Consider the following 56,181-nt stretch of genomic DNA (forward strand, 5'->3'; position numbering starts at 1 on the left):
TACGACGTGGCGACCTATCTGGATACCTACGACGGGAAGTTCCTGCCCGGGTCGGCGGTGGGCGGCAAGAGCATGCTCGGCAAGCGCACCATTCTCGCCCACTGCGTGCACTGCCAGGACGACGAACTGCGGCGGATGGCCGAAACCGGCACGTCGGTCGCGCACTGCCCGGTATCGCAGCAGTTCCTCGGTTCCGGCACGATGCCGTGGAAGCGGACGCTCGCCTCCGGCGTCACGGTAGCCGCGGGCACCGATTACGGCGGTGGCGACGAATGGCTTATTCCACAGGTACTTTCCGCCGCGTTCAAAGTGCACATCTCCGAGCCGGGCGAGCAGGGCGTGTCGATGCATCCCGCGGAAATGCTCTTCACCGGCACGCTGGCCGGTGCGCGTGCCTTGGATATGGAGAACCGTTTCGGGAATTTCGACGTCGGTAAGGAAGCCGACTTCATCGTGGTCGAACCGGCGCGTGTTCCAGCGCTGGAAAGCACGCTGGCATACGGCGTTCGCTCCGACGACCCCGTACTGGCCCGGGATCAGACACTGTTCGCCTTGCTGATGGGTATCCGAGAGCCCGCGATCACCGAGGTCTACGTGCGGGGCCGTCGCGTCGACGTCGTGTAGCGCCGATGAATGCCGCGGCGACCGTCGTAACGGTCTTTCACCGACCGGCGAACGACGCGGCCTTCCGGGACTGGCTGGCGCGGCTGACCGAAATCGCCCGCACGATGCACGGGTTCACGCATTCCTCCGTCGCGGTGACCGAGAGCCCGATGCTCGAACCGGGATTCAGCGTCACATTCCGATCCGAGCCATTGCTGCACGAATTCCTGGACTCGGCCGAACGGGCAGCCACCGTCGCCGACGGTGAAGCGCGCGGCTTCCACTGCAAGAGCGCCGATCTGATCATCGTCGAGGGAGAGTCGCCGCCGCCGGGCGTCTGCGTGTTCCGGCACAGTGTCGCACGCGACAAGGAATTCGAATTCGAGGCGACCGAGGCGCAACTCGTCGCGGCGAGTTCGAGATTTCCGGGATTCGAGGGCGCCGCCCTTTTCCCGGCGGACGGCGCCCGCTGGTTCTCGGTGCTCCGATTCCGGACACAACGGCAGTTGACGGAATGGCTGGGCTCGGACGAACGCGCCGCCGCGCTACCGGAATTGCGTTCGAAGCTGACCGAGGACTTCACCGTGGACGCGCACACCACGCCGTTCGGATCTACCGTCCGCACGGTCGACGGCGAGACCAGGATGACACCGACCTGGAAGACCGCCATGCTGGTGCTGCTGGTGCTGTATCCGACGGTGATGGTGCTGTCCCGATTCCTCGGTCCGGTGCTCGACCGGCTCGGCGCGCAGCCGTGGCTGGCGTTGTGGCTCAGCCAGATCGTGAGCGTGGGCGTGATGAGCTATTTCCTCTCACCCGCGGTCGCGCGCCGGTTCCGCCGGTGGCTGGACCCGGTCGACGGCGCGAGCCCCCGGATCAGCATCGTCGGAGCGGCGGTGGTCGTCGTCCTCTACGCGCTGACACTGCTGCTGTTCGCGTCGGTGCGCTGGCTGCAGTACTGGGATTACGACTGAAGCTCAGGACAGGTCGAGGTGCCGGTTCATCGACATCGCCGCCTCGGCGAGGTCGGCGAGCTCGACCACCGTGACCCCCGCCTGCCGCAGTTTCTCCACGCCCACGCAGTTCGCCACGAATGTCGACGGCTCGCGCCACGCGATCACCACGACCGGAATACCGGCCCGCAATATCCGGTCCGTGCACGGCAGCCGATCCTTCGACCCTCGCTCCGAGCAGGGTTCCAGCGTGCTGTAGATCGTGGCACGCGCCAGCCGGAGATCGGCCGGGTCCACCTTGCGGAGCGCGGCCTCCTCGGCGTGCTCCTTGGGATCGGACTCACGCGAATAGCCGGTGGCGATCTCCGCACCATCGGCGACGATCACCGCACCCACCGAGAACGCGCCCTCCGCCACCGGGCACAAGCGCGCGAGTTCGATGGCCCGGTTCATCCAGTAATCGTGGTCGGGCTCGGTCACCGGAATCAATCTCCTTCGACTCGTCCTGCGGAAGATGAAAAAGCCCCTCACCTGTGCGAACAGATGAGGGGCTTTGGCGGTGGCGGAGGGATTTGAACCCTCGGAGGGGGGTTACCCCTCACACGCTTTCGAGGCGTGCTCCTTAGGCCGCTCGGACACGCCACCGCCGACAACCATACCGGACCGGTGCCGGATCACTAAATCGCCTGTAGACCTGGGGTGGGTGGGCTCAGCGCTGGGTGCGGAAGAACTCGTCGAGCAACGCCGCGCATTCGTCCGCGAGCACCCCGCCGCGTACCTGCGGCCGGTGGTTGAGACGGCGGTCACGCACCACGTCCCACAGCGACCCGACGGCGCCGGTCTTCGGCTCCCACGCACCGAAGATCAGACGGCCCACCCGCGCGAGCACCAGGGCACCAGCGCACATGGTGCACGGCTCCAGCGTCACGGCGAGCGTGGCGCCCTCCAGCCGCCACCCGTCACCGTGGACCGCGGCGGCGCGACGCAGCGCCAAGATCTCCGCGTGCGCGGTCGGATCGCCCAGCGCCTCCCGCGCGTTCGCGGCTCGCGCGAGTTCCATTCCGGCGGAGTCGAACACGACAGCGCCGACGGGTACGTCACGCTCCCCGGCGGCCGCCGCGGCGGCGATGGCCGCCCGCACCATATCGGCGTCGGCGGAGAACGGGTCGTCCGGGAGAACGCGCACGTCAGCGCGGCAGTTTATCCAGCACCGCGGCGAATTCACCGGCGAAGCCGAGACGCTGGGCGATCATGCCGAGCTGCTCATCCGGATAGAGATCGGTCTCTGCGAGGATGACGCTCAGCACCGGTTCGGGCAGGCCCAGATCGGCGAGCACACCGAGGTCGCCCTCCTCCCACGGCTCCACGTCGTCCAGTTCATCCGGATCGATATCGGGGATTTCCACGTTCAGGGCCTCTAGGACGTCCGCGGCGATGTCGTAATCGATCGCGGCCGTGGCGTCCGAGACGAGCATCCGGGTTCCGCTCGGCGCGGGCCGGAGCACGATGAAGAACTCGTCGTCGATGTCGAGCAATCCGAACACCGCTCCGGAGCTGCGCAAAGCCTTCAGTTCGTTTTCCGCGGCGGACAAATCGGTGAGCGCGTCCCGGCTCAGCGGACTGCACCGCCATTTGCCTTCTTCGCGGACAACCGCCACTGCGAACCCTTCCACGTCGTCGTAATCGTCCGACGCCGCCCTGTTCGTGCCCGAGCGCTGTGCTGCCATGGCCGCAACGGTAGTCTGCTCGAGCGGAAATGTTGAAGTCGTATGCCAATCTGTTCGGGTGACTTCGGCGAAGAAAGCACCCGTGTGCGTCCTCGGGACCGGTTTGATCGGTGGGTCGCTGTTGCGTGCGGCCGTCGGCGCAGGCTACGACGGCTGGGGATACAACCGCTCCGCGGTGGGTGCGCAGGCCGCCCGTGCCGACGGATTCGACGTCACCGAAGACCTACCTGCCGCGCTGCGGCGCGCCGCGGAGACCGACGCGCTGATCGTCGTCGCGGTGCCGATGCCCGCGGTGGACCACATGCTCTCGGCGATCGCCGACTACGCGCCGGAATGCGCGCTCACCGATGTGGTGAGCGTGAAAGGGCCGGTCGCGGCGGCCGTACGCGAACACGGACTCGCCGAGCGGTACGTCGGCGGCCATCCGATGGCCGGTACGTCCGAATCCGGCTGGGCCGCCACCGATCCCACGTTGTTCCGCGACGCGGTGTGGGCGGTCGGCGTCGACCAGGGCACGCGGGTCGACCCGTGGAGCCGCGTAGTGCGCCTGGCGCTGGATTGCGGCTCGGTGGTTGTACCGGTCGTGGCCGCGGAACACGATCGCGCCGTGGCCCGCATCTCCCACCTGCCGCATGTGCTCGCCGAGGCACTGGCCCTGGCGGGCGCCACCGGAGGTGAGCTCGCGCTGGGCCTCGCGGCCGGGTCGTTCCGGGACGGCACCCGCGTCGCGGGCACGGCGCCCGACCTGGTTCGTGCGATCTGCGAACCGAATTCCGCGGCGCTACTGGAAGTTCTGGACGAGACACTCACCGTGCTCGGCGCGGCGCGCGACAGCCTGCGCGACAAGCAATCCCTCGCGGACCTGGTCGAAGCCGGGCACGACGCGCGACAGCGCTATGAATCCGCGCGCCGCTGGGAGATCACGGACATTCGTCCCGGCGACCGCGGTTGGCTGGAAGAACTGCGGGCCGCAGGCGAGCGCGGTGGGGTCATAACCCGGCTGAACTGACCGCGCGAGAACCGTCCCCTCCCAGACATTCCAGAGTCGGTCCGGCCGCTGCTGATCGCGGGTGAACACCTCGCGACGTTTTCTCCGGCGGAGATCCATCCGCGTCGAGGTGCGCGAGCCTGGGCAGCTCCGACGACACTGCCTTCCGTCCAGTAGTCGCAGCGCCGAGAGACCGGCCGCGGGTGTCGACCCGGCGCGGCCTTCGGTGGCAGGCGCGTTCCCGGAGCTCCGGTGGCGATTTCTGGAACCTCGGGGCTCGACGACCCGGTCCTCGGCACGAAAGCCTCGACTCGCGCATGCCAGCTCGTGGGCCGTCGCGCGGTGCCGCGTCAGATCCGTTCGGCCAGCCCCGGGTAGTCCAGCAGAAAGCCGTCGGCGTCCACCGTGACCGTCGCGCTGGAGACCGGCGAAAGCACGCTGATGCCGTCGGCGGCGCTGCTGTAGATCAGCGTGGCCTCTTGGACGAGCAGGTCGGGCAGGCGGACGTAGACCACAGGGACCTGGACGTCCTCGACCGCGTGCTGCAGGTCGTAGCGGCGGATCGGCAGGGTGTTGAAGAACGGGCTGAGCACCACGTCCACGTCGAGTGCTCCGGCGAAGGTGGAGCGCACGTGGTTGCCGCCCGCGTCGACGAGCCAGTAGTTCTCCTCGTCGCGGGCGATGGAGGCATGCCGCTCCCCGGCGGCCGTCGTGGTGCGCAGCGACAGCCGCTTCGTCACGCCGTTCTCGTCGGTGACCAGGTCGTACGACGCGCTGAACGCGGGGTGGTCGGCGCCGGCCCCGCCGATCATCCGCCCGGTGGCGCGGATGCGGTTGCCATTGAGCTGTACCCGCACCGACTCCATCCGGGTCGCGTCGTGGGCGCGCCAGGTGAGGATCGCCGGCCACCGGGATTCCTGCGTGTTCGCGGCGGGGCTCTCGGGGTCGGAGGCTGGGGTCGTCACGTATCTACCGTAAGCGACGTCCGGCCCCCGCCCGTAGAACCGCCGCTCATCACACGAGCGACTCCCGCCACGCCGCGTGCAGGTCGGCGAACCGGCCGGTCCCCGCGATCAGGGCATCCGGCGCGCCGTCCTCGACGATCCGGCCGGACTCGAGCACCAGCACCCGGTCCGCGATCGCCACCGTGGACAGCCGGTGCGCGATGATCACGGCCGTGCGGCCGCGCAGCACGGTCTCCAGCGCCCGCTGCACCAGCCGTTCGCTGGGGATGTCCAGGCTCGACGTGGCCTCGTCCAGCACGATCACGGCGGGATCGGCCAGGAACACCCGCGCGAACGCGACCAGCTGCCGCTGCCCCGCCGAGAGCCTGCCGCCGCGTTTGCGCACGTCGGTGCCGAAGCCCTCGGGCAACGCCTGCACGAAGTCGTACAGGCCGACCGCGCGGGCCGCCGCGAACACCTCCGCGTCGGTGGCCTCCGGCCTGCCCAACCGGATGTTGTCGGCCACCGAACCGGAGAACAGGTAGGACTCCTGGGTGACCATCACCACGTTGCGGCGCAAATCGGCGTCGGACAGCAGGCGCAGGTCGACGCCGTCCAGGGTGACCACGCCGCCGGACGGGTCGTAGAACCGCGTCAGCAGCTTCGCCAGCGTCGACTTGCCCGCACCGGTCGCACCGACCAGGGCGATGATCTGCCCGGCCGGGATGTCCAAGGTGAACTCCGGCAGCACCGGTCGCGTCCGGCGATCCGACCGCACCGGCGAATCCGCGGACGGTACCGGCAGGGCGTCGGCAGGCGCGTTCGACTCCGCCGCGACGGCGCTGCTCGGCGAGCACCCGCCGACACTCGTGGACGCACCGGGCAGGACATGCGAACCGGCCGACGGCTTGCCGGTCGCGGCCAGGCCTCGCACATCCGACGGGCTGTCCGGTTCGTCACCGGTCGGGGCGCCGCCCGGCCGGACCGCCGAATCACCCACCGCGCCGGCATGACGGCCGCCGTCGTCCAGCCGGACGGCATCCGACTTCTCGGATGCGCCGCTGTCGGCCGTCGAACCGGCCGCGTAGCCGAACCACACCTTCTCCATCCGCACCGCGCCGGACGCCTTCGCCAGGGCGACCGGGCGCCCGGGCTCCGGCACCGAAGGCTCCTCCTCGAGCACGCCCGAGATCTTCTCCAACGCGGCCGCCGCGGACTGGTAGGCGTTGAACACCTGCGCCAGCTCGTCCAGCGGCCCGTAGAACTCGTTGAGGTACAGCAGGTAGGCCGCGAGCACGCCGACCGCGAGATCGCCCTCGATCACGCGCCAGGCGCCGACCACGATGATGGTCACCGTGGTGAGGTTGCCGAGCAGTTTGGTCAAACCCGCGTAGTCGCCCATGCCGCGCATGGCCGCGGTGGTCGCCTGGCGGTATTCGGAGTCCTCCACCGCGAGCACCGACTCGTTGCGCTGCTCCCGGCGGAACGCCTGCACCGCCCGCATGCCGCCCATCGACTCGACGAACTGCACGACCACCTTGGCGATCGCGGCGCGCGTGCGCCGGTAGCCCGCTCGCTGCCTGCGCTGCGCCCAGCGGGTGACCAGCGCCAGGGGAACGAATCCGATCAGCACGATCGCGGCGAGCGCCTGGTCCAGGTAGATCAGCAGCGCCGCGATGGTCAGCACCGACAGGATCGCGCTCAGCGCCTGGTTGAGCGCACTCTCCAGCAGTTCCTGCAGCGTCTCGATGTCGCCGGTGAGCCGCGCCACCACCTTGCCGGAGGTGTACTTCTCGTGGAAGGCGACGCTGAGCCGCTGCACATGTGTGAACGCGCGCACGCGCAGGTCGAACAACACGCTCTGGCTGAGCTTGCCGGTCACCCGCAGGAAGGAGTACGTACAGATCGAGCCGAGCAGGATCGAGCCGACGTAGCCGCCCACGGTCCTGGCCAGTGGCGCCCAGTCGCCCGCGACACCGCGCGCGATGCCGGTGTCCAGCGCGTGCGCGACGAACAGTGGCGCGGACACCTTCGCGATGTTGTCCAGCACGATGAGCACCAGCGCGAGGCCGGTGAGCTTGCGGTAGGGCCTGACCAGGTCGAGCAGCAGCCGCCGGGAGCGTCCGGCCAGCACCAGGTTCCCGGTCTCGGTGACCTCCTTGTCCTCGCCCGCGATGCCGCGCCAGTCGGCCGCGCCTTCCGCACGGGTCGGATCAGTCTGCGGCGCTTCGTCTTCCGAGACAGTGGTCGCAGTACTCACAGCTACTCACCTCCCATCAGTTCGCGGTAGCTCTTACTGGTGCGCAGCAATTGATCGTGGGTGCCCTCCGCGACGACCCGGCCGTCGGCGAGCACCGCCACCCGGTCGGCCAGCGCGGCCGTGGACGGACGGTGCGCGACGAGCAGCGTGGTCGCGTCGGCCAGCACGGTGCGCAGGCGTTCCTGCACTCGCTCCTCGGTCTCCACGTCGAGCGCGGACAGCGGGTCGTCGAGCACCATGATCCGGCTGCGCCTGCCTCCGCCCGCGCCGGTGAGCACCGCGCGAGCCAGCGCGAGGCGCTGCCGCTGGCCACCGGACAGGCTCAAGCCCTGTTCACCGATCCTGGTGTCCAAGCCCCAGGGCAGGTCGTCGACGAACGCGGTGGCCTGCGCGACCTCCAGGGCGCGGCGCACATCGGCGTCCGTGGCGGACGGGTCGCCGAGCGCGACGTTCTCCCGCACACTCGCCGAGAACAACACCGGTTCCTCGAAGGCGACCGACACCAGCGATCGCAGGTCGGCGACCCGCATCGCCGCGATGTCGATGCCGTCGATGGTGATCGCACCGCCCGTCACGTCGTACAAGCGCGGGATCAAGTTGAGCAGCGCCGTCTTGCCGCTTCCCGTCGCGCCGACCAGCGCCACCGTCTCGCCCGGGCGCACCCGCAACGACACCTCGCGCAGCACCTCGTTCTCCGCGTCGGGAAAAGCGAAACGCACAGCCTCCAACCGCAATTCACCACGGATGCGGTCCGGCAAGCGCACCGGATCGGCCGGATCGGTGATGTCGACCGGGGTGTCGACGATCTCCCAGTATCGGTCGGCAGCGGTGCGCGCGTCGTTCAGTTCCGCGAGCAGGAAGCCGGTCCAGATGATCGGCCACTGCAGGAAGGTCGCCAGCGTGATGGCGGCGATCAAGGTGCCGAGCGTCATCGTGCCGTGCGCCACCGCGTACCCGCCGTAGCCGAGAGCGAACGCGATGGCCAGTTGCGGAATGCTCAGCATGCTCGACCACAATGTCGCGTCCAGGCGCGCTTTCAGCAGCTCGGTCTGCCGCAATACCTGCGCCTGGGCGGTGAAGCGGCGGCCGAAGAACACGCCTCGCCCGAACGCCTTGAGCACCCGAACGCCCTGCGCGGACTCCTCGGCCGTGGTGGCCAGGTCCCCGGACTGGTCCTGCGAACGCCGCGAGGCCACCGCGTACCTGCGCTCGAAACGAATGCAGATGAACACCAGCGGAATGGCGATCACCGCGAAGATCAGCCCGATCTGCGGGCTCAGCCCGATCAGCACGAGCAGGCCTACCGGAATGATCACGCAGTGGATGAGCAGGAACGGTCCCGCGAACGAGACGAACCGGCGCATGGTGGCCAGGTCCTCGATCGCGCGGGACAGCAGCTGACCCGACTCCCACGCGTCGTGCCTGCCGATCGACAACGCTTGCAGCTTCCGGAAGATCTTGGCGCGCAGCGTGATCTCGATACGCGTCGCGGGGGCGGCGATCAGCCAGCGGCGTCCCCACACGCCACCGGCCTCGACCAGGCCGAGCGCCAGGACCACGGCCACCGGCCCGAGCGCGCCCGCGAGATCGCGGTGGGCGACCGGGCCGTCGATGATCCGCGCGATCATCAGCGGGATGACGACGGCCGTCAGGCCGGACAGCAGCGCCAGTCCGCTGGCGGCGAGCAGAATGCGGACGTGCGGACGCAGGTACGGCCAGAATCGGCGCAGGGAATGCAAGCGGCCCGTGGCGGCGGGCCGCTCCGTTCTGTCGGCCTCCGATTCGGCCGACGAAACGTCCAGCGTGACAGACAAGACTCCCCCTGTAGGTATGTGACTGGCGGCGGAGAACGAGACCCACGGTGATGTTCGCAGCAGGGTCCGACATCTCAGGGTCGCACCGGAACGCGCGTCGACCAACCGATTTTCCGGCCGCCGCCGGACATCCACGGCTCGTCGCGGCGACGGATTCGGCACTCATTCGCCCAGTTCACAACCTCTAGCGAACTCGAGGTCAAGTCGCGCGGATCCAGGCTCCCGGCTGCTCATCGCCGGATACCCGCGGGTCACCGATCGCGACCGCTACCTCGAGACCGAGCTCTAGCCGACGCCCGCGGTCTCCGACTCCCACTCTTGCGGCGCGTCCGGGAAAGCCTGCTGCTGGTGGCCGCCGCGCAGCGTGCCCTCCAGATAGGCTGCCCGGCAGGCGCGGCGGGCGATCTTGCCGCTGGAGGTGCGCGGGATCGACCCCGCGGGCACCAGCAGCACGTCACGGACCATGACGCCGTGGCGGCGCGCGATCGCGGCACGCACCGTGTCGGCGACCGGCTCCGGCTCGAGCTTGCCCGCGCGGGCATTGCGCTCCGCGACGATCACCAGCTGCTCGGAGGTGTCCTCGGCATCGAACCTCAGACCGGACTGGCTGCCCTGCTCGAAGACCAGCGCGGGCAGTTCGTTGGCGGGTACCGAGAACGCCGCGACGAAGCCGGGGCGCAACGCCGTGCTCGATTCCTGGGCCGAGAACTCCAGATCTTGCGGATAGTGGTTGCGGCCGTCCACGATGACCAGGTCCTTGACCCGTCCGGTGATGTACAGCTCGCCGTCGAGGTACGCGCCGAAGTCGCCGGTGCGCATCCAATTGGCGTCCTGCGGCGTGCCCTCCGCGTGACTGCCCTCGGGCAACCGAGCGGTCAGCTCGGCACGGAAGGTGGCGGCGGTCTCCTCGGGACGGCCCCAATACCCGGTGCCCATGTTCTCGCCGTGCAACCAGATCTCGCCGACCTCGCCGTCACGCCTTTCTGTGCCGCGCTCCGGGTCCACGATCACCGCCCACTGCGACCGCGCGACGTATCCGCAGGACACCTGTGCGATCGCGTTGACCGCGTCCGCCGCGACCTCGACCATCCGCCCGGCGTTCAGCTCGGCCCGATCGACATAGACCACCTTCGCCTTGTCCTCGGCCCTGGTGGCGGAGACGAACACCGTCGCCTCGGCCATGCCGTAGCACGGTTTGATCGCCGTCTCCGGCAACCCGTACGGCGCGAACGCCTCGTTGAACTTCTTCATCGACGACACCGACACCGGCTCGCTGCCGTTGATCAGCCCGATCACATTCGAGAGGTCCAATTCCTCGCCGGGCTTGGGTCTGCCGCGCGCCGCGGCGTGCTCGAACGCGAAGTTGGGTGCGGCGGCGAAGGTTCCGGCGCCGTCCGACGCGGCGGCCAGTTCCTTGATCCAGCGATAAGGACGGCGCACGAACGCGCTCGGCGACATGATGGTGATGAACCCGCCGCCGACGGTCGGCAGGATCACGGCCAGCAGACCCATGTCGTGGAACAACGGCAGCCAGGTGACCCCGCGCGAATTCTCGGTGACGCCGATGGCGTCGATCATCTGCAGCAGATTCGTGCCCACCGCGCGGTGGGTGATCTCCACGCCCGCGGGCGTCCGGGTGGAACCCGAGGTGTACTGCAGGTAGGCGACGCTGTCGATGTTGATGTCCGGGCGCACCCACGAAGCGCCGACACTGTCCGGGATGGCCTCCACCGCGATGATCCGCGGACGCTCCTGCGGCGGCAGGTGCCGGAAGAATTTCCGCACACCGCTCGCCGCCGAGCCCACCGTGAGGATCGCGGCGGGCTTGCAGTCGCCGAGCACCGCGTGCAGCCGGTCGGTGTGGCCCTGCTCCTCCGGATCGAACAGCGGAACCGCGATATTCCCCGAGTACACCGCGGCGAAGAGCGCAACGACGTAGTCGAGTCCTTGCGGAGCGAGGATCGCCACCCGGTCGCCCGGGCGCGTGACCTGTTGCAGCCGGGCCGCCACCGCGCGCAGGCGCACACCGAACTGCCGCCAGGTGAGCTCGAGGTATTCGCCGTCCCGCTCCCGGGAGTAGTCGATGAAGCGGTAGGCGAGGTCGTCGCCGTTCTCCACGCTGTGCTTGTCGACGAAGTCGATCAGGGTCTTGTCCCCACGAATCTCGATATTGCCCTGATCGTCCAGATAGTCGTCGAAAGTTTCGTCGATCATCGCCTTATCCTTTTCCAGCGCACAGACACTCGGGCCGTGCAATGACACCGAACACAGGTCGATAACGAAGCGTCGGGAAGGCTAGCAGGTGTCCCGGCCACCTGGCCCTCAGTACCGGCCGAAGGCGAGCGCGACATTGTGCCCGCCGAATCCGAACGAATTGTTCAAGGCGTAATCGATACGGCCCGGCCTGCTTCCGCCGTGCACCACATCCAGATCGATGTCGGGATCTTGATTGTCCAAATTCAATGTGGGCGGAATGATTTCGTCCCGCACGGTGAGTACCGTGAGCACCGATTCGAGCGCGCCGACCGCGCCGATGGAATGCCCGAGAGCCGATTTCGGCGCGTAGACCGACGCATGGGTGCCAACGGCCTCGCCGATCGCACGCGCCTCCGCCGTGTCGCCGATGGGAGTGGCGGTCGCGTGCGCGTTGACGTGCGTGACATCGGACTTGGCCAGGCCTGCCGTCCGCATCGCCCGCGACATCGCGCGCGCGGCGCCGGTGCCCTCGGGATCCGGCGCGACCAGATGGAAGCCGTCGGAGGTGACGCCCGCGCCCATCAGCCGGGCGTGAATGGTCGCGCCGCGCGCTTTGGCGTGCTCCTCGGTCTCCAGCACCATCAGCGCGCCCGCCTCACCGAAGACGAAGCCGTCGCGGTCGGCGTCGAAGGGACGGGAGGCGCTCTTCGGCGCGTCGTTCCTGGTGCTCATGGCGCGCATCATGGTGAACGCCGCGATCGCGAGCGCCTGGATGGAACCCTCCACGCCGCCGGTGACCATCACGTCGGCGTCGCCCATGACGATCATCCGCCATGCGTTGGCGATCGCCTCCGCACCGGAGGAACAGGCCGAGACCGGCGTGCTCACCCCGGCCCGCGCACCGATCTCCAGCGCGACGCAGGCCGCCGCGCCGTTCGGCATCACGGCCTGGACCGTGTACGGCGACACTTTGCGGTAACCGCCGTTGTGCAGCTTGTCCCGAGCGTGGATGATCGCCTCCGCGCCGCCGAGCCCGGTGCCGATGGACACCCCGAGACGGCGCGTGTCCACCTCGGGGCTGCCCGCGTTGCGCCAGACCTCACGCCCGAGCACGACGGCCAACTGCTCCACGTAAGCGAGCCTGCGGGCCTCGGCGGCGTCCAGATACGCGGCGGGCGGCACCTTCAGATGCCCGCCGATGCGGACCGGCAGCTCGAATTCGTCGATGAACTCGTCTTCCAGGACGTCGATACCGCTGTCGCCGTTGAGCAAGCCTTTCCACGTGGAATCCACGTCACCCGCGATGGACGTGGTCGCCGCCAGGCTGGTGACCACGACCGAGGGAAACTGTCCGTTTTTAGTGGAAGGCATCTGCATGTTTCGCTCACTTTCCCTAGCGTCGCTCTGGAACTTCGTCGAGCAAAAGCAATGCGCGAGCGCGCCACCAGGATCGTGGGCGGCCCGCGCGGATGGCACTGGAGCGCAGGCGGATCGGCCGGTCATCACGTCCGGGTGCGACCACCCTTGTGCATTATTGGAAAAGCGCACCGATCGCACGGCGTGACACGCGGACCGTACCAGGTGCCGGGGACGATGGTCGCGATGTTCGGGGAACGCCTCGGACGACTCGAGTAACCTGCTCCCCGGGCACAGGACGCGCGGGCGGCGTCCGGTGTGGACGCGAGAAAGGGAAGGTCGTTGACGGGCGCGCGGATGGTCGGGCTGTTCGCCGGGATCGGCGGACTCGAGCTCGGCCTCGGCAGGCACGGCTGGCACACCGAGTTGCTGTGCGAGATCGAGCCCGGAGCCCAAGGCGTGCTCGCCGCCCGTTTCCCGGACGTGCCGCTACATTCCGACATCACCAGACTCCGCGCCATCCCGGCGGGAACGGAACTGGTCGCGGCGGGATTCCCGTGCCAGGACCTCTCCCAGGCGGGGCGCACCGCCGGTATCACCGGCACGCGCTCGGGTCTGGTCGACGAGGTGTTCCGCCTGGTACGCCGGAAGCGGGGCCCACGCTGGCTGCTGATCGAGAACGTGCCGTTCATGCTGCAACTCGGCCGCGGCGCGGCCATGCGGCACATCACGGGCGCGCTCGACGAGCTCGGCTACACCTGGGCCTACCGGGTGGTGGACGCCCGGGCGTTCGGCCTGCCCCAGCGCAGGCAGCGGGTGCTGATGCTGGCCTCCCGCACCGAGGACCCGCGCGGGGTGCTGTTCGGCGAGGACGCCGGTCCCCGCGCGATCGGCGATCCCGAGATCGATCCGTGCGGCTTCTACTGGACCGAGGGGGTGCGCGGACTTGGCTGGGCGGTGAACGCGGTTCCGACCCTGAAGGGCGGCTCCGCGCTCGGCATCGCCAGCCCGCCCGCGGTGCGGCTGCCGTCCGGGGAGATCGTCACGCCCGGCATCGCCGACGCCGAACGTCTGCAAGGTTTCGACGCGGGCTGGACGGCGCCCGCGACCGACGTGCCCGGCATCAGGAAGGGCCACCGCTGGAAACTGGTCGGCAACGCGGTGAGCGTGCGAATGGCGGCCTGGGTCGGGTCCCGGCTGGCCGCTCCGCTCGCACCGATCTCCGGCGAGCAACCGCTGTCGCCGGGCACTCCGTGGCCGGTCGCCGCATGGGGACACAACGGTGCCGCCTATCGGGTGCCGGTTTCCACCTGGCCGGTGCACGAGCCGTACGAGGACCTGGCCCACTTCCTCACCGACGCGCAGTTGCTCTCCGCCCGCGCGACGGCCGGATTCCTGCGCCGCACCACCATGGGCAGTCTGCGCTTTCCGCCCGGCTTCCTCGCCGACGTGGAAAGCCATCTCGATCGGATGGGTGGATGGGCGGCATGACCCGCAGGCCCACGACCGACGCGGTGACCAGCGCGAGGATGGCGCGTCAACGGCGCACCGGAACCGATCCGGAGCTGGCGCTGCGCCGGGAACTGCACCGGCGCGGGTTGCGCTACTTCGTCGATCGCGCGCCGATCCGGGGACAGCGCAGGCGCGCCGACCTGGTGTTCCCGCGCAGGCGCATCGCGGTCTACGTGGACGGATGCTTCTGGCACCGCTGCCCGCAACACGCCACCGACCCGAAGAACAACGCCGAGTGGTGGGCGGCCAAACTGGCGGGCAACGTGGCCAGGGACCGGGCCACCGACGCGGCGCTCATCGCCGCGGGATGGCACGTGGTCCGCGTCTGGGAGCACGAAGATCCCGTCAGTGCGGCCGACCGCGTGCAGGCCGCGCTGTCAGCGGTGTCGCACCCGCACGAGTGAACGCGGAGCGTGGGCGGCCAGATAACCGGACGCCACCATCACCGTCATGACCGCGATTCCGGCGGCGGCAGTCGCGAAACCGAGCATGGGGACCTCCTCGAGTTGCAGCTGTCGACCAGCGTGCCGGGCGAAGCTGACAAGACCCTGTGTGCCGGATGGTAATGACGTGTGCGGCCCGCCGCTGTCCGGCGCGCTCGAGCGACCAGCAGAATGAAGGCGTGACGAGTGGCCCGGAGATCGCTGTTCGGCGCGTACGACCGGCGATGGTGCTGGTCGCCGCGGCGATCGCGATCGCTGGGATCTGCTACTCCTCCTGGGTGCTGCAGTTCGTGCTCGGCATCGACCTCGACCCGGTCGACACGTTCCTCAGCGAACTGGACGCGGAGGGCAAGCCGTACCGGGAGGTGTTCGCGACCGCCGACCTGATCGTCGGGGTGGCGCTCATGCCCGCGGCGCTCGCGGGGCTGCTGTTGTTTCCACGCCGCAGGCTGACCAACGTCGGCTGGATCGCACTGTTCTGCTTCGGCGCGGCGACCGTCGCCGACGTGCTGCTGCCGCTACACGACTGCGTCCCCGGTGAGAGCGGGTGCGGCGGCCCGAGCGAACTATTTCCGCAACTGCATCAGCCGCACGCGCTGACGAGCACGCTGGCGGTCACCTCGATCGCGGTCGCCGCCTTCGCCTTCAGCCTCGCCGCGTTCCGCTATCGACGCTGGCGGGTGCTGCGCGAATCCGGCCTGGTCGTTCTGGTGATCGGCTCGCTGGCGACGGTGTGGATGCTGGTGGCCGACAACCTGCCCGGGAACTACGCCCTCGGCATCGCCCAGCGGATCCAGGTGGGCGCGATGTCACTGTGGTTGATCGCGCTGGCCGCCGCGGTGGTCGTGGAGGGCCGGGAACCTGCGCATGGCCGCGCCGAGCGCCGTGCGATGCTGTCGCGCATGAGTGATCGCGTGAACATCTCCTCGGGTTCGGAGTTCGAAGACATCGTCGGCTACTCGCGGGCGGTCCGGCTCGGCGATGTCATCGCGGTCAGCGGAACCACCGCTTCGGCACCCGGCGGCACGGCGGTCGGCGGCGACGACATCGGCGAGCAGACCAGGGAAACGCTGCGGCGCATCGCCGCCGCGCTGGAAGAGGCGGGCGCGAGCCTGGCCGACGTGGTACGCACCCGCATCTTCGTCACCGACATCGCCCGCTGGCCCGAGGTCGCCAAGGCGCACGCCGAGGTCTTCGACGAGATCCGTCCCGCGACGGCGATGTACGAGATCAAGGCGCTGATCACCCCGGCCTTGCTGGTCGAGATCGAGGCCGACGCGATCGTCGGCGGGTAGATCGCCGGGCGAGCTTCCAGGCCGCGGTGGTCTGTCCGGCTACCTGCCGAACCGGCGAGCCGTCATGCCGCCGAAGCGGATGGATCGTCGCGAGCGGCGATCGCGCTCGTCCCAGATCGCCCCAGCCCGCTGCCAGTCCTGGGCGGAATCACGGCTTGTCGCCCACGACGGCGGCACGCCGGAGGTTCACCGCCCTGCACCGAAACGCCCGGGTCCGGTGATCTCACCTCGAGTGCGACCACGGAGTTGTCGGATGTCGGTGCTGCGGGCTTTCATGCAGCGCCGGCGTTGAGCCCCTGTCGGAGCCGACGCCATCCGGTGTCCAGTGCGTCATCCAGCGCCGACGACACCGGTAAAGACCGACGGCACACACGCAGGCCCACAACAGTTCCGATGACAGGTCCGGCCCGTCGTTCGCGGCGGACCGGGTCTCGCATCGCTAGGGTCGAAACCGTGACCACCGCCTCGCAGACTCCCGTGCACCTCGACACCGTCGCCGAGGCGACCGCACGCCTGCTCGACACCATCCGCGGCCTCGACGAGCACGCCGTCACCGAGCCCTCCCTCCTGCCCGGCTGGACCCGCGGCCACGTCCTCGCGCACCTCGCCCGCAACGCCGACAGCTTGGTGAACCTCCTGCTGTGGGCGCACACCGGCGTCGAAATCCCGCAATACGCCAGCCCTTTCCTGCGCGACGCCGACATCGAGGCGGGCGCACCCCGTCCACTCGCCGAACAGCTCGCCGACAACGACGTCGCCGCGACCCGTTTTCTCGGCCTCGCACGCTCCCTCACCGACGACGCATGGCGAGCACAGGTCCGCACCCGCCAGGGCCGCCCCATCCCCGCAACCGAAGTCCTGTGGATGCGCCTGCAAGAGGTCGAAATTCACCACGTAGACCTGAACGCGGACTACCACCCCACCGACTGGCCCGCCTCCTTCGTAGCCCGCATCCTCCCCCAGGCCACCGCCGACCTCACCCGCCTCACCGCCGACACCCCCCTTGCCATCACCATCCAGGCCACCGACACCGACTTCACCGCCCCCATCGGCCCCTCTCCCACCGACACCATCTCCGGCCCAGCCGCCTCCCTCGCCGCCTGGCTCCTCGGCCGCACCCCCGGCACCGACCTCACCGGCCCCCTCCCCACCCTCCCCGCCTGGAAGTAACCACGAGTGGCACACCACTGCGGCATCGGCCGAGAAGCCGTCTCCCTGGTGTGCCACTCGCGAGCGTCACCTACATGGATGTAATGCGAGAAGGCCCCTCCGCTGCTACCGGAGGGGCCTTCTACCTGCGTGCGCCCGAAGGGATTCGAACCCCTAACCTTCTGATCCGTAGTCAGATGCTCTATCCGTTGAGCTACGGGCGCATGTGTTATTCAGTTGTACCCGGTTTCCCGGGTGTGGCGGAGGCGAGAGGATTTGAACCTCCGGTCCCCGTGAAGGGACAACTCATTAGCAGTGAGTCCCATTCGGCCGCTCTGGCACGCCTCCTGGAGCCTTCTCTTCGAGGGCACCGGTCCTTTCGAACCGCCGAGCAGAAAGGTTACAGGAGCTACCGACCAGATCACAAAACGGCTGGTCAGCGTAGGTTGCTGTCGAACCAATCGAAGATTCTGGTCTGCGAATCGACCGCGTCGCCGTCGTCCGCCTCGAAGGTGTCGGCCCGGTGGTGCAGGCCGGAGTAGGTGACCACCAGGCTGGCGACCGCGGCGCGGGCGGTCGCGTCGCGTAGCTCGTCCACCTGGGCGGGCGGGGTGGATGGGTCGTCGACGCCGAACAGGCCGAGCCACGGCGCCTGCAGGTTGGGCGCGGCGCGCACGAGGGCGTCGGCCTGCTCGGTAAGCGGCTCGGTGATGCCGTGCGCCGCGACGCTCACCGCGGCGCCGATCGGGCGATTGGTCGCGACCAGGAACGCGGCGGTGCCCGCGGAGTCGAACCCGAGCACGCCGATGGTGTCGGGGAACACCCCCCGCCGGGTGAGCCAGTCGAAGCAGGCGTCGAAGTCCGCGAACAGCTCGTCGCCGAAGACCCCGGCGCCGGGTTCGCCGTCGCCCCGATGGAAAAGTTTGGGCGCGACCACCGTCCAGCCCTCGCCGGCCAGCGCGTTCATCAGGTCGCGTAACGCGCCGGAGAACTCGCGCGACTCGTGCAGCAGCACGATGCCGCCGCGGGCGTTTCCATCCGGCTCCACCACCGTGATGGGCACCTGCCCACCGCTGGCCGGCCGCTCGTCTTCCTGGTCGCTCGCCCGCAGCGGGGCCAAATCGTCGTAGGTGCCCGACATGAAACCAGCGTAGGGCGAGTTGCTGAACTTCGGTAGAAGTTGCACGTGAGGGGCTATATCCCAAAGAATTTCCGGTACGCCGATCGGGCTTTTCCGGCGCCGATTAGGGTTGGAGTGTGACAGCGCAGATCCGGCCGGACCTCGAATCGATCCCGGCGTACACCCCCGGCCGCAGCAATCCCGGCGCGGTCAAGCTGGCCAGCAACGAGACGACCGTCGGTCCGCTGCCCGCCGCCGCCAAAGCCATCGCCGAAGCGGCCGAGCTGGCCAACCGGTATCCGGACAATCAGGTGACCGAGTTGCGGACGGCGCTGGCCGAGTTCCTCGGGGTCGGCTTCGAGAACGTCGCGGTCGGCTGCGGCAGCGTGGCGCTGTGCCAGGAGCTGGTGCAGATCACCTGCTCGGCACCGTCGGACGAGGTGCTGTACGCGTGGCGCTCGTTCGAGGCGTATCCGATCGTGACCAAGGTGGGCAACGCCACCGCGGTGCAAGTGCCGCTCACGGCCGGTCAGGTGCACGATCTGGACGCGCTGGCCGACGCCGTGACCGAGCGGACCAAGTTGATCTTCGTCTGCAACCCGAACAACCCGACCGGCACCGCGGTAGGCCGAACCGAGCTGGTCCGGTTCCTCGACGCCGTGCCGTCGCACGTGCTGGTGGTGCTCGATGAGGCGTACTACGAATACGTCCGGCTCGCCGACCGCCCCGACGGCGTCGAGATCGGCCGGACCAGACCCAATGTGGTTGTGCTGCGCACCTTCTCCAAGGCGTACGGCCTGGCCGGGTTGCGGGTGGGCTACGCGGTGGGCGATCCGGCCGTGATCACGGCGCTGCTGAAGGTGCACATCCCGTTCAGCGTGAGCAGGCTCGCGCAGGCGGCGGCGATCGCGTCGCTGGAGTCACGCCACGAATTGCTGGATCGCACGGACGTTCTGGTCGTCGAACGCGAGCGGGTGCGCGACGCGCTGGTGGCGGCGGGATACCCGGTGCCGCCGAGTGAGGCGAACTTCGTCTGGCTGCCGCTGGGCGCGCGCAGCGCCGAGTTCGGCGAGGCCAGCGCGGCGGCCGGGGTGCTGGTGCGGCCGTACGGGACCGACGGGGTGCGCGTCACCATCGGCGACCCGCACGAGAACGACCTGTTCCTGAGCTTCGCCAGCGCCCCGGAGGTGCTCGCCCGGTTCCTTGGTTAGCGGACGCCTATCGCGGGCGCGATCGTGGGCCAGGAGAGGGCGAGCTCGTCCTCCCAGTACGGCCAGGAGTGCGTGCCGGTGGCCCGGAAGTGCGCGGTGACCGGGATGCCGAGCGACCGCAGCCGGTCGGTGAGCCGCCGGGTGCAGGCGTTGGTGGCGGCCTCCAGCGGGCCGCCGAACGTGATGGCGCTGGGCAGGTCGACATTCGGCGTCCCCGGCACGTCGTGCACACCGGGCAGGCCGCTGCCGACCGACAGGTAGATCGTCTTGCCCCGCAACGCGTCCGCGTGCAGGGTGACGTCGTGCGCCAGCCAGTCCGGGTCGTCCTGCTTGCCGAACATGTTGTCCGGCTCGCCCATGTAGGTGGCCACCACCGCCCGCGCCTGCGCCTGGCCGATGTCGGTGCCCATCGAGAAGCAGCCGCTGTGCGCCCCGATGGCTTTGTAGAGCGTCGGCTGCCGGAACGCGAGCATCATCGCGGCCTCCGCACCCATCGAGACGCCCATCACCGCGTTGGTGCCGTTGCCGTCGAACTTCGCGTCGATCAGCGGAGGCAACTCCTTGGTCAGGAATGTCTCCCACTTGTTGGTGCCGAGCACCGGGTCCGGCTGCTGCCAGTCGGTGTAGAAGCTGGCCGGCCCGCCGACGGTGAGCACGACGTTGACGTCCTTGTCGGCGTAGAAACGGTCGGCGTGCCCGAGTTCGGTCCAGTTGTTGCTGTCGGGGCTCGCGCTGCGGCCGTCGAGCATGTAGACGGTGGGACGCGGGCGCGACTGGTCGCGTGGCAGCAGTACCTGCACCTCGACCACCCGGCTCATCGCGGGCGAGGCGACGTAGACCCGCAGCCACCGATCGTTGATCGGTTCGATGCGCTCGATTCGCGGCGTCGAGGGCTGTTTACTGGTCGGCTCCGCCGGGCCGGGACCGTCCGACGATCCGGTGTTGACCGGCGGCGGATTGCCGGGCGCCGCCGTGACCTGGGGTGCACCGAATGACACCACACCGGAAACGAGTGCGGCACTGATCAGAGCGCTGGAGAGCCAACGCCGCACCCCGCGACACAGCATGCCGACCATCCTGCCAGAGATGTCGATGGCCGCAGGAAGGCCGTCGCCGTGTCGAAGACCACGCACCGTGCTCACCGTGCGGGCAGACCGTCCTGCCAGCGCCGCTCCACGCCGGCTAAACGCCACACCGCGACGGCGACCGCCCAGGTGAGCACGAACAGCCCGACGATGATGAACCCGAGATCACCGAGGTCGAGATTTCCGATCCAGGCGACGACGCCCGATCGGACCTCGAGCCGCTCTGCGAAGATCGAGACGATCTCCTGCCCGCCGATCAACAGCGCGACGGCCACCGACAGTCCGGTGATCACCAAGTTGTAGTAGATCTTCCGCACCGGCTCGGCGAAGGCCCAGTCGTAGGCGAAGCTCATGAACGAACCGTCCAGCGAGTCGAACAGCGCCATGCCCGCCGAGAACAGCACGGGCAGTACCAGGATGGAATACCAGGGCAGCCCGGTCGCCGCCGCGCCGCCCGCGATCACGAGCAGCCCGACCTCGGTGACGGTGTCGAAGCCGAGGCCGAACAGCACGCCCACCGGATACATGTGCCGCGGCCTGCGGACGAGGCCGAGCACCGGTCGCAGCAGCCGGTTGAGCAGGCCCCGGCTGTCCAGCTGCCGTTCCAGCTGCGCCTCGTCGAATTCGCCGCGGCGCATCTGCCGGAACACGCGCCAGATGCCGACCAGCGACGCCAGATTGAGCAGACCGATCAGGATCAGGAACGTGCCGGAGACGCTGGTGCCCCACAAGCCCGTCCAGCGTTGCAGGGCCGAATCCTCGTCCGCCAAGGTGGACGCCAGCGCCCGCACACCGAAGGCGAGCAAGGCCACGAGCACGAACACGACCGTGGAGTGGCCCAGCGCGAACCAGAAGCCGACTGTCCGGACCTTTTGCTTCCCGCTCTCCGCCACCAATTTTCGAGTGGTGTTGTCGATGGCGGCGATGTGGTCGGCATCGAACGCGTGCCGCATGCCGAGCGTGTACGCCGTCACCCCGAGACCGATGCCGAACACCGAACCGTCGATCACATAATGGTTCGGCGCGACGAACAGCAGCAGCGTCCCCCAGCCGAGGACGTGCAGAGCCACGACGGTGATGGTCATTCCGATGACACTGCGCACGAGCGAACCCCTCGACCCCCGAAATGCAGACACGTCAACGATACTCGACCGCACCGACATCGGTCCGCGTCTCGGGGCGATCCAGCAAATCCAGCAAATCGCGGCACACCATCAGCACACCCGCCGTACGCTGAGCGCCGAGCCTTTTCCGGGTATCGAACTAGGACGGGCATGATCGCGCATCCACACTATCGGCGCCGAGGTCACCGCACTGCGCTGCACGGCACCGTGCGGACCGGCCGCCCGGTTCACAGTCGCGACGGCCCCTGTGTCTCCTGAGTTGGCCTCGAGTGAAAGCTAATCCGTGGCATCTGCCATGCGCGGGCAACCCCGACGAAGCGGTGCCCGCTGCGCTTCCCGCGCGAATTCTCTGCTCGATTCGTCTGTTTCATCGCAGCACCTATGCCCGACCGGAGAAAACCGTGAATCCAGTGTCGCCCGTCTCCTCGATCGAGAACGAACCGGACACAAATCCTTTCCTGCCCGATCTGGAACGCCGGATGCGGGAGTGCGACGAGTTCTTCCGGCTGCCCGAATTGGCGCACCTGAGCGCGCAGCGCCGACGCTGCGCGCTGGAGCAGCTCGAACAGACCGGCTCCTACCTCCAGACCGCCGAGGAGATCCTGATCGGAGCCAAACTCGCCTGGCGCAATCACGCCCGCTGCGTCGGCCGCAAGCATTGGCGCTCGTTGAAATTGCTCGACGCCCGGCGGGTCCGCTCGGCGCGCGACCTGGCCGAGGTCTGCTGGCAGCACCTGCACATGGCCACCAACAACGGCGCTATTCAGTCGATGATCACCGTCGGGCCGCCGCGGCAACCGGACGGGCGCGAGTTCCGCATCGTCAGCCCGCAGATCATCCGCTACGCGGGCTACCGCAACGGGGACGGGACGGTCACCGGCGACGCCGCCAACGTCGAGCTCACCGCATTCGCGATGAAGCTCGGGTGGCGCGGCGCCGGAACGCCTTTCGACATCCTTCCGCTGCTGATCAGTACCCCGGACGAGCCGGTTCGCTGGTTCGACATCCCGCCCGAACTCGCACGCGAGGTGGAACTAGAGCATCCCGAGTTCGAGTGGTTCGCCGGACTGGGCCTGCGCTGGCACGCGCTGCCCGCGGTGTCCGACATGAATCTCGAGATCGGCGGCATGACCTATCCGTTCGCACCGTTCAACGGCTGGTATCTGGGCGCGGAGATCGGTGCGCGCAATCTCAGCGACACCAACCGCTACAACATGCTCCCGCTCATCGCGGAGATGATGTGCCTGGACACCCGGGCAGAGCGCAACCTCTGGCGCGATCAGGCTCTGGTCGAACTCAACCGCGCGGTGCTGCACAGCTTCCGCAAGGCGGGCGTGTACATCGTCGACCATCACACCGTCGCCAAACAGTTCTGCGATCACGTCGAGCGCGAGGAAGCCGCGGGCCGAGCCTGCCCCACCGACTGGTCCTGGATCAACCCGCCGATCTCCTCCGGCCTGACCCCGACCTTCCACCGCTACTACGACCCACCCGACATGGACATCCGGCCGAATTTCGTCCGCAGAGACTTCCGCGTGGGCATGGGACTATAACCAGCGGCGGTTCCAACGGGACAGTGCCGAGCCAACAACTGAAGGTCCAACCGTCAACGGCAACCCCGGCCATCAGCGGGTGCCCGGACCAGCAATGTGACCCAGCCAGCAGCGAAAGACCCGGCCCAACCCACAGCGGGGTCCGGGGGCGACGCCCGCCGGGCGGGGTGTGGGGTTGCACCCCCACAAAACATTGCGAAACGAGCCCGGCTCATGCTCTCCATGAGCATGGGCCAGCGACGAGTGGAGCGGAGACGGAGGGATTTGAACCCCCGGTCGCTCTCGCGACGCTCGCTTTCAAGGCGAGTGCATTCGGCCGCTCTGCCACGTCTCCAGGGACCTGATCGTAGCGGACGGCTCAGCCGGAGTGCTTGCCGATTTCCTCGTCGACGCGGCCGAAGACGTCGGCGATCACCTCGAGCTGGGCCGGAGCCAGCAGGTCGATGAAATTGCGGCGGACGGCTTCGACGTGGCCGGGCGCGGCGGTTTGCAGGCGGCGCAGGCCCTCGTCGGTGAGTTCGGCGAGCACGCCGCGGCCGTCCTCCAGGCAGGTGTTGCGGCGGACCATCTTCTGTGCCTCCAGCCGCCGGATCTGGTGGGTCAGCTTGCTGCGCGAGGACAGCACGCCGTCGGCCAGCTCGCTCATCCGCAACGAGCGGTCGGGCGCCTCGGAGAGCAGGACCAGGATCCGGTATTCGGCGACGGTCAGGTCGCTGTCACGTTGCAGCTGACGATTCAGTGCCGTCATCAGGCGCTGGTGGCCGTCCATGTACGCGCGCCAGGCGCGCTGCTGGGCCGGGGTGAGCCAGCGGGGCTCGGCCACGACGCGACCGCTCGGTTCGGGATGCACGGTGGTCATTCTATGCGCGACGAACTGCCGAAATGGGCAACTCTCGCAGGTCAGCGCACCGTGGACAGCAGTGCGCGGTTCACCGCGGCCGGGCTGGTGCATCCGGCGAGGCCGAGGGTGGAGTCGAAATCGGCGAGCAACGTGCGCAGCGCGTGCCGTACCCCCGCGGCGCCCGCGAGCCCGAGGCCATAGGCCCACGGCCGCCCGTACAGCACCGCCTTCGCACCCAGGGCCAGCGCCACGAGCACGTCGGAACCGGTGCGCAGGCCGGAGTCGAACAGGACGTCGGCGCGGTCGCCGATGGTGGCCACCACCGCGGGCAGCGCGTCCAGCGCCGCGATCGAGCCGTCCACTTGGCGGCCGCCGTGATTGCTCACCACCACCGCATCGGCGCCGGCATCCACTGCCTGACGCGCGTCGTCCGGGTGCAGGATGCCTTTCACCGCGATCGGGAGATCCGTCCATTCGCGCAGCAGCGCGAGGTCCGCGAGCCGCAGCGTGTGGTTGCCGAACAGGCCGACCCAGGTGAGGATGGCCGTCCGCATCGCCTCCTCGCTCTCCTCCGGCGCGGCGGGCAGCTTGGCCCGGAACACCGGGTCGGACAGGTAGTTGGCGATGCCCTTGCCGTGCAGGAACGGCAGGTGCGCCTGTTCCAGGTCGCGCGGCCGCCAGCCGAGGGTCGGAGTGTCCACGGTGACCACGATCGCCGAAGCTCCGGCCTGCTCGGCGCGCCGGACGAAAGAGCAGGCCAGTTCGTCATCCGCGGGCCAATACAGCTGATACCACCACGCACCGGCCGCCGCGCCGACGTCCTCGATGGTGGAGGAAGCGGCCGTGGACAGCACCGTGCCGAGGCCGAGTTCCTTGGTCACCTCCGCCACGATCACCTCGCCGCCCTCGTGCAGGAGTTCCAGGACGCCGACCGGCGCGGTGAGCACGGGCGCGGCCAGTTTCGTGCCGAGCACCTCGACGGACAGATCCCGGGCGCCGGGGCCGGTGGAGCCGCGCAGCATCCGCGGCAGGATGCGGTAGCGGTCGAAGGCGGATCGGTTGGCGGCGGCGGTGCGCTCCGCGGACGCGCTGCCCGCCACGTAGGCGAAGGCGGCCGGATCCAGCCGCTCCCGCGCCAGCGACTCCAGACCCGCTGCGGTCATGGGCAATTCGGGTCTCACGCCGCCCAGACCGCCGAGGTAGATCTCGTTCTGGAAATCGATGAAGCCGCCACTCATCACCGGAACGGTAGTCCGTGACGCCGGTCACCGCAGGCCGCTTGCCGGATCGGTCCGGAAAGGACGGCTCCGGGGGCCAGGGCGCGGCCGTCCGTCCGCGCGGAGCACTATGGCATGGTGCGCGCTATAGATCTGAACGGTTTCGGCGGTCCCGATGTCATGGTCTTGGCCGAAGCGCCGGAGCCGAAGCCGGGACACGGAGAAGTGCTGATCGAGGTGGCCGCCGCGGGTGTCAACCGGGCCGATCTGTTGCAGCGTCAGGGCTTCTACCCGCCCCCGCCGGGAGCCAGCCCGCTACTCGGCCTGGAATGCTCCGGCGTGATCGCCGGAATCGGCGACGGAGTGCGCGACTGGGCGGTCGGCGATCGAGTGTGCGCGCTGCTGTCCGGCGGCGGCTACGCCGAGCGGGTCGTGGTGGCCGCCACCCAGGTGCTTCCGGTGCCGGACGGCCTGGACCTGGGCGCGGCGGCCGGGCTGCCCGAGGTGGCGGCGACCGTGTGGTCGAACCTGGTGATGACCGCGGGCCTGCGAGCCAACCAGCTGGTGCTGATCCACGGCGGCGGCAGCGGGATCGGTACGCACGCCATCCAGGTCGCCAAGGCCCTCGGCGCGCGCGTAGCGGTGACCGCCGGATCGGCCGAGAAGCTGGCGCGCTGCGCGGAACTCGGGGCGGACGTGCTGATCAACTACAAAGAGGACGACTTCGTCGCGGCCGTGCGTGCCGAGCGCTCGGGCGCCGGCGGCTCCGGCGCGGACGTCATCCTCGACAACATGGGCGCGGCCTACCTGGGACGCAACGTCGACGCGCTGGCCGAGCACGGCCGCCTCGTGGTTATCGGCATGCAGGGCGGAGTGACCGCCGAACTGAACCTGGGCGCCCTGTTGCGCAAGTGGGGCACCGTCCACGCCACCAACGTGCGCGCGAGGCCCGCGACCGGAGCGGGCGGCAAGGCCGAGATCGTGGCGGAGGTGCGCGGGCAGCTGTGGCCGTTGATCGCCGACGGCACGGTGGCGCCCGTCATCGCGGCCGAACTGCCGATCGAGGAGGCCGCCGAAGCGCACCGGCTGCTGGACTCCGGCGAGGTGGTCGGCAAGGTCGTGCTGCGGGTGGCGGAACTCTGAGCGGCGCTCATTCCAGCGCCAGCAGCGCCCTGCCGAGCTGATCGATCTCGAACTTGGTGGTGTAGGGCGCGAGCCCGATGGTCACGGCGCCGCCCTCGTCGTTGACGCCGAGCGCGTCCAGCAGCCTGCTGCCGCCGTGCACACCGCTCACCGTGCCGATCCGGTTATCGGCGAGCTTCGCCGCGACCTTCTCCGCCTGCATGCCCGCGAGCGTGAAGCTGACCGTGGGAATGCGGGTGGACGCGCGGCCGATCACGGTGAGGCTCGGGATCGAGTCGAGCATGCTCATCAGGTGCTCGAACAGCTGGTCGTGGTAGTCCTGCAACGAGGTGATCGACATCTCCAGCCGCTCGCGCCGGGTGCCGTGGGCCCGCTCGTCCAGCCCGGCCAGGAAATCGATCGAAGTGGTCAGGCCCGCGAGCAGCGCGTATTGGTGCCCGCCGACCTCGAGCCGCTCGGCGCCCTTCGCATAGGGGTTGAGCGACATGGACGGGATCCGATCCAGGAACGCGGGGTCACGGAAGACCAGCGCGCCGATCTGCGGACCGCCCCACGCCGGTGCGCTCAACGCGACGACGTCGGCGTTCAGTTCCTCGATGTCGATGAGCGCGTAGGGCGCGGCGCCGAACGCGTCGGCCACCAGCAGGCCGCCCACCTCGTGCACCCGGTCCGCGGCAACCCGCACGGCGGGCGCCGAGCCGACGATGGGCGAGGCGGCGGTGAGGGCGACCAGCCGCGCAGTCGGTCCGATCAGCTCCTCGAACTGCCAGGACGGCATCTCGCAGGTCTCGATCTCCACCTCGGCCCAGCGCACGTGCGCGCCGTAGCGGTTGGCGATGCGCAGCCACGGCGCGACATTGGCCTCGTCGTCCAGCCTGGACAACACGATGCCGGTGCCGAGTCCGAGGCGGGAACTCAGCGATTCGGCCAGCCAGGCCAGCAGGACCGCACGGTCGGGACCGAGCACGACACCCGCCGGGTCACCGCCGACCAAGTCCGCGACGGCCTCGCGGGCCGCGTCCAGAATCGCCGCGCTGCGCACGGCCGCGGCGGTTCGGCCGATATGCGAGAAGGAAGAAGTTCGGAAACCCGTTGAAACGGCCCGGGATACCGCGTCCGGGATCAGCATGCCCGCTTGCGGGTCGAGATGGATCCAGCCGTCGCCCAGGGACGGTATCAGGCCCCGAACCCGCGCGACGTCGTAAGTCATGCTGGCCACTCTAAGGCCAGCAGGCGAGCCTGTGTAACCGCGTTCCCCTCCACATCGTGGCGAGAGCACAGCGACCTGGGACTCAGCATGGCGACCGACTTTCGACAAATCCGAATCACACGACCCGAACAGAATAGAACGCCGGCTCCCGGGGCGGTGCGTACCAGCGCCACGCGCCGCGCCCTGCCCAGTGTGCCCCGTCCGCGGAACACCGGCTTAGCGCGTTCGGAGCGAACACGACATGATAGGGACCATGACGCACTCGGACGAGGCACCGGACCACATCGTCGTTGTCGGACCCGACGGCAGGCCGTTGGCCATCCCGGCGGCGGCCGGACCGGGGGCTCCCTTCACCGCGCAGGTCGTGACCGACGATAACAAGGACGAGTCGGGCGATCGGGACGACTCCGGCGAATCGCTCGCCGACATGGTCGAGCAGCCCGCGAAGGTCATGCGCATCGGCACCATGATCAAGCAGCTGCTCGAGGAGGTGCGCGCCGCCCCGCTGGACGAGGCCAGCCGCAATCGCCTGAAGGAGATCCACACGTCCTCCGTGCGGGAGCTGGAGCAGGGCCTCGCCCCGGAACTGCGGGAGGAACTCGAGCGGCTCACCTTGCCGTTCACCGACGACGCCGTCCCGACCGACGCCGAGCTGCGGATCGCGCAGGCCCAGCTGGTCGGCTGGCTGGAGGGCCTGTTCCACGGCATCCAGACCGCGCTGTTCGCCCAGCAGATGGCCGCGCGCGCCCAGCTCGAACAGATGCGCCAAGGCGCGCTACCGCCCGGCCTCAACGCCGCCGACCCGCGCGGCGGTCAAGCCGGTCACGTCACCGGCGGTTCCGGCCAGTACCTGTGAGACCGGTGACGCGCGTGTGCCACGCGGCGGCGGGAAGCGGCCGGGGTAGTCTCGTGCACCGTGCCCGCCGCTGCCGCTCGCTCCGACTCGGTCTCCGATCCGAGTGCGGTGCGTCCTGAAGAGAGCTCAGTTGGTTCCGATGACCAAGCACGTTCAGATGACAGCTCGCCGACCCCCTCGGCCGAGCACACGGAGCGTTCCGGCGACGACTCACCGGAGGACACGGTGAGCGCGGCAACACCGGAGACGGAGACCCTGCACGCCGGAGCCACCGTGGCGAAGATCGTGCCGGACTCCCAGACGTTCCGGCGCGCGTTCCAGGACTTCGCGGTCGGCTTCGCGCAGCGGGAGCTGTGGCTGTCGCTCGGCTGGCAGGACATCAAGCAGCGTTACCGGCGCTCGGTGCTCGGTCCGTTCTGGATCACCATCGCCACCGGCTTGCAGGCCGTGGCGATGGGTGTGCTGTACGCGGCGCTGCTCGGCCAGCCGCTGCGGGAGTACCTGCCCTATGTGACGGTCGGCTTGATCATCTGGAACGTGATCAGCGCGAGCATCCTGGAGGGCTCCGAGGTCTTCATCGCCAATGAGGGCCTGATCAAGCAGCTTCCTTCGGCCTTGAGCGTGCACGTCTACCGGCTGGTGTGGCGGCAACTGCTCTTCTTCGCCCACAACATGGTCATCTACGTGGTGATGCTCGCCGCGTTCGGCGTGTGGCGCCATCTCGGGGTGGCCAGCCTCATGGCGATTCCGGCGATCGCGCTGATCTTCCTGAATTCGATGTGGGTGTCGATCGTGTTCGGCATCTTCAGCACGCGCTACCGCGACATCGCGCCGATTCTCGGCAGCACCACGCTGATGCTGTTCGTGCTGACCCCGGTCATGTGGACGACCAAGACGCTGCAATCGCAGATGAACAACGGCGACCGCGCGAAGCTGGCCGAACTCGTGCCGACGTTCCACTATCTCGAAATCGTCCGGGCGCCCCTGCTCGGCGAACCGCAAGAACTGCGGCACTGGCTGGTCGTCGGCGTGATCACCCTGCTGGGCTGGATCGTGGCGATCCTCGCGATGAAGCAGTTCCGTTCGCGCGTACCGTACTGGGTATAGGAGCGCCCCGATGAGTCGTGTGAGTATCGAGACCCAGGAAGCCTGGGTCGAATTCCCGATCTTCGACGCCAAATCGCGGTCGTTGAAAAAGGCGTTCCTCGGCAAGGCCGGCGGCGCGATCGGACGCAACAAATCCGACGTCGTCGTGGTCGAGGCCCTCCGGGACATCAACCTGTCGCTGAAAGAGGGCGACCGGGTGGGCTTGGTCGGGCACAACGGCGCGGGCAAATCGACGCTGCTGCGCCTGCTCTCGGGCATCTACGAACCGTCGCGGGGCAGTGCGCGCATCCGCGGGCGGGTGGCTCCGGTGTTCGACCTCGGCGTCGGCATGGACCCGGAGATCTCCGGCTACGAGAACATCATCATCCGCGGACTGTTCCTCGGACAGACCCGCAAGCAGATGCTGTCGAAGATCGATGAGATCGCCGATTTCACCGAGCTCGGCGAATACCTGTCCATGCCCCTGCGCACCTATTCCACCGGTATGCGGGTGCGCCTCGCGATGGGCGTGGTCACCTCGATCGATCCCGAGATCCTGCTGCTCGACGAGGGCATCGGCGCCGTCGACGCGGAATTCATGAAGAAGGCCCGCAAGCGGTTGCAGTCGTTGGTGGCGCGTTCGGGCATCCTGGTCTTCGCCAGCCATTCGAACGAATTCCTCGCGCAGTTGTGCGACACGGCGTTGTGGATCGACCACGGCCAGATCCGCTTGCGTGGCGGCATCGAAGAAGTGGTGCGAGCCTATGAGGGGCCGGAGGCGGGGAATCACGTCGCGACCGTGCTGCGCGAGATGGAAGCGGAGCGGGGCGAGAAATCAGATCGAGAATTGGAGCGGAATCAGGCATGAGCGGTCAGGCCCGGAGGCGGCAGCGAAGCGTGACCACGGAGGGCCCCGCACATGCCGGGAAGGCCACAGCATGAGTGAGCCGACCGGGCAGGACACCCCGATCGACGAAGGGGCGCAGGCCCGGATCGGCTCCGCACCGGAGGATGCCGTCGAGCTCGCCGATCCCGCCGCGGAATCCGCGGCGCCGGACCCGGATTCGCAGCCGCGCATCGTTGCCGTCGTCGTCACGCACAAGCGCCGCGAACTGCTCGCCGAGTCACTGAAGGTCGTCACCTCGCAGTCCCGGCCGGTGGACCACCTGATCGTGGTGGACAACGGCAACGAGACCGAAGTCGCCGATCTGGTGCGCGACCAGCCGGTGGAATCCACCTACCTGGGCTCGGCGCACAACCTCGGCGGCGCGGGCGGGTTCGCGCTCGGCATGCTGCACGCGTTGAGCATCGGCGCGGACTGGGTGTGGCTCGCCGACGACGACGGCAGGCCCGAAGGCCCCGACGTGCTGTCCACCCTGCTGGACTGCGCGAACCGGCACGGTCTGGTCGAGGTTTCGCCCGTGGTCTGCGATATCGACGAACCCGACCGTCTCGCCTTCCCGCTGCGCCGCGGCGTGGTCTGGCGCAGGCTGCGCTCGGAACTCGGCGACGACGACTTCCTGCCCGGCATCGCCTCGCTGTTCAACGGCGCGCTGATCTCCGCGCGGGCGGTCGACGTGATCGGCGTGCCGGACCTGCGCCTGTTCGTGCGCGGTGACGAGGTGGAGGTGCATCGCAGGCTGGTGCGCTCCGGGCTGCCGTTCGGCACCTGCCTGCAGACGGCATATCTGCATCCCAACGGTGCGGCGGAGTTCAAGCCGATTCTCGGCGGCCGGATGCACACGCAATATCCCGACGATCCGGTGAAGCGCTACTTCACCTACCGCAACCGCGGCTACTTGATGTCGCAGCCGGGTATGCGGAAATTGCTGCCCCAGGAGTGGGTTCGCTTCTCCTGGTTCTTCCTCGTCACCCGCCGCGACCCGGCCGGCCTGCGCGAATGGTTCCACCTACGCTCACTCGGCCGCCACGAGCAGTTCGGCAAGCCCGACTGAGCTCGGAAGGTCGCCCGCGCGGCGCCTCGGATCAGTCCGATGCGTGGCGCTTCCGACCCGAATCGGTAATTCGGTTGTGCGGAGCCGGAGTCGAGTGCAAGAGTGGGCAGAACTGCGAGAGAGGCAAGGAGGTGTGGACCGTGACGAGGAACGTTCGGGTTGTCGTGTTCAGGCGAGCTGACGTCGGTCATGCCGCCACACGAAACTCCACCTCATTCTCCGCTCGCTGAACCCTTCGTCGGGTTCGGCGCCCGACGAAGGACTCCTTCCATCATGGTCGTCCACGACCTTCTCGTCCCTTACGGCTGGACCGAAGCCGTTGCCGCGCAGTACGCCTCGATGATCGAGGAAGACTGTGTGCCCGCGCGAGTGATCCGCATGGATCGCAGCGAATGCGATGTGGCCACGCCCGACGGGCTCGCCCGCGCTCGTTGCCCGCGCCCGGATTCCGAGGTCAGTGGGCTGTGCACCGGCGACTGGGTGGCCGTCGACGCCACCTCGGCGGTGCGCCGGTTGCTGCCGCGCCGATCGGCGATCATGCGATCGTCGGTCTCCGGCCGGTCCCAGGGCCAGGTGCTCGCCGCCAACGTCGACACCGTGCTGATCTGTGCCGCCGCCGACGGCGACGTGGATCTCGGCCGCATCGAACGCCTGCTCGCGCTGGCCTGGGAGAGCAATGCCCAGCCGATCGTGCTGCTCACCAAGGCCGACGCGGCCGACGACCTCCCGCTCGCCCAGGTACGCGCCGTCGCGCCGGGCGCTGCCGTGCTCGAGGTGAGCGCGAACACCGGCCTCGGGCTCGACGTGCTCACGGCGCTGCTCGACGGCACCGTCGCGCTGCTCGGACCCTCCGGTGCTGGGAAGTCGACTCTCGCCAACGCGCTGCTCGGCGCGGAGGTCTTCGCCACCACCGCGGTTCGCGACACCGACAAGAAAGGCAGGCACACCACGGTGCACCGGGAGCTGCGCCCGCTGCCCGGCGGCGGCACCCTGATCGATACGCCGGGGCTGCGCGGCGTCGGGCTGTGGGACGCCGCCGAAGGCATCGAGAAGACCTTCAGCGACATCGAAACCCTTGCCGCCCAGTGTCGTTTCGGCGATTGCGCGCACCACGGCGAACCCGGGTGCGCGGTGCGGGAGGCGATCGACAACGGCGAACTCACCCAGCGCAGGCTCGACAGCTACGACAAGCTGGCCCGGGAGAACGAGTGGATGCGGGCGCGCACCGACAAACGGCTGCAAGCCGAACGCGAGCGAGCCTGGCGGGACATCAGCAAGCAGCACCGCAAGATGTTCCGGGAGCGGAACTCGCGACGCTGATCGAGCGGGGGCACGGTAGGGTGCCCTTCGCATCGTTCGCTATCTGGGAGGGATAGATGAGTCAGCCCGGCGGGTACCCGCCACCCGGTCAGCAGCCCGGCCAATGGCCCGGACAGCCGACATTCGGTCAGCAGCCGCCAGTCGGCCAGTACCCGCCTCAGCAGGCGCCCGCGCAGTACGCGCCGCCCGCGGGGCAGCATCCGAGCCAACCGCATCTCGCCCAACCTCAGGTGGGCCAGTCGCCATACGGGCAGCCCGCGCCCCAATTCGCCCAGCCCGCACCGCAGTACGGGCAGCCGCAGCCCTACGGCCAGCCGCAACCGTACGGTCAACCGCAACCGTACGGTCAACCGCAGCAGTTCGGCCCGCAGGGCTACGGCAGGCCCGCCGATCCGCCGGGCATCACCATCGATGCCTCGTACTCGCTCTGGACGTTCATGCTCGGGCTGACCAAGCCGAAGATCCTGGTCAACGGACAGCGGGTGCCCAACACCCGTTGGGGCGCGAACCACATCCCGGTCGGCCCGGGCCAGTACCACGTCCGGGTCACCACCCCGTGGTTGTTCGACATGGGTTCGGCCAACGTGACCGTGCCGATCGCCGAGGGACAGGCCGCGCGGTTCTACTACAAGCCGCCGGTTGTGATCTTCCTCAACGGCGCGATCGGACCGGTTCCGCAGAAAGCGCCGGGCCTGCTGTTCCTGTACATCGTCTGGGCCCTGGTCGGCCTGATGTTCTTGCTGAACATCGTGCTCATCGCCGCCACGGCCTGAACCGGAAGAGGGCACCGGCACGCCGGTGCCCTCTCTTCGCACCACCTATGCAACTGGTTGCATAACGAGCGGGTTTACGCTTAGTCTGCAAGCGCGTACAGCCGCGGGCTGATGCCTGCGGCGGAAACGAAGGAGCAGGTCAGATGACGGAACCGGGATCCAAGCCGCTAGCGGGCCGGACGATGATCATGTCCGGCGGCAGTCGCGGCATCGGGCTGGAGATCGCCAAGCGGGCCGCGGCCGACGGCGCCAACATCACCCTGATCGCGAAGACCGATCAGCCGCATCCCAAGCTGCCGGGCACCATCCACACCGCCGCCGCGGAACTCGAGGCGGAGGGTGGGCAGGTACTGCCGTTCGTCGGCGACGTTCGCGTCGACGAGTCGGTGGCCGAGGCGGTGCGCCAGACGGTCGAGCGGTTCGGCGGCATCGACATCGTGGTGAACAACGCCTCCGCGATCGACTTGTCCCCCACGGACGCACTGCCGATGAAGAAATACGACTTGATGCAGGACATCAACTGCCGAGGCAGCTTCCTGCTGTCCAAGCTGAGCATCCCGCATCTGCGCGAATCGGCGAAGGCCGGGCGCAACCCGCACATCCTGACGCTGTCCCCGCCGCTGAACCTGGACCCCAAGTGGGCGGGCATGGCGCTGGGCTACACGATCGCCAAGTACGGCATGTCGCTGACCACGTTGGGGCTGGCCGAGGAACTCAAAGGCGACGGCATCGGCGTCAATTCACTGTGGCCGCGCAGCACGATCGCCACCGCGGCGGTGAAGAACCTGCTCGGCGGCGAGGAGATGGTCTCCACCTCGCGCACCCCCGACATCTACGCCGACGCCGCCTACCTGGTGCTCACCTCACCCGGCAAGGAAACCAGCGGCAACTTCTTCATCGACGATGATGTCCTGGCCGCCCACGGCATCACCGACCTGGACAAGTATCGCGTCACCCCGGGCGACGGCGAACTCACCACCGACCTCTTCCTGTAGGCCTCTCCGCGTCTTCAGGCCGGATTCAGCTGCCGCGGCAGCAGCGTTCGCGGCTACATCGGGGACGGGCTGGTCAGCCCGTCCCCGATGTACCAACGAACTCAGCGGTCGCGCTGACCTTCGATCCCGTACAACCGCTCCCAATTCTCGCGGCTGGTCAATTCCGGCATGGCCGCGCGGTACTGCGCCTGGACCGTGGGCAGCTCACGGCGCAGGCGACGCAGCACACGCACCATCCGACGCAGCAGCCGCAGCGCGCGGGCCTTGTCGCGCCGACGCACCCGGACGCCGGACTGCGAGGCGTCGGTGACCACCACGTGGTCGAACAGCGAGACATGCCACCAGTAGGCGTCTTCCCTGGTGACGCCGATGATGCCGTGCTGGGTGCGGCCCAGCCACTGATTGATCGCGCGCTTGATCAGCACCAGCTTCGCGCGGCTGGGTTCCCCACCGGCACGGCGCAACTGGATGTCCGCGGAAGGGACCGGCGGCGTCGAGGCCGGATGCTTGATCGTCTCGGCGTAGTCGGCCCGGCTGCTCCGCGCGGCGGCCAGCGCCTCGATACCGCCGTCCCGCAATACCTTCGGGCCCTTCAAGAAGTCCTCGATGCCCTGCAGGGTGGTGTGCACCAAGCCGTACTGCATCGCGACCAGCTGCTCGGACATCTCCCGGAACAGCCGGCCCGAGATGTCCTTACCGTCCAGCTCGGTGTGCAGCGAGCCGACGATCAGCGAGTTGCGGGTGCTGAAGTAGCGCGCCCAGTCGTCGTAGTCCTTCCAGTAGAAGTCCGCGTGCCAGACCGCGGCGTTGGGGAGCGTGACGGTGACGAAACCGTGCTCGCGCGCCCGGATGCCGTACTCCACGTCGTCCCACTGGAAGAAGATCGGGATCGGCAGGCCGATCTTCGCGACCACCTCGGCCGGGATGAGGCAGGTCCACCAGGCGTTGTAGCCCGCGTCCACGCGGCGCTCCTGGTTCTTCTTCAACATGCTGGTGTTGCGCAGCGCCTTGGGCACCTTCTGGCCGTGCCGCAGCCGGTTCAGATGCACTTCCTCGGCGCCGACGTTGAGGTAGTCGGGGTTGAGCAGGAACAGCATCTGCGCGCCGACCAGGGTCGGTTCGACCGTCAGGTTGGCGAACGCGTTCAGGCGCAGCACCGTCTCCGGTTCGCACAGGATGTCGTCGTCCATCAGGATGACGTCGGCGTGCTCGTTGACCGCGGACACCTCATACAGCCCCCGGGTGAAGCCGCCCGCGCCGCCCAGGTTGGGCTGACGCAGGTAGCGCAGCTTCTCACCGAGGACCGGTGCGACCTCCTGGTAACGCGGCCGGTTCTCGACCAGATCGGTGCCCTGGTCGACGACGTACACCGCGTCGATCGCGGCGAGCACGGTCGGGTCGGAGGACAGCGCCGCGACCGTCTCGGCGCAGTCCTCGGCACGGTTGAAGGTGCAGATCGCGATGGCGACCGGACGGACGCGTTCCGGCGCGACGGCGGTCCAGCTCAACTCCGCGATGCCGAGCGCGCCGCCGATGGCGTCGAACTCCAGCCACAGCGCGCCGCCGTCGACGTACTGGTCCAGCGGGGCGGTCAGGGTGACCGAACCGCTCGCGTCGACCCGCTGGGTGTCGATGATCCTGCGGTGACCGGCGATGTCGGAGGCCACCAGACGGATGTTCGCCTTGGCGGCGACGTCGAGCACCATGCTGACCCGCACATCGGTGACCGTGGTCCAGCGCTGCCAGTAGCTCGCGGCGAACCGGCCGAAATAGGTGTTGGTGTGCGCGGTCGCGCCCTTGTCCAAACGCAGGGTCTGGCGTTCTCGGTGCGCGCCACCTTTCACGACGGCGTACAGCTCGTCGCTCACCTTCGCCGACGGACCGGCGAAGATACCGCGCTGGAGCACGAGCCGGTCCGGCGCCCGATGGTCGGCGCGCAGCGCGGCAGGCGCCTCAGCGGCCGTCGAGCGATCGTTTGTTTCGGTAACGGCCTCGATAGCCGACTGATCCATGAAATCCTCGAAATTCTCATTGTGCCGGACGGGACAGACACGCCCCTCGATGCCTTCACGGCGGGGGTGAGGATATCAACCGCCCTGTGCGGATGCCCGCCGTACGGCCACGCCGACGTGTGCTCGAAGCATTGCTAAACGTTCGCCGATTCGTTGTCGGTGGCGCTGCCGGTACCCGCTCGCGCTCCGGTGAAGACGAACTTGTCATAGGCCCAGTACCGGAACACCACGGCCACGATCTGCCCGATCAACGTACCGGAGATGTTGTCCGACAGCGGGCTGGACAGGTCGAGCACGTAGCGGGAGAAGCCGAGACAGCCCAGTTGCAGGCCGATCGCGACGACGTTGAACACCGCGTACAACAGGTATTCGCGACCGGGATTGTCAGTCCGCTTGTGCGCGAAGGTCCACCACTTGTTGCCGAAATAGGTCACCACCGTGGCCACCGCGATCGCGATGATCTTTGCCGGCAGTGGGTAGTGATAGAGCACGCCCTCGCCACCCCAGAAGACCAGGAGGTTGTACGTGCCCGCGTCCACCAGGAACCCGATCGCGCCGACCACCAGGAAAGCCCCGCCTCGGCGCAGCGCGGTGAGCACCTTGCGAACGATCGCTTCGGTCTCCTGCGTCACTGGCTCGTCCGCGGGCGCGGTGGACTCACTGGATGGCACGGCCCGACGGTACCGCAGGAGCGCCGAAGCGCCCGCGCGGGGAAATTCCGCCTCCGCACACGGTGAGGTCGGCCACGCGCAAACTGTGAGTTCCCTGTACCCTCCCCGTGTTCCCACATTCACCACCGATCGCGAGGATTGACCCGGGTGGACTCCACCGAGCTCCGTATTGCCGCCGTGGTTCCGTGTCACAACGAAGAGGCCTCGATCGCCAAGGTCGTGGCCGATCTGCAGGCCGCCGTGCCGGGAATCGTCGTCTACGTCTACGACAATCTGAGCACGGACAAAACCGCCGAGCGCGCACGCGAGGCCGGAGCGATCGTGCGCCACGAGCACACCAAGGGCAAGGGCAACGTGGTGCGCCGCGCCTTCGCCGACATCGAGGCGGACGTGTACTTGATGGTCGACGGCGACGACACCTATGAGGCGTCCGCCGCGCCGCTGATGATCAAGACGTTGCTCGACGGCCCCTACGACCATGTGCTCGGCGTGCGCAAGCAGGACGAGGGCGCCTCGGCCTACCGCGCGGGCCACGAGACCGGTAACAAGGTGCTCAACGGCGTGGTCGGGAAGGTGTTCGGCGAGAACGTCGAGGACATGCTCTCCGGTTTCCGAGTGTTCTCCCGCCGGTTCGTGAAGAGCTTTCCGGCGGTGTCTCGTGAGTTCGAGATCGAGACCGAGCTCACGGTGCATTCCCTGCACCTGCGGGTGCCGCGGACGGCGGTGCCGGTCGGCTTCCGTGATCGTCCGGCGGGCAGCGAGAGCAAGCTGCGCACCTATCACGACGGATTCAAGATCCTCGCCCTGATCATCGGGCTGGCCCGGCACGAGCGGCCGGTCGCGTTCTACGGCCTGTTCGGCACGCTGAGCTGGTTGGTCTCGATCGTCCTGACCATTCCGATCGTCGTCGAGTTCTACAACACCCACACGGTGCCGCGGTTCCCGACGCTGTTCCTCGCCTTCACGCTGCTGCTGCTCGGCAGCCTCGCCTGGACCGCGGGACTGATCCTCGACGGCATCCGGCGCTCCCGCCACGAGGCCGCGCGCCTGGTCTACCTGCGCTACACCGCGGTGGGCGCGGAGGACCCGCGCAGCGCGAGCGACGGCGGAGCCGGGCGTTGACGACCTCGGCGGATCGGGCCGCGACGCCGGAGGAGAATCTGGGCGAGCGTTCGGACACCGCGCCGCTACCCGCCACCGACACCGCCCCGCTACCGGCTGTGGACGCCGAGGCGGCGACCACCGGCACGGACCGGTCGGCGAAAGGTCTCGCGGAGCGAGTGGTGACGCGCCTGGGCGCGGCGACGATCGCATTCACCCTGCTGGCGACGATCTTCGGTGCGCTGTTCACCGTTCTCACCCCGCCGTTCTGGGGTCATGACGAGATCACTCAGTTCGGTCGCGCCTACCAGGTCGCGCACGGCGGGTTCCTGCCGCAGCGGATCCACGACGATCGCGGCATCGCCTACGGCGGCGACGTCCCGTCCAGCATCACCGAGCTGATGGGCTACGCGCTGCGGGACTACTCCACCAACCCGGACGAGCCGGATCCCATGGTGGCCGACCCGGCCCGCTACGACCAACTGACCGGCGCCGCGGTCTCGGACGCCACCGAACCGGTGTGGTTCACCAATACCGCGGCTTACTCGCCGATCCCCTATATTCCGGCCGCTATCGGCATCCGCCTCGGCGAACTCTTCGGGCTGAACGTGGGTGGCCTGCTCCTGCTCACCCGGTTCGCCGGACTGGTGGCCTATCTCGCTGTGGTCGGGTTCGGCCTGTACGCCTTGCGTGCGCACCGGGTGCAGTGGCTGGCGTTCACCGTCGCCGTGCTGCCGATCGCGGTGTTCCAGGCGGGCACGGTGACCGCCGACACCATGACCAACGCGCTGGCCATCTTGGTCTCCGCGCTGCTGGTGAAGGCCATGTTCCTCGGCATGCGACTGGGCCGGGTGGAGATCGGCGCGCTGCTGGCCGCGACGATCCTGCTGCCGGTGAGCAAGCCCACCTATGTGTTGCTCGCGCTGCTGGTCGCCCTGGTTCCCGCCGACCGATTCGGATTCAGCGGGTGGCGGCGCGGGATTCCGTGGGTGTTCGCCGCGGCGGGCGCGCTAGCGTTCGCGGTGTGGATGAAGATCGCGGCGCCGACCGGCGACGGCATGGGCCTGATGCGGCCGCCGCACCAGTGGCACTCGGTGCGTCCCGGCGACCAGCTCAGCGGCATCCTGCGCGATCCACCGGAGTTCGTGCACGTGTTCGGCGAGAGCATCGCCCTGCGCGACCAGCGCTGGTTCAGCCAGTTCTTCGGTGAACTCGGCTTCGCCTACGTCGACGTGCCCGCCATCGCCATGCTGGCCTGCCTGCTCGCGTTCGCGGTGAGCATCGGCATCGCGGAACGGATGACCGTCCCGGCCTTCCGCCGCACCCTGATCGTCGCGCTCACCATGGCCGCGAGCGTCGCGATGATCTACGTGACGCTGTACATGTCGTTCACGCCGGTCGGCTACTACATCATCGACGGCGTGCAGGGCCGCTATTTCGTGCCGCTGGCGATCGTGACGCTCGCGGTGCTGCTGCGCTGGATGCCGCTGCGGCTCACGGACTCCGCGGGGAAGACCCCGACGGTGGGCCCGGCCGTCACCGTGCTGGTGGCGACGAGCGTGGCGCTGATCGCGGCGGCGGCGAAGTACTACACCATCGTCTGGGGCTGAGCGGCGCGACGTCTCGGGTATCTCCCGGGGCGCCTTTCAGTCGCCCGCCGCGCTGAGAGTCCGCTCGCCCGCGGCGAGGTAGGCGTGCTCGGTGGCGGCCTTGTACGGGCGCCACCAGTTCTCGTTGTCCCGGTACCACTGAATCGTCGCGGCCAGTCCGGCGCGGAAGTCCGCGTAACGGGGGCGCCAATCGAGTTCGGAACGCAGCAACGTCGCGTCGATCGCGTAGCGCTGGTCGTGGCCGGGCCGGTCGGTCACGTGGTCGAAATCGTCGGGGTCGCGGCCGAACTCCGCGAGGATCATCTGCACCACGGACTTGTTGTCGAGTTCGCCGTCGGCGCCGATCAGGTAGGTCTGCCCGATCCGGCCCCGGCGCAGGATCTCCCACACGGCGCGATTGTGGTCGTCGACATGGATCCAGTCGCGTACCTGGTGTCCCGCCCCGTAGAGCCGGGGACGGAGCCCATCGATCAGATTGGTGATCTGGCGCGGGATGAATTTCTCCACGTGCTGGTAGGGCCCGTAATTGTTACTGCAGTTGGAGATCGTGGCGCGTACGCCGAACGAGCGGGTCCACGCGCGCACCAGCAGATCGCTCGAGGCCTTGGTGGCCGAGTACGGGCTGGACGGGTTGTAGGGGGTGGTCTCGGTGAAGGCCGGATCGTCCGGGGCGAGGTCGCCGTAGACCTCGTCGGTCGACACGTGGTGGTAGCGCACGTCGTGCCTGCGCACGGCCTGCAGGAGGGAATAGGTGCCGACGATATTGGTCTGCACGAACGGCCACGGCTCGGCGAGGGAGTTGTCGTTGTGCGACTCCGCGGCGAAGTGCACCACCGCGTCCACGCCGCTGACCAGTTCGTCGACCAGGTCGAGATCGGCGATGTCGCCGTGCACGAACTCGATGCGATCGGCCACCGGGTCGAGCGAGGCTCGGTTCCCGGCATAGGTCAGGGCGTCGAGGACGGTGACGGCCGTATCCGGGTGGGCGGACACGGTCTGCTGGACGAAGTTCGCGCCGATGAATCCGGCGCCACCGGTGACGAGCAATCGCACCCCATGACTGTACGTGGGGGCCCGCCGCACCGGCGACGGACTCGAAACCCCGTGCGGCCAAACCGAACTCCCAGGTTTTCGATCTGTGACATTCGTCTCATTGACTTCCCATCGATTGGAACCCTCAGATTGATATTGCACGGAAAAGCCCGGTCAGCGCCCCTATTTCCGCGACCCCACCAAGCCATGGGTCTCGATGGTGAACAAAATTTGAATAAACAGTCACAAGGGGTTCACCACGCGTTAGCTGGTCTAGATTTTGCTCGTCTAGTCCCCTCCGAACGCTTCAATCGAGGTTCCAAACAAAATGCTGATGAGGAAATTCGCCGCGACGTCGGCACTGCTGATCGCCGCCCTCGGCGTCACCGCCGGCACCGTGAACGCGGCTCCGGCCGCCGAGGCCGATGACGCGGTGAACTTCACCGCTCACGCGACCGACACCCAGTCCATCATCACGACCGATGCCGGTTCCATGGTCGTCGAGGATGGCGTTTTCAAGGTCAAGGCGGCCAACGGCAACGTGCTGACCGGCATGCCGATGACCTTCCGGGTGGATGACTTCGAGTTCCCGATCGCTGCCGAGATCGCGGACCACACCGCCACCCTGACCCCGCAGTTCGACATGGCGCACGCGACCTACAAGCCCGTCGCCCTGCCGTTCGAGGACAAGGCGCCCTGGAAGTCCGAGTACGACCGTGAGCAGGCCGCCTTCAACCGCATGAAGGACACCATCTCGACCGGCGCGACCATCGGCACCCTGGTCGGCGGCATCGGCGGCGGCGCCGTCGGCTGCGTGCTCGGCGGCATCGCCGGCGCGACCGTCGCCTCGGCGGCCATCGTCGGCCTGTTCGGCGCGTTCATCCCGGCCGCGGCCATCGGCTGCCTCGGCGGCATCATCGCCGTCGGCGCGCTGGGCACCCTCGCGGGCCAGCTGCTGATCACCGCCCCGGTCGCCATCGGTGCTGCGATCCAGTACTTCACCACCATCAACCAGCCGTTCGTCGCCCCGAAGTAATCCGCGACCGTACGGACAACTGAAAAACGAATCGAAGCCCCCTCCGCGCTGTCCACGCGGATGGGGCTTCATTCATCGCCGCCGCGAACGAAAGTTAACTAATCCTGAACAAAAAGTGAAGCGCCAAGATTGCGACGTCGTGACCTCGGCTATCAAGGACAGATAACTTCGATTCGGAAATAATTTCGCCCGGAGCAGCGCACCACCCCCGCACAGACGCGAGCCCCGTCCCGTCTGATGCGGGGCGGGGCTCGCCTGGGCAGGGCCCGACCGGTTACGCCGTCCGAGCCCGCTGGTCCCCTTCGATCCTGGCCCGCACGAACCGCGCGACCCGCGCCAGCGCCGCCCTGCTCTCCGGCAGATTCGGCGCGATGCTCATGAAGGCGTGGACCTGGCCGCGCCACAACTCCAAGGCGTTCGGCACGCCCGCCGCGGTGAGCCGCTGCGCCATCAGTTCGGAATCGAAGCGCAGCACCTCGTCCTCGGCCGCGACCAGCAGCACGGGCGGAAGCGCGGACAGCACCGCGTTGACCGGCGACAGGCTCGGATCCAGCGTCCCGTCGACCTCCGCGCCGATGCGCACCACCGCTTCCAGCGCCGACAGCGGGATATACGGATCGCGCGCGACGTTCACGTAGTCCCGCTTCGCCGCGTAGTCCAGGTCGAGCAGCGCGCTCAAGCCGACCAACCCGGCCGGTGCGGGCAGCCCCGACTCCAGTGCCAGCAGGGCGGTCGCGAAGGTGAGGTATCCACCCGCCGAATCACCCGCGAAGATGATCCGCCCTGGATCCGCGCCATGGCGCAGCAGCCAGCGATAGGCCGCGAGGCAGTCCCCCACCGAATCGCTGATCCGCGTCCGGGGCAACTGGCGGTACTCGACGTTGATCACGGGCAGGCCGGTGCGCCGGGCCAGGCTCGCCGCGACCGGGCGATGACTACGGGTACTGCAGATCGCGAAGCCACCGCCGTGCATGTACAGCACCGCGCCGTGGCGCAACGCACGCGACGCACCGGCCGGGCGGATGATCTCCAGGCGGATGCCGTGCAGCGACACCTGCTCTCGATCGATCCCCTGCGGTCGAGGACGCAGCCGCGCCAGCCCGTCGACGGTGGCCGCGCCGACCGGGATGGTCGTCCTCGTCACCGGGAAGGTTCGCAGCACCGGGCGGACCACGCCCATGCAAGTGGCCAGCAGCAGACGCGATTGCGCGCTGGGGCCGTTCGGATTCATCACCGCACCGGGCTCGCCGTCTCTGGTCGACATCGCGCACCTACCTCACAACTGGCGCGCCGAATCACGACCGGACCGTGCCCAGGCGAGCTGTCGGCGCTGACATCTCACACAGTGTCTTTTCAGAACACCATGCGCATCGTGACCTACGCAACAGAATCGCTCGAAGCCCGCCGCCGCGGAACGCCCGTAACCGAATCGAGGACTACTCGGAACCTCACCGAATCCCGGAGCCGCGAAACTGGCAGACTCCAAGGCATGCGCGGAATCATTCTGGCGGGCGGCACCGGCTCCCGGTTGCACCCGATCACGCGCGGGGTGAGCAAGCAGCTGGTCCCGGTCTACGACAAACCCATGGTCTACTACCCCCTTTCCACGCTGATGCTCGCGGGGATCAGGGACATCTTGGTGATCACCACGCCCGAGGACGCGGCGGCGTTCCGGCGGCTGCTGGGCGACGGCACGCAGTTCGGGCTGTCCCTGAGCTACGTGGTCCAGCCGGAGCCGGACGGCCTGGCCAGGGCCTTCGTCCTCGGCGCCGACCACATCGGCGGCGATTGCGCCGCACTGGTGCTCGGCGACAACATCTTTCACGGCCCCGGCCTCGGCACCAGCCTCAATCGCTTCCACGGAATCGACGGCGGCGCGGTGTTCGCCTACTGGGTGTCCGACCCGACCGCCTACGGCGTGGTGGAGTTCACCGAGGGACGCGCGGTGTCCATCGAGGAGAAGCCCAAGACGCCGCGGTCGAACTACGCCATTCCAGGGCTGTACTTCTACGACAACGACGTGGTGGAGATCGCCCGGTCGCTGCGTCCGTCCGCCCGTGGCGAGTACGAGATCACCGACATCAATCGCGCCTACCTGGAACAGGATCGTCTGAGCGTGGACGTGCTCGCCCGCGGTACCGCCTGGCTGGACACGGGTACCTTCGATTCCCTGCTCGACGCCGCCAATTACGTACGCACCATCGAGGAACGGCAGGGCCTCAAGATCGGCGTCCCCGAGGAGGTGGCCTGGCGGATGGGCTTCATCGATGACGAGCGGTTGTGCGCGCTGGCCGAGCCGCTGGTCCGCTCCGGCTACGGCCGCTACCTGCTCGATCTGCTCGAACGCGGACGGGACTGGTGAGCATGGAGTTCCGGGAACTCGCGGTGCCGGGCGCGTGGGTGATCACGCCGCGCCAGCACGGCGACAGTCGCGGCATGTTCCTCGAGGGGTTCAAAGCCTCGGAGTTCGAGAAGGTGACCGGGCGGCCGTTCGACCTGCGACAGGTCAACTGCTCGGTGTCGGCCGCGGGGGTGCTGCGCGGGATCCACTACACCGAGGACCCGCCCGGACAGGCCAAGTACGTGACCTGCGTGCGCGGCGCCTTCCTCGACGTGGTCGTCGACCTGCGCCCCGGCTCGCCGACCTATGGCCGCTGGGACAGCGTGCTGCTCGACGACGTCGACCGGCGCTCGGTGTTCCTGTCCGAAGGGCTCGGCCACGCGATCCTCTCGCTGGAGGACGGCTCGACGGTCACGTATCTGTGCTCCCTGGAGTATCAGCCGGAGTTCGACCACGATATCGACGCGTTCGATCCCGCGCTCGGCATCGAGTGGCCGCGGGTGGGGCGCGACGGCCGGGAACTCACTTTCGTCCGCTCCGCGAAAGACACCGCGGCCCCGCCGTTCTCATGAGCGGCATGAGGAATATCGCCCGCGCCGAGCCGAGCGTGGTGAGACGCGCAGCAGACGCGGTCCGCGCCGAGCCGAGCGGCGCGAAGGCAGTCCGGAAGTCCGGGCTCAGCGAGGCCGCATAGCGCCGAGCGCCGCCACCCGATACGGGTGACAGCGCTCGGCGGCACGGCAGTCAGGCGACGAGTTCCAGTTCCTTCACCTCGTCCGCCGCCTGCTCCCGGCCGCGGAATCGCGGCACGAAGGCCAGCAGGGCGACCAGCGCGCCGACGATGGACACGCCCGCGGCGAACTCCAGACCGGGACGGTAGGTGTCGAGCATCCCGGCGGCCGAGATGTCGGCGTGTGCGCCGGAGGCGATGATCGCCGTGGTCACCGCGAGCACGATGGCCGCGCCGACCTGCATGGACGTCTGCAGCACGCCTGCGGCGAGACCCTGCTCCTCGTCATCGATGCCGTTGGTGGCCTGGATGTTGATGGCGGGGAAACCGACCCACCCGATGCCGATGAGCAGCACCGCGGGCAGCAGCATGGTCAGGTAGGAGGGTGCGGTGTCCAACCGCAGGAACAGCAGGTAACCGACGGCCATCACGGTCATGGTCACCGCGATCACCGGCCCGGTGCCGAAACGATCGACGAGTCGGTCGGAGAAGAAGGCCGACAGCACGACCAGCAGACCGACCGGCAGCAGCGCCATGGCCAGCTTCAGCGGAGACCAACCGAGAGTGTCCTGCATGTACAGGGTCACGATGAACTGCCAGCTGAAGTAGGAGCCCGCCACCGCCACGATCGCGAGACTGGCCCGGACCAGCGAGGACTTGCGCAGGATCCCGAGGCGCACCAGCGGGTAGCGCACCCGCTTCTCCACCGCGACGAATCCGGCGAACAGCGCGGCGACCGCGACGAACGAACCGATGGTGCGCGCGGACGCCCACCCGGCTTCCGGCGCGGCGACCACGGTGTAGACCAGCAGCAGCATGGCGGCGGTGGACAGCAGCGCCCCGAACAGGTCGTGTCCGCCTTCCTCGGCCGGCTTGTCCTTGGGCACCAGCACGTAGGCCGCGGCCAGCGCGGCGAGCGCGATCGGCACCGGGAGCAGGAACGTCCAGCGCCAGCCGACGCCCGTCATCAGACCGCCGAACAGCAGGCCCATGGAGTAGCCGCCCGCGCCGAACACCGTGTAGATGGACAGCGCCTTGTTGCGGGCGGGGCCCTCGGCGAAGTTGGTGGTGATGATCGAAAGGCCGGTCGGTGCGGTGAACGCGGCGGCGAGGCCCTTGACGAAGCGGGTGAGGATCAGCAGCGGACCGGAGCTGACCAGACCGCCTGCCAGCGAGGCGACCGCGAAGACGGCGAGCGCGATCAGGAAGACCTTGCGCCGCCCGAGCAGGTCGGCGGTGCGGCCGCCGAGCAGCAGCAGACCGCCGTACCCGAGGACGTAACCGCTGACCAGCCATTGCAGGGTCGAGGTGGACAGATCGAGTTCCGTGCCGATGGACGGCAGCGCGACGCCGATCATCGAGACGTCGAGACCGTCGAGGAACAACACGATGCACAGCGTGATCAGCATGCCCCAGAGCCGGGCTGACCATCTGGTCGGATCGGTCGCCTGAGCGGCCGAGAGCGTTGCTGGTGAAGTCATGCGGGGAACATTACATGCGCACGCATTAAATGCCAACACATTTAATGCGGTTGCATGGACATGCCGTGCCCACTAAGATGGGGCCATGTCGAAGCCGACCACCGTGAGCACAGCCCGGCGCGCTCCCGCGCCGGCCGGGCTGGTTGGAGAGTGGCGCGAGCTGCTCGACCGGCACGCGGCGGTGAGTTGTGCGCTCGAGAAAGCGCTCCAGAACGGTCATAACATCGGGCTCAGCGAATTCGAGACGCTGGACCGGCTGATCGACGCGAACTGTGGCGACTACCGGATGAGCGACCTCGCCAACGACATCTACCTCAGCCAGAGCGCGCTGTCGCGGGCCGTGGCACGGCTGGAGCGCGACGGCCTCGTTCAGCGCACCATGTGTGCGGAAGACCGCCGCGCCGTGTTCGTCTGCCTCACCGAGAAGGGCCGCGAGGTCTACGACCGGGCCCTGCCCACCCACCGGGCGGTATTGAGCGACACCTGGCAATTGCCGGGGCCGCCGAAGTGCTGATCAGCGCGGCCTGAAGCGTTTTACTCAGAGCGCTTTCCGTGCGTCCTCGATGCGCTCACGCGCGTCGATCGTCGCCGCCTCGATGCTCGCGAACGCCGCTCGGAAGCGCGCGATCTCGTGCTCCTTGTCCACGTAGACGGGTCCGGTGAACGTCTCCAGGTAGACCACCGGCGGTTCCGGCCGCTCGCCGGAACCCGCCTCGGCGAACTCCAACAGCACGAAACGACCCGACGCCATGCCGTCGTGATAGCCGCAATCCGCGGGCACCAGCCGGATCCGGACGTTCGGCAGCTGCGCCATGCGGAGCAGATGGTCGAGTTGCTCGGCGGTCACCGCCGGGCCGCCGATGCGCCGTCGCAGCACCGCCTCATCGATCAGCGCGTCCAGCCGCAGCGGCGCGTCGGCCCGGGTGACCAGGGTCTGCCGGGCCTGGCGCAAGCGCACCCGGCGGTCGATCTCGTACGCGGCCAACTCCGGGTGCGCCGCCGTGCACAGCGCGCGAGTGTAGCCCTCGGTTTGCAGCAGGCCGGGTAGGAGTTCGTTCTCGTAGGTGGACAGCCTGGTGGCCGCCTCTTCCAGCCCGATATAGACGTCGAAGCCCTCCGCGATCACGTCGCCGTAGGTGGTCCACCAGCCCTTGGCCTTCGTGTCGCGCGCCAACGCGCGCAGCGGTTCGAGCAGGTCGGGCGGCGCGCCGTAGACCTTGCACATCGCCTCGACATCGAGTCCGCGCAGCGAGGTCTGCCCGGTCTCGATCCGCCAGATCTTCGCCTCCGACCACTCCAACTGCTGCGCGGCCACCCGCGTGGTCATCCCGGCCCGGTTGCGCAGATCACGCAAATGCCTGCCGAGCTGCCGCCGCGGCATGGTCGATCCGGTCGTTCCCTGCGGTAAAGCCATGCTTCCCCCCTGTTCGCCCTGCACCGCGCGCACCGTGAACCATCCTCGGTCTGCGACGCGGCACGCCCTCGGACACCCGAGGTGGATGCCGGGTATCCGAACAGCATTGTTCACAGTGAAGCTCGCAGCGGTCACGGCGCGTGTCCCAGCCAGGCCGGTGGCCCCTGCGAGTCAAACTACTTCCGCATGACGCGATTTCGTCCCTACCTGCGCGGGTTTCGCTTGCGGAAGCGCCAGAATTGCACCGCCCGAACGTCTTCGGACAGCTGGTTGACCGGCTCGGCCACGTCCGACAACGCCTGGAACAGGTCGTCGGCCAACTCGCTGATGTGCTCCACCCTGGTCGCCAGACGCGAGGCGTTCACCAGGAACTCGAGCATCAGGCGCACGGCGGCGGCGATGGTCAGGCCGAGCGGCACGCCCAGCACCGCGGCGAGCACGCCGAGCACCGCGGACACCCGCCACGCCGATACCGTCAACGTGATGGGCACGGCGAAGGCGAACACCAGTCCCAGGATGTAGGCCAGCGGCAAGAGAGTGCCGGTGGCCGGGCGGTGGAACTGCACGTCGAGCAGGGCGCGCGCGGCCGCGGCGCTCCACTGCGCGAACGCGCGCGGGCTGCGGAACGGCTCGGCGGGCTGCTCTTCGCCGGGAGCGGACCTGGAGAACCGCTCGGCCGCCGACTCTTTCCACGTGATCCAGCGCGATTCGGCCTCGTACTCGTCGGCGTCCGCGGGCGCGCCGGGTCCGTTGGCTTCGTCACTCATGCCGGGTCCTCCTTCGAGCCTGACGCTCATGCCGAGAATCCTCCCTGTCCGAGGCGGGGGGATCCAGCCGGAAACACACGCCCCCGGTATGTTTTCGCACCCGCAACACCCATCACGCCCACCCCACAGCGATCTCACAGCTCCGGCGCAGCGAGTGGCCAGGTCCACGGCCGAAAGTAGCTGCGTGGCAAGCATGGCGAGCCACCTCGGGATGCCCGGCGATACCCGGACGAACCTTCCGGAAATGAGACGTAGGCGACACTCTGGAAATTCTTTCGGAGAACCCGTAACGCCCACGGCGTCCCCCGCCGATACGACCCATGAATGCAGGACCCAGAGATCTACCGGGGAATGGAGAAGACAGTGCGCACCACGTTTCCGACTTCCGTCACGGCGGCCGAGCTGACCGCCGCTGCGCAGGACTACAACCAGCGCGGGTGGACGGTCGCCGAAACGGCCAACGGTCTGAGCCTGATCACCGACGACGACCTGTCCGGCATCGAGGTCACCGGCGAGCTGGCCGGCGAGGTCCGCCGCTTCCTGCGGGCGAACAACCTGTCGGGTGCGGTTATCGAGATCCCGGGCACGGAGCGTCGCGAGATTCACCTGGTCACGGGCGTCCGCAAGGCGGCGATGGCGCTCGAGGCGCTGCGCGAGGCCGGAGCGACCGTGTACACCGACGGCGCGGGCATCCCGCTGCCGCCCACCCACCTCTCGGCCGGTTCGGCTTGCTGGGGCGTCGCGCCCGGCGAGGCCCGCTGGGTTCCGCCGGTCGTCGCGATCGCCGCGGCCGTGCGCGCCGCCACCACGTCGCGCCGCGCCAAGCTGACCATCGCCTGCTGAGCAACGCACCCCTGAGCGAGTTCACCTGCTGATCGCGGGCCGGGCCCGCGCTACCCGGCCTGTTTGCGACCGGTATCCGTCCCGGCGCTCCGGATCCCCACCCCGGAGCGCTGCCGGGTACCGGTCGTTCGGCGTCGCCGATATCAAGCGTTCTCTTTTCAGTTCCACTGTCGAACGCGAAGATGGGGTATGGCCCCGATCACGCAATCGCGCAATCTGCTGCGGACCTGCCCGCTCTGTGAGGCGGTCTGCGGCCTGGAAATCACCCTGGATCCCGACGACCACGTGACCTCGGTCCGCGGCGACCGCAGTGATCCCTTCAGCAAAGGCTTCATCTGCCCGAAGGGAGCCAGCTTCGGTCATCTCGACGAGGACCCGGACCGGGTGACCGACCCGCTGATTCGTGACCGCGCTACCGGTGCCTGGCGCACCGTGACCTGGGACGAAGCCTTCGATTACATCGCCGAGCGGTTCCCCGCCGTCGTGGCCGAGCACGGAACCCAGTCGGCAGCGGCCTACTTGGGCAATCCCAACGCGCACACCGTGGCGGGCACGCTGTACGTACCGGCGTTGCTACGCGCGCTGGGCACCAAGAACATCTACTCCGCCAGCACCGCCGATCAAATGCCCAAGCAGGTGGCCAGTGGGCTGATGTTCGGCGATCCGCTCACCGTGCCGGTGCCCGACCTCGACCGCACCGAGTACCTGCTGATGCTGGGGGCCAATCCGCTGGAATCGAACGGTTCGCTGTGCACCGCACCGGATTTCCCGGGCAGGCTGAAGGCGCTGCGTGGCAGAGGCGGCCGTTTCGTGGTGGTCGATCCGCGGGTCACCCGCACCGCGAAACTCGCCGACGAGCACCTGTTCATCCGGCCGGGCAGCGATGCGTACCTGCTGTTCGGCATCGTGCACACGCTCTTCGCCGAGCGATTGACCGATCTGCGCGTCGAGGTGACCGGCCTGGACGAATTGCGCACGGCCGCCGCCACGTTCGACCCGGAGACGGTCGCGGCCCGCACCGGCGTACCGGCGTCCACGGTCGTGCGGCTCGCCCGTGAGCTCGCGGCGGCGCCGACCGCCGCGGTGTACGCCCGTATCGGCACGTGCACCGCCGAATTCGGCACCATCACGCAGTGGCTCGTCGACGCGATCAACGCGCTCACCGGCAACCTCGACTCCCCCGGCGGCGCGATGTTCGCCACCGCCGCGGCCGGCGGCATCCCCCGCACCAAGCCGTTCCGCGCCGGGCGCTGGACCAGTCGAGTCCGCCGGCTGCCCGAGGCGATGGGCGAGCTGCCCGTCGCGACGCTCGCCGACGAGATCACCACGCCGGGCGAAGGGCAGATCCGTGCCCTGGTGACGGTCGCGGGCAATCCGGTGCTGTCCGCGCCGAGCGGCGCGCGTCTGGACGAGGCCTTCGCCCAGCTCGAGTTCATGGTGAGCGTGGACCGGTACGTGAACGAGACCACCAGGCACGCGGATGTGATCTTGCCTCCCCCGCGTCCGACGCAATCCCCGCACTACGACTTCGCGCTGCTGCAATTCGCCGTGCGCAACTACACGCGCTACTCGCGCCCGCTGGTGCCGCTGGGTGACCGGCCTTCCGAACCCGCCGTCCTGGCTCGCCTCGCCGCCGCGCTGACCGGCAGGCCGCACGACGGCTCCGACGGGATCGATCCGCTCACCGCCGTGGACGAACTCGTCATCGCGGGGATGCTGCACAAGGCCGGTTTCCCCGAACGGCGCGGCGACCTGATCGGCGAGAACAGCACCGAGCAGCGCATCGACCTGATGCTGCGCCTCGGGCCGTACGGCGAATGGAACGGCGGCACACTCAATCTGCGAGTGCTCTTGGACAACCCGCACGGTATCGACCTGGGTCCGTTGCAGCCGCGCCTGCCGGGCGCGCTGCGTACGGCGAGCGGGCGGGTGGACCTGGCCCCGCAGCCGCTGCTGGACGACGTGGCACGGATGCGGGCGCGCCTGGCCGACGCCGCGCCGGAGATCGTGCTGATCGGACGGCGGCAGCTGCGGTCGAACAACAGCTGGATGCACAACATCTCGACGCTGGTGAGCGGATCGAATCGGTGCACGTTGCATATCAATCCGGCCGATGTGGAGCGACTGGGGCTGGGGGACGAGGCGGTGGTGAAATCGGCCGCCGGAACGCTGACGGTCCCGCTGGAGCCGACCGAGGCCATCATGCCCGGGGTGGTCAGCCTGCCGCACGGGTGGGGCCACGCCGACAGCGCGCAGACCGTGGCCCGCACGCACGCGGGCGTCAATGCCAATGTGCTCACCGATGATTCGGTGGTCGACGCGCCCTCCGGCAACGCCGTGTTCAACGGCGTTCCGGTGACACTGACTCCGGCCTGACATCTCTCCAACCGATCCCGCAAATCCCGACCGGCCGGATATTATTCCGGCCGGTCGGCTTTTAGCTAACCGTCGGAAATACTTGCGCCGCAGCCGAATCAGGGGCATTCTCGACGGGGATTTCGACGTTTTGCCGCGTGGATCTCATCTAAAATGGACGCGATCTCGAGACGACCGCGGTTCAACGTCGAGCCTGGTGTAACCCGCATTCCGGCGACCGGAGGGGGCTGCGATGCCCGGTGGACACAGTGGCAGCGACGGAGAGCGTGAGCTGCAAGAACGGTACGGAACAGCAGATCGAGCACAGCGCTTCTACGATGATCAGGTGCTCGACCGGCTCAATCCGACGATGATAGATTTCATCGGCCGGATGGATATGGCGTTCATCGCCACAGCCGACGAACACGGCGAATGCGACTCGAGTTTCCGCGCCGGACTGCCCGGTTTCCTCCATGTGATAGACGACCGCACGATCGCCTATCCGGAATACCGCGGCAACGGCGTCATGGCGAGTCTCGGCAATATCCTGGAGAATCCGCACGTCGGGATTCTGCTCATCGATTTCGTGCGCGACCTCATCGGACTGCACATCAACGGCTCGGCCCGCATCGTCTCCGACCCGGCACTTCGCACCACCGTGCCCGACCTGCCCGTCAACCACAAAGGCCGCGCCGCGGAGCAGTGGGTGGTGGTCGATGTGCAAGAGGCATACATCCACTGCCGCAAGCACATCCCACACCTGATCCCCGCCCCGCGCGAACAACGCGAGTGGGGCACCGACAACATTCGCGCCAAAGGCGGCGACTACTTCGGGGCGAAGGCGGAGAAACGCGAGCTGGCCGACACGACGATCAGCGGCTCCTGAAGGGCGTGGCGCGGCGGATCACCGGCTGCGGCGAGGTTTGCCGGGCGCCGCCAGCGGTGGACCAGGCCCGTCAACCCCGCTGATGGTGCGCGAGCAGGCGGGTGAGCAGGCGGGTCAGATCGTTTCTGTCCTCGGCCGATAGCGGTCCGAGCAGGTCGTCTTGCACCTTCTCGAGCGCTTGATCCATGCGCCGCAGTTGCCCCTTGCCCGCCTCGGTGAGGGTCACGATATTGCGCCTTCGGTCGTCCGGGTCCGGCGTCCGCTCGACGAAACCCTGGCCGGCCAGTTCGTTGATCGCCGCCACCACGTCGCTGCGGTCCATGTTGCACCGGCGCCCGAGCTCGGCCTGGCTCGCCGCCCCGAACTCGTCCAGCGCGGCCAGAATGCGGTAGTGGTACCCACGCGCACCCACCTCGCCGAAGCTGTCGGACGCCAACCGGTGGGCGTGCACGGCCAACTGGGTGACCAGCCAACTCGGCTTCGCGGCCAGGCGCGCGGGTGTCTCCTCCACAACAGCCACCATACATCGTTGGCACTGCCAATCAATCAGCCTGCCCGCGAGCGGCACATCATCGAGACCTCTCTCGGGCAATGCCACAGCCGTGTGCCTGGCCGACAGCGAGGTCTAATTGCTTGGTGCTCAACATACTTCGTAACGTCGGGGTAATTGCTGCCGATCAGTCGGTTGTGCGGCACTACGAGCCGCCATCCACAACCACGGAAGAGGCCACCTGATGAAGAAGCTTGTCGTCGTCACCGCCGTGATCGCAGGACTCGTCGTTCCGGTGGGCTCGGCCGCCGCGGAACCTGTCGCCGCACCTGTCTCCACACCCGTCGCCACGATCTCGGCCGTGACCCCGGTGGGTTCCTGGTCGGAGGATCTGTTCTGCGCCGTCATCAAATTCCTGAAGGGCGGCTGGGCAGGCCGTCCCACCGACTGCTCGTTCTGACCGGCTGAGCGCGATTCCTCGACTCGAACCTCTCTCGACTGATCAATTCGGGGCGAGGCTTGGGCCACCGCTCCGCGGATCCGAGAAGCGCCCGGACGCCGTCAACGAGGTCGTACGTCCTGCGGGGTGACCCCGAATCGTGCCTTGAACGCGGAGCCGAAGGCGCTGAGGGAGCGGAAGCCGCTGGCGTAGGCGATTTCGGCGACCGTGCGGTCGGAGGAAGATTCGCGCAGGCGGCGGTGGGCGCGGTCGAGCCGCGCGCCGCGGATCAGCTCGCTCGGTGTCGTGCCGGTGTGATGCAAGGCCAGTTGGACCTGGCGCAGTGACCAACCGAGGCTTCGTGCGATCTCGATCGGAGTCAGATCGGGATCGTCGGCGTGCCGGAGCACGTGGTCACGAACCGCGGTGTCCACCGTGGCCAGCACGGTCGGCATCGCGGCGCGGCGGCGCAGGCAGAGGCGGAGCAGATCGATGATCGTGTCGCAAGCGGCGGCGAACTCGGGACCGTCGACAGTCGCACGCTGCTCTCCGAGTTCGCTGATCAGGCCTGAGACGACCGCGCCCAAGCCCTCGCGCAGGTCGATCAGCGCAGGTCCCGCGCCGACTTCGAGCGGCAGAGCGCCCGCGGGGACGTTCATCACCCACCCGCGCGCAGCGAGGGGCTGGCCGAAGTCGACGGGACGCGTCTTGGTGACGACCGCGCCGTACCCCGGCAACACCTGGGCGGTGGCGTCGTCCTGTCGGAGCCGCACTTCTCCGTCGGTCGCGATCATCACCCTCAGACCCTCATCGCCGTCACGCCGGATATCCGCACGGGATCTGGAATAGACGATGCTGTCCGACCAGAAGTCGATCAGCTGATAGCCCGCGTATCGCTGCACGGCCATCGCTCCTCGGAACGACGACGGACTGGCGAAACGGCACTGCAAGGTGCCCTGATTACGACCGACGTGCTCGGCCCAGAGGTCGGCCGACTCCCGGGGCAGGACCGCGCCGGTATCGACCCGCCCCACGAAATACGGCTCGGCGACCGACACCAGCAACCTCCCAGACCGACGTGCGCGTTTCCGTCAGACCCGTGCACGGATCAGGTCGAGCGCGCAGCGGTCCACGCTTAACGTGAGTCCCGATCGTACAGATCACAGACCAGGACACCGGCGTTTCACCGTGTGCGGGAACATGCGACGCAGATCGGCCGCCCGCTCACTGCAAGGAATGAGCACAGTCATGGACCGCAGGCATATTCATCTACCGACTCGACTGGGGCTGCTGCATGTCGTCCTGACCGGCAGCGGCGATCCGATCGTGATGTGGCCGAGCCTTCTCATGGACGCTGCCCTCTGGGACGCCCAAGTGAACCATTTGGCCCGGGATTTCCTGACCATCGCGGTCGACCCGCCCGGGCACGGGCGGTCCAGCCGCCTCGAACGACCCTTCACCTTCGACGAGTGCGCGGCGTGCGTCGCCGACATCCTCGATCAGCTGGAACTACCGAAGACCCATTTCCTCGGGAACTCCTGGGGCGCCATGATCGGCGGCACCTTCGCCGCCGGTTTCCCTGACCGCGTCGAATCCGCGATCCTGATGAACGGCACGGCGTCATCGGCCCCGCTCGCCCAGCGGGCGCAGTACCGGATGCTGCTGATGGCGGTCCGGATACTCGGCGGGATTCGCCCGCCACTCACCGGATCGGTGGTCCGGGCATTTCTCGGTCCGACGACCGAACGCACGCGCCCGCAGGTCGTCCGACAGGTTCTCGACGTCGCCCGCCGCAATGATCCGGCGTCGCTCGTGCACGCCGTCCGATCCGTGGTGACCGACCGCCCGGACCAGCGGCGCCTCTTCTCCTCGATCACCTGCCCCACGCTGGTCATCGGAGGTCGCGAGGACCGCACCTTCCCCGTGCCCGAGCTCGAGGTCATGGCCGACGCCATCCCCGGCTCGCGGCTCGTGGTCCTCGACGGAGCCGCACACCTCGCGGCCGCGGAGGTCCCCGACGAAGTGAATCGTCTGGTCGGCGCCTTCCTGGCCGACCACGCCGCGACGAGCGGATAACTCAGCGGAGCTTGAAGATCACCAAGCGTTGGACGATGAAGTTGATGACGGTCGCGGTGCCCTGGGCGACGACGAAGGCAAGCGGCTGGCGCCACCACTCGTCGGCCAGCGAGAAGTACAGCAGGTTGTTGATGCCGACCTGCACCGCGAAGGTCACCGCGTAGAGAA

Annotated in this window: 52 protein-coding genes, 4 tRNA genes and 1 pseudogene (2 of these 57 running past the window's edge); 29 read left to right on the plus strand and 28 right to left on the minus strand. The window is 68.4% G+C overall.

The features are described from left to right. Positions 1-624, plus strand: partial view of an amidohydrolase family protein gene (locus ACWESM_RS24185; RefSeq protein ID WP_452493759.1) — the 3' portion only. It extends 783 nt beyond the left edge of the window; 624 of the gene's 1,407 nt are visible here — the last part of the coding sequence; the start codon falls outside the window, past its left edge; its stop codon occupies positions 622-624. A 5-nt stretch (positions 625-629) separates the two neighbouring features. Beyond that, the gene (locus ACWESM_RS24190; RefSeq protein WP_452493761.1) at positions 630-1,577 is read left to right on the plus strand and encodes an antibiotic biosynthesis monooxygenase; all 948 of its coding nucleotides are present in this window, start codon (positions 630-632) and stop codon (positions 1,575-1,577) included. A gap of 3 nt (positions 1,578-1,580) precedes the next feature. Here the strand turns inward: ACWESM_RS24190 and ACWESM_RS24195 are convergent, their stop codons facing one another. The 4 genes from ACWESM_RS24195 to ACWESM_RS24210 all read right to left on the minus strand — a co-directional run bounded on the left by ACWESM_RS24195 (position 1,581) and on the right by ACWESM_RS24210 (position 3,283). After that, positions 1,581-2,036, minus strand: coding sequence for a deaminase (locus ACWESM_RS24195; protein WP_364437487.1), 456 nt, complete (start codon positions 2,034-2,036; stop codon positions 1,581-1,583). A gap of 74 nt (positions 2,037-2,110) precedes the next feature. Next, positions 2,111-2,201: transfer RNA gene (locus tag ACWESM_RS24200), tRNA-Ser, on the minus strand. Between the two features lie 64 nt (positions 2,202-2,265). Continuing rightward, complete coding sequence (locus ACWESM_RS24205) at positions 2,266-2,700, minus strand: nucleoside deaminase (RefSeq protein ID WP_356963511.1); 435 nt, start codon at positions 2,698-2,700, stop codon at positions 2,266-2,268. A 43-nt stretch (positions 2,701-2,743) separates the two neighbouring features. Continuing rightward, positions 2,744-3,283 carry a tRNA adenosine deaminase-associated protein gene (locus ACWESM_RS24210; RefSeq protein WP_195079751.1) on the minus strand — a complete coding sequence of 180 codons (540 nt, stop codon included), beginning with the start codon at positions 3,281-3,283 and terminating at the stop codon, positions 2,744-2,746. A gap of 58 nt (positions 3,284-3,341) precedes the next feature. Between ACWESM_RS24210 and ACWESM_RS24215 the strand changes: the two genes are divergently transcribed. Further along, on the plus strand, positions 3,342-4,292 hold the full coding sequence (locus ACWESM_RS24215; RefSeq protein ID WP_397280747.1) for a prephenate dehydrogenase: 951 nt from the start codon (positions 3,342-3,344) through the stop codon (positions 4,290-4,292). A 329-nt stretch (positions 4,293-4,621) separates the two neighbouring features. On the opposite strand, the gene ACWESM_RS24220 is transcribed toward ACWESM_RS24215, so the two are convergent. The 5 genes from ACWESM_RS24220 to ACWESM_RS24240 all read right to left on the minus strand — a co-directional run bounded on the left by ACWESM_RS24220 (position 4,622) and on the right by ACWESM_RS24240 (position 12,862). After that, complete coding sequence (locus ACWESM_RS24220; protein WP_356963376.1) at positions 4,622-5,236, minus strand: putative glycolipid-binding domain-containing protein; 615 nt, start codon at positions 5,234-5,236, stop codon at positions 4,622-4,624. Between the two features lie 49 nt (positions 5,237-5,285). Then, positions 5,286-7,475 carry an ABC transporter transmembrane domain-containing protein gene (locus tag ACWESM_RS24225; protein ID WP_452493763.1) on the minus strand — a complete coding sequence of 730 codons (2,190 nt, stop codon included), beginning with the start codon at positions 7,473-7,475 and terminating at the stop codon, positions 5,286-5,288. A gap of 2 nt (positions 7,476-7,477) precedes the next feature. Then, entirely contained in the window at positions 7,478-9,289 is a 1,812-nt protein-coding gene (locus ACWESM_RS24230; protein WP_452493765.1) for an ABC transporter ATP-binding protein, read from the minus strand. Between the two features lie 285 nt (positions 9,290-9,574). Beyond that, on the minus strand, positions 9,575-11,503 hold the full coding sequence (gene fadD32, locus ACWESM_RS24235) for a long-chain-fatty-acid--AMP ligase FadD32 (RefSeq protein ID WP_397280740.1): 1,929 nt from the start codon (positions 11,501-11,503) through the stop codon (positions 9,575-9,577). A 108-nt stretch (positions 11,504-11,611) separates the two neighbouring features. Further along, positions 11,612-12,862 (minus strand): KasA/KasB family beta-ketoacyl-ACP synthase, encoded by a 1,251-nt coding sequence (locus tag ACWESM_RS24240; RefSeq protein ID WP_364437474.1) that lies wholly within the window; start codon positions 12,860-12,862, stop codon positions 11,612-11,614. A gap of 336 nt (positions 12,863-13,198) precedes the next feature. On the opposite strand from ACWESM_RS24240, the gene ACWESM_RS24245 reads away from it, so the two are divergent. From ACWESM_RS24245 to ACWESM_RS24265, 5 genes and pseudogenes are all read left to right on the plus strand, one after another. Next, positions 13,199-14,332: a DNA cytosine methyltransferase gene (locus ACWESM_RS24245; RefSeq protein ID WP_356963509.1), complete on the plus strand. Its 1,134-nt coding sequence runs from the start codon at positions 13,199-13,201 to the stop codon at positions 14,330-14,332. Beyond that, positions 14,329-14,757: a very short patch repair endonuclease gene (locus ACWESM_RS24250; protein ID WP_355073042.1), complete on the plus strand. Its 429-nt coding sequence runs from the start codon at positions 14,329-14,331 to the stop codon at positions 14,755-14,757. The genes ACWESM_RS24245 and ACWESM_RS24250 overlap by 4 nt, the downstream gene beginning before the upstream one ends. Before the next feature lie 263 nt (positions 14,758-15,020). After that, a pseudogene (locus tag ACWESM_RS24255) lies at positions 15,021-15,572 on the plus strand (DUF998 domain-containing protein); the annotation flags it as partial. 126 nt (positions 15,573-15,698) lie between these two features. Beyond that, positions 15,699-16,091, plus strand: a complete 393-nt coding sequence (locus ACWESM_RS24260) for a RidA family protein (protein WP_452493799.1) — start codon at positions 15,699-15,701, stop codon at positions 16,089-16,091. 453 nt (positions 16,092-16,544) lie between these two features. Then, complete coding sequence (locus tag ACWESM_RS24265; RefSeq protein WP_452493767.1) at positions 16,545-17,261, plus strand: maleylpyruvate isomerase family mycothiol-dependent enzyme; 717 nt, start codon at positions 16,545-16,547, stop codon at positions 17,259-17,261. A gap of 130 nt (positions 17,262-17,391) precedes the next feature. Here the strand turns inward: ACWESM_RS24265 and ACWESM_RS24270 are convergent. The 3 genes from ACWESM_RS24270 to ACWESM_RS24280 form a co-directional block, all read right to left on the minus strand. Beyond that, a tRNA-Arg gene (locus ACWESM_RS24270) sits at positions 17,392-17,464 on the minus strand. 34 nt (positions 17,465-17,498) lie between these two features. Then, a tRNA-Ser gene (locus tag ACWESM_RS24275) sits at positions 17,499-17,588 on the minus strand. Between the two features lie 88 nt (positions 17,589-17,676). Continuing rightward, on the minus strand, positions 17,677-18,381 hold the full coding sequence (locus tag ACWESM_RS24280) for a dienelactone hydrolase family protein (RefSeq protein WP_355073048.1): 705 nt from the start codon (positions 18,379-18,381) through the stop codon (positions 17,677-17,679). 116 nt (positions 18,382-18,497) lie between these two features. Here ACWESM_RS24280 and hisC point away from each other — a divergent pair, with 116 nt between their 5' ends. Then, complete coding sequence (gene hisC, locus ACWESM_RS24285) at positions 18,498-19,571, plus strand: histidinol-phosphate transaminase (RefSeq protein WP_452493770.1); 1,074 nt, start codon at positions 18,498-18,500, stop codon at positions 19,569-19,571. Here hisC and ACWESM_RS24290 read toward each other — a convergent pair. Together ACWESM_RS24290 and ACWESM_RS24295 are read right to left on the minus strand one after the other, a co-directional pair. Next, positions 19,568-20,704, minus strand: a complete 1,137-nt coding sequence (locus ACWESM_RS24290; protein WP_355073051.1) for an alpha/beta hydrolase — start codon at positions 20,702-20,704, stop codon at positions 19,568-19,570. The genes hisC and ACWESM_RS24290 overlap by 4 nt on opposite strands. Before the next feature lie 5 nt (positions 20,705-20,709). Further along, positions 20,710-21,741: a HoxN/HupN/NixA family nickel/cobalt transporter gene (locus tag ACWESM_RS24295; RefSeq protein ID WP_452493772.1), complete on the minus strand. Its 1,032-nt coding sequence runs from the start codon at positions 21,739-21,741 to the stop codon at positions 20,710-20,712. A 518-nt stretch (positions 21,742-22,259) separates the two neighbouring features. Here ACWESM_RS24295 and ACWESM_RS24300 point away from each other — a divergent pair. Next, positions 22,260-23,333 (plus strand): nitric oxide synthase oxygenase, encoded by a 1,074-nt coding sequence (locus ACWESM_RS24300; RefSeq protein WP_452493800.1) that lies wholly within the window; start codon positions 22,260-22,262, stop codon positions 23,331-23,333. Positions 23,334-23,582: 249 nt separating this feature from the next. Here the strand turns inward: ACWESM_RS24300 and ACWESM_RS24305 are convergent. The 3 genes from ACWESM_RS24305 to ACWESM_RS24315 all read right to left on the minus strand — a co-directional run bounded on the left by ACWESM_RS24305 (position 23,583) and on the right by ACWESM_RS24315 (position 25,412). Further along, positions 23,583-23,667: transfer RNA gene (locus ACWESM_RS24305), tRNA-Ser, on the minus strand. Between the two features lie 24 nt (positions 23,668-23,691). Then, positions 23,692-24,192 carry a MarR family winged helix-turn-helix transcriptional regulator gene (locus ACWESM_RS24310; RefSeq protein WP_397278643.1) on the minus strand — a complete coding sequence of 167 codons (501 nt, stop codon included), beginning with the start codon at positions 24,190-24,192 and terminating at the stop codon, positions 23,692-23,694. A 41-nt stretch (positions 24,193-24,233) separates the two neighbouring features. Continuing rightward, complete coding sequence (locus ACWESM_RS24315; protein ID WP_355073055.1) at positions 24,234-25,412, minus strand: alpha-hydroxy-acid oxidizing protein; 1,179 nt, start codon at positions 25,410-25,412, stop codon at positions 24,234-24,236. A 117-nt stretch (positions 25,413-25,529) separates the two neighbouring features. Here ACWESM_RS24315 and ACWESM_RS24320 point away from each other — a divergent pair, with 117 nt between their 5' ends. Further along, positions 25,530-26,534 carry an NAD(P)H-quinone oxidoreductase gene (locus ACWESM_RS24320; protein ID WP_364433011.1) on the plus strand — a complete coding sequence of 335 codons (1,005 nt, stop codon included), beginning with the start codon at positions 25,530-25,532 and terminating at the stop codon, positions 26,532-26,534. A gap of 7 nt (positions 26,535-26,541) precedes the next feature. On the opposite strand, the gene ACWESM_RS24325 is transcribed toward ACWESM_RS24320, so the two are convergent. Next, positions 26,542-27,744, minus strand: a complete 1,203-nt coding sequence (locus ACWESM_RS24325) for a cysteine desulfurase-like protein (protein WP_355073057.1) — start codon at positions 27,742-27,744, stop codon at positions 26,542-26,544. Between the two features lie 253 nt (positions 27,745-27,997). On the opposite strand from ACWESM_RS24325, the gene ACWESM_RS24330 reads away from it, so the two are divergent. The 7 genes from ACWESM_RS24330 to ACWESM_RS24360 all read left to right on the plus strand — a co-directional run bounded on the left by ACWESM_RS24330 (position 27,998) and on the right by ACWESM_RS24360 (position 34,729). Beyond that, complete coding sequence (locus ACWESM_RS24330; protein WP_355073058.1) at positions 27,998-28,600, plus strand: bacterial proteasome activator family protein; 603 nt, start codon at positions 27,998-28,000, stop codon at positions 28,598-28,600. Between the two features lie 225 nt (positions 28,601-28,825). Further along, entirely contained in the window at positions 28,826-29,707 is an 882-nt protein-coding gene (gene wzm, locus ACWESM_RS24335; protein ID WP_379249917.1) for a galactan export ABC transporter permease subunit Wzm/RfbD, read from the plus strand. A 10-nt stretch (positions 29,708-29,717) separates the two neighbouring features. After that, positions 29,718-30,554: a galactan export ABC transporter ATP-binding subunit Wzt/RfbE gene (gene wzt, locus ACWESM_RS24340; RefSeq protein WP_355073060.1), complete on the plus strand. Its 837-nt coding sequence runs from the start codon at positions 29,718-29,720 to the stop codon at positions 30,552-30,554. A 70-nt stretch (positions 30,555-30,624) separates the two neighbouring features. Beyond that, a complete protein-coding gene (gene glfT1 / locus ACWESM_RS24345; RefSeq protein ID WP_355073062.1) occupies positions 30,625-31,641 on the plus strand; it encodes a galactofuranosyltransferase GlfT1 in 1,017 nt (338 codons plus the stop codon). 273 nt (positions 31,642-31,914) lie between these two features. Then, positions 31,915-32,961 carry a ribosome small subunit-dependent GTPase A gene (gene rsgA, locus ACWESM_RS24350; RefSeq protein WP_452493775.1) on the plus strand — a complete coding sequence of 349 codons (1,047 nt, stop codon included), beginning with the start codon at positions 31,915-31,917 and terminating at the stop codon, positions 32,959-32,961. 56 nt (positions 32,962-33,017) lie between these two features. Beyond that, positions 33,018-33,734, plus strand: a complete 717-nt coding sequence (locus tag ACWESM_RS24355; RefSeq protein WP_364432969.1) for a hypothetical protein — start codon at positions 33,018-33,020, stop codon at positions 33,732-33,734. A 143-nt stretch (positions 33,735-33,877) separates the two neighbouring features. Continuing rightward, positions 33,878-34,729 carry an SDR family oxidoreductase gene (locus ACWESM_RS24360; RefSeq protein ID WP_364432966.1) on the plus strand — a complete coding sequence of 284 codons (852 nt, stop codon included), beginning with the start codon at positions 33,878-33,880 and terminating at the stop codon, positions 34,727-34,729. 101 nt (positions 34,730-34,830) lie between these two features. On the opposite strand, the gene ACWESM_RS24365 is transcribed toward ACWESM_RS24360, so the two are convergent. Then, the gene (locus ACWESM_RS24365; protein WP_364432963.1) at positions 34,831-36,741 is read right to left on the minus strand and encodes a glycosyltransferase; all 1,911 of its coding nucleotides are present in this window, start codon (positions 36,739-36,741) and stop codon (positions 34,831-34,833) included. Positions 36,742-36,875: 134 nt separating this feature from the next. Then, positions 36,876-37,412 (minus strand): GtrA family protein, encoded by a 537-nt coding sequence (locus ACWESM_RS24370; protein WP_355073072.1) that lies wholly within the window; start codon positions 37,410-37,412, stop codon positions 36,876-36,878. Positions 37,413-37,559: 147 nt separating this feature from the next. Between ACWESM_RS24370 and ACWESM_RS24375 the strand changes: the two genes are divergently transcribed. Together ACWESM_RS24375 and ACWESM_RS24380 are read left to right on the plus strand one after the other, a co-directional pair. Further along, on the plus strand, positions 37,560-38,534 hold the full coding sequence (locus ACWESM_RS24375) for a glycosyltransferase (RefSeq protein ID WP_364432959.1): 975 nt from the start codon (positions 37,560-37,562) through the stop codon (positions 38,532-38,534). After that, on the plus strand, positions 38,531-40,123 hold the full coding sequence (locus tag ACWESM_RS24380; RefSeq protein WP_356963358.1) for a DUF2142 domain-containing protein: 1,593 nt from the start codon (positions 38,531-38,533) through the stop codon (positions 40,121-40,123). Before ACWESM_RS24375 ends, ACWESM_RS24380 begins: the two co-directional genes overlap by 4 nt. Positions 40,124-40,159: 36 nt before the next feature. Here ACWESM_RS24380 and rfbB read toward each other — a convergent pair whose 3' ends face one another. Then, positions 40,160-41,176, minus strand: coding sequence for a dTDP-glucose 4,6-dehydratase (rfbB, locus tag ACWESM_RS24385; protein WP_397278650.1), 1,017 nt, complete (start codon positions 41,174-41,176; stop codon positions 40,160-40,162). Positions 41,177-41,483: 307 nt separating this feature from the next. Here rfbB and ACWESM_RS24390 point away from each other — a divergent pair, with 307 nt between their 5' ends. Beyond that, positions 41,484-42,191, plus strand: coding sequence for a hypothetical protein (locus ACWESM_RS24390; protein WP_355073080.1), 708 nt, complete (start codon positions 41,484-41,486; stop codon positions 42,189-42,191). 274 nt (positions 42,192-42,465) lie between these two features. On the opposite strand, the gene ACWESM_RS24395 is transcribed toward ACWESM_RS24390, so the two are convergent. Continuing rightward, on the minus strand, positions 42,466-43,455 hold the full coding sequence (locus tag ACWESM_RS24395) for an alpha/beta hydrolase (RefSeq protein WP_355073082.1): 990 nt from the start codon (positions 43,453-43,455) through the stop codon (positions 42,466-42,468). A 225-nt stretch (positions 43,456-43,680) separates the two neighbouring features. Here ACWESM_RS24395 and rfbA point away from each other — a divergent pair, with 225 nt between their 5' ends. Both rfbA and ACWESM_RS24405 read left to right on the plus strand, forming a co-directional pair. After that, positions 43,681-44,553 (plus strand): glucose-1-phosphate thymidylyltransferase RfbA, encoded by an 873-nt coding sequence (rfbA, locus tag ACWESM_RS24400; RefSeq protein WP_355073084.1) that lies wholly within the window; start codon positions 43,681-43,683, stop codon positions 44,551-44,553. A gap of 2 nt (positions 44,554-44,555) precedes the next feature. Then, positions 44,556-45,104 carry a dTDP-4-dehydrorhamnose 3,5-epimerase family protein gene (locus ACWESM_RS24405; protein WP_364433006.1) on the plus strand — a complete coding sequence of 183 codons (549 nt, stop codon included), beginning with the start codon at positions 44,556-44,558 and terminating at the stop codon, positions 45,102-45,104. A 172-nt stretch (positions 45,105-45,276) separates the two neighbouring features. Here ACWESM_RS24405 and ACWESM_RS24410 read toward each other — a convergent pair whose 3' ends face one another. Further along, entirely contained in the window at positions 45,277-46,743 is a 1,467-nt protein-coding gene (locus ACWESM_RS24410) for an MFS transporter (protein WP_355073086.1), read from the minus strand. Positions 46,744-46,828: 85 nt separating this feature from the next. Here ACWESM_RS24410 and ACWESM_RS24415 point away from each other — a divergent pair, with 85 nt between their 5' ends. Next, positions 46,829-47,257, plus strand: coding sequence for a MarR family winged helix-turn-helix transcriptional regulator (locus ACWESM_RS24415; RefSeq protein ID WP_452493779.1), 429 nt, complete (start codon positions 46,829-46,831; stop codon positions 47,255-47,257). A 24-nt stretch (positions 47,258-47,281) separates the two neighbouring features. Here the strand turns inward: ACWESM_RS24415 and ACWESM_RS24420 are convergent, their stop codons facing one another. Beyond that, positions 47,282-48,157, minus strand: a complete 876-nt coding sequence (locus ACWESM_RS24420) for a helix-turn-helix domain-containing protein (protein WP_364432948.1) — start codon at positions 48,155-48,157, stop codon at positions 47,282-47,284. A gap of 203 nt (positions 48,158-48,360) precedes the next feature. Next, a complete protein-coding gene (locus ACWESM_RS24425; protein ID WP_364432945.1) occupies positions 48,361-48,924 on the minus strand; it encodes a DUF4282 domain-containing protein in 564 nt (187 codons plus the stop codon). A gap of 324 nt (positions 48,925-49,248) precedes the next feature. On the opposite strand from ACWESM_RS24425, the gene ACWESM_RS24430 reads away from it, so the two are divergent. The 3 genes from ACWESM_RS24430 (at position 49,249) to ACWESM_RS24440 (ending at position 53,008) form a co-directional block, all read left to right on the plus strand. Then, positions 49,249-49,767, plus strand: coding sequence for a hypothetical protein (locus tag ACWESM_RS24430; protein WP_355073094.1), 519 nt, complete (start codon positions 49,249-49,251; stop codon positions 49,765-49,767). 189 nt (positions 49,768-49,956) lie between these two features. After that, entirely contained in the window at positions 49,957-52,143 is a 2,187-nt protein-coding gene (locus ACWESM_RS24435) for a molybdopterin-dependent oxidoreductase (RefSeq protein WP_452493781.1), read from the plus strand. Positions 52,144-52,375: 232 nt separating this feature from the next. After that, positions 52,376-53,008: a pyridoxamine 5'-phosphate oxidase family protein gene (locus ACWESM_RS24440; RefSeq protein WP_364432936.1), complete on the plus strand. Its 633-nt coding sequence runs from the start codon at positions 52,376-52,378 to the stop codon at positions 53,006-53,008. A gap of 70 nt (positions 53,009-53,078) precedes the next feature. Here the strand turns inward: ACWESM_RS24440 and ACWESM_RS24445 are convergent, their stop codons facing one another. Continuing rightward, positions 53,079-53,519, minus strand: a complete 441-nt coding sequence (locus ACWESM_RS24445) for a MarR family winged helix-turn-helix transcriptional regulator (protein ID WP_355073100.1) — start codon at positions 53,517-53,519, stop codon at positions 53,079-53,081. 223 nt (positions 53,520-53,742) lie between these two features. On the opposite strand from ACWESM_RS24445, the gene ACWESM_RS24450 reads away from it, so the two are divergent. After that, positions 53,743-53,958, plus strand: coding sequence for a hypothetical protein (locus ACWESM_RS24450; RefSeq protein WP_355073102.1), 216 nt, complete (start codon positions 53,743-53,745; stop codon positions 53,956-53,958). A 101-nt stretch (positions 53,959-54,059) separates the two neighbouring features. On the opposite strand, the gene ACWESM_RS24455 is transcribed toward ACWESM_RS24450, so the two are convergent. After that, on the minus strand, positions 54,060-54,995 hold the full coding sequence (locus tag ACWESM_RS24455; protein ID WP_355073104.1) for an AraC family transcriptional regulator: 936 nt from the start codon (positions 54,993-54,995) through the stop codon (positions 54,060-54,062). A gap of 178 nt (positions 54,996-55,173) precedes the next feature. On the opposite strand from ACWESM_RS24455, the gene ACWESM_RS24460 reads away from it, so the two are divergent. Then, positions 55,174-56,013, plus strand: a complete 840-nt coding sequence (locus ACWESM_RS24460; RefSeq protein ID WP_355073105.1) for an alpha/beta fold hydrolase — start codon at positions 55,174-55,176, stop codon at positions 56,011-56,013. A 1-nt stretch (position 56,014) separates the two neighbouring features. Here the strand turns inward: ACWESM_RS24460 and ACWESM_RS24465 are convergent, their stop codons facing one another. Beyond that, positions 56,015-56,181 carry the end of a GtrA family protein gene (locus tag ACWESM_RS24465; RefSeq protein ID WP_355073107.1) on the minus strand. The gene runs 289 nt beyond the window's last position, so 167 of the gene's 456 nt are visible here — the last part of the coding sequence; its start codon lies off the right edge, out of view; the stop codon is at positions 56,015-56,017.

This window comes from Nocardia sp. NPDC003999 (genome assembly GCF_053604885.1).

What these genes read in the sequence shown, in the direction of transcription:
- ACWESM_RS24390 (WP_355073080.1), top strand. Translation starts at nt 41,484, where the DNA reads ATGCTGATGAGGAAATTCGCCGCGACGTCGGCACTGCTGATCGCCGCC.
- ACWESM_RS24245 (WP_356963509.1), top strand. Translation starts at nt 13,199, where the DNA reads ATGGTCGGGCTGTTCGCCGGGATCGGCGGACTCGAGCTCGGCCTCGGC.
- ACWESM_RS24460 (WP_355073105.1), top strand. Translation starts at nt 55,174, where the DNA reads ATGAGCACAGTCATGGACCGCAGGCATATTCATCTACCGACTCGACTG.
- ACWESM_RS24430 (WP_355073094.1), top strand. Translation starts at nt 49,249, where the DNA reads ATGCAGGACCCAGAGATCTACCGGGGAATGGAGAAGACAGTGCGCACC.
- ACWESM_RS24295 (WP_452493772.1), bottom strand. Translation starts at nt 21,741, where the DNA reads ATGACCATCACCGTCGTGGCTCTGCACGTCCTCGGCTGGGGGACGCTG.
- ACWESM_RS24420 (WP_364432948.1), bottom strand. Translation starts at nt 48,157, where the DNA reads ATGGCTTTACCGCAGGGAACGACCGGATCGACCATGCCGCGGCGGCAG.
- ACWESM_RS24210 (WP_195079751.1), bottom strand. Translation starts at nt 3,283, where the DNA reads ATGGCAGCACAGCGCTCGGGCACGAACAGGGCGGCGTCGGACGATTAC.
- ACWESM_RS24405 (WP_364433006.1), top strand. Translation starts at nt 44,556, where the DNA reads ATGGAGTTCCGGGAACTCGCGGTGCCGGGCGCGTGGGTGATCACGCCG.
- ACWESM_RS24360 (WP_364432966.1), top strand. Translation starts at nt 33,878, where the DNA reads ATGACGGAACCGGGATCCAAGCCGCTAGCGGGCCGGACGATGATCATG.
- ACWESM_RS24435 (WP_452493781.1), top strand. Translation starts at nt 49,957, where the DNA reads ATGGCCCCGATCACGCAATCGCGCAATCTGCTGCGGACCTGCCCGCTC.
- ACWESM_RS24315 (WP_355073055.1), bottom strand. Translation starts at nt 25,412, where the DNA reads ATGAGTGGCGGCTTCATCGATTTCCAGAACGAGATCTACCTCGGCGGT.
- ACWESM_RS24300 (WP_452493800.1), top strand. Translation starts at nt 22,260, where the DNA reads ATGCGGGAGTGCGACGAGTTCTTCCGGCTGCCCGAATTGGCGCACCTG.
- wzt (WP_355073060.1), top strand. Translation starts at nt 29,718, where the DNA reads ATGAGTCGTGTGAGTATCGAGACCCAGGAAGCCTGGGTCGAATTCCCG.
- ACWESM_RS24280 (WP_355073048.1), bottom strand. Translation starts at nt 18,381, where the DNA reads ATGTCGGGCACCTACGACGATTTGGCCCCGCTGCGGGCGAGCGACCAG.
- ACWESM_RS24425 (WP_364432945.1), bottom strand. Translation starts at nt 48,924, where the DNA reads ATGAGTGACGAAGCCAACGGACCCGGCGCGCCCGCGGACGCCGACGAG.
- ACWESM_RS24450 (WP_355073102.1), top strand. Translation starts at nt 53,743, where the DNA reads ATGAAGAAGCTTGTCGTCGTCACCGCCGTGATCGCAGGACTCGTCGTT.
- ACWESM_RS24190 (WP_452493761.1), top strand. Translation starts at nt 630, where the DNA reads ATGAATGCCGCGGCGACCGTCGTAACGGTCTTTCACCGACCGGCGAAC.
- ACWESM_RS24355 (WP_364432969.1), top strand. Translation starts at nt 33,018, where the DNA reads ATGAGTCAGCCCGGCGGGTACCCGCCACCCGGTCAGCAGCCCGGCCAA.
- rfbA (WP_355073084.1), top strand. Translation starts at nt 43,681, where the DNA reads ATGCGCGGAATCATTCTGGCGGGCGGCACCGGCTCCCGGTTGCACCCG.
- ACWESM_RS24325 (WP_355073057.1), bottom strand. Translation starts at nt 27,744, where the DNA reads ATGACTTACGACGTCGCGCGGGTTCGGGGCCTGATACCGTCCCTGGGC.
- ACWESM_RS24395 (WP_355073082.1), bottom strand. Translation starts at nt 43,455, where the DNA reads ATGTCGACCAGAGACGGCGAGCCCGGTGCGGTGATGAATCCGAACGGC.
- glfT1 (WP_355073062.1), top strand. Translation starts at nt 30,625, where the DNA reads ATGAGTGAGCCGACCGGGCAGGACACCCCGATCGACGAAGGGGCGCAG.
- ACWESM_RS24415 (WP_452493779.1), top strand. Translation starts at nt 46,829, where the DNA reads ATGTCGAAGCCGACCACCGTGAGCACAGCCCGGCGCGCTCCCGCGCCG.
- fadD32 (WP_397280740.1), bottom strand. Translation starts at nt 11,503, where the DNA reads ATGATCGACGAAACTTTCGACGACTATCTGGACGATCAGGGCAATATC.
- ACWESM_RS24330 (WP_355073058.1), top strand. Translation starts at nt 27,998, where the DNA reads ATGACGCACTCGGACGAGGCACCGGACCACATCGTCGTTGTCGGACCC.
- ACWESM_RS24365 (WP_364432963.1), bottom strand. Translation starts at nt 36,741, where the DNA reads ATGGATCAGTCGGCTATCGAGGCCGTTACCGAAACAAACGATCGCTCG.
- ACWESM_RS24410 (WP_355073086.1), bottom strand. Translation starts at nt 46,743, where the DNA reads ATGACTTCACCAGCAACGCTCTCGGCCGCTCAGGCGACCGATCCGACC.
- ACWESM_RS24440 (WP_364432936.1), top strand. Translation starts at nt 52,376, where the DNA reads ATGCCCGGTGGACACAGTGGCAGCGACGGAGAGCGTGAGCTGCAAGAA.
- ACWESM_RS24205 (WP_356963511.1), bottom strand. Translation starts at nt 2,700, where the DNA reads ATGGTGCGGGCGGCCATCGCCGCCGCGGCGGCCGCCGGGGAGCGTGAC.
- ACWESM_RS24250 (WP_355073042.1), top strand. Translation starts at nt 14,329, where the DNA reads ATGACCCGCAGGCCCACGACCGACGCGGTGACCAGCGCGAGGATGGCG.
- ACWESM_RS24310 (WP_397278643.1), bottom strand. Translation starts at nt 24,192, where the DNA reads ATGACCACCGTGCATCCCGAACCGAGCGGTCGCGTCGTGGCCGAGCCC.
- ACWESM_RS24240 (WP_364437474.1), bottom strand. Translation starts at nt 12,862, where the DNA reads ATGCAGATGCCTTCCACTAAAAACGGACAGTTTCCCTCGGTCGTGGTC.
- ACWESM_RS24260 (WP_452493799.1), top strand. Translation starts at nt 15,699, where the DNA reads ATGAGTGATCGCGTGAACATCTCCTCGGGTTCGGAGTTCGAAGACATC.
- rsgA (WP_452493775.1), top strand. Translation starts at nt 31,915, where the DNA reads ATGGTCGTCCACGACCTTCTCGTCCCTTACGGCTGGACCGAAGCCGTT.